The sequence below is a fragment of the Mangrovimicrobium sediminis genome (assembly GCF_004745945.1).
GTDB lineage: Bacteria > Pseudomonadota > Gammaproteobacteria > Pseudomonadales > Halieaceae > Mangrovimicrobium > Mangrovimicrobium sediminis.
In genome coordinates, this window is record NZ_SRLE01000008.1 from 1 (window position 1) to 57,671 (window position 57,671).

The 57,671-nt window shown below is 67.4% G+C and carries 41 protein-coding genes (1 of these 41 running past the window's edge); 25 read left to right on the forward strand and 16 right to left on the reverse strand.

What is annotated here, in order from left to right:
* Window positions 1-1,018, reverse strand: a 1,018-nt coding sequence (argA, locus tag E4634_RS11660; protein ID WP_135444078.1) for an amino-acid N-acetyltransferase, incomplete at its 3' end; no start/stop codon positions are given.
* Between the two features lie 629 nt (window positions 1,019-1,647).
* Window positions 1,648-2,799 (reverse strand): acetylornithine deacetylase, encoded by a 1,152-nt coding sequence (gene argE, locus E4634_RS11665; protein ID WP_135444080.1) that lies wholly within the window; start codon window positions 2,797-2,799, stop codon window positions 1,648-1,650.
* Window positions 2,800-3,006: 207 nt separating this feature from the next.
* On the opposite strand from argE, the gene tfpB reads away from it, so the two are divergent.
* The 5 genes from tfpB to rfbB all read left to right on the forward strand — a co-directional run bounded on the left by tfpB (window position 3,007) and on the right by rfbB (window position 10,895).
* On the forward strand, window positions 3,007-4,782 hold the full coding sequence (gene tfpB, locus E4634_RS11670; protein ID WP_135444082.1) for a type IV pilus assembly ATPase TfpB: 1,776 nt from the start codon (window positions 3,007-3,009) through the stop codon (window positions 4,780-4,782).
* Window positions 4,783-4,859: 77 nt separating this feature from the next.
* Window positions 4,860-7,730 carry a bifunctional [glutamate--ammonia ligase]-adenylyl-L-tyrosine phosphorylase/[glutamate--ammonia-ligase] adenylyltransferase gene (gene glnE / locus E4634_RS11675; RefSeq protein ID WP_135444084.1) on the forward strand — a complete coding sequence of 957 codons (2,871 nt, stop codon included), beginning with the start codon at window positions 4,860-4,862 and terminating at the stop codon, window positions 7,728-7,730.
* A gap of 2 nt (window positions 7,731-7,732) precedes the next feature.
* Complete coding sequence (locus E4634_RS11680) at window positions 7,733-8,851, forward strand: glycosyltransferase family 4 protein (protein WP_135444086.1); 1,119 nt, start codon at window positions 7,733-7,735, stop codon at window positions 8,849-8,851.
* 103 nt (window positions 8,852-8,954) lie between these two features.
* The gene (gene rfbD, locus E4634_RS11685; protein ID WP_135444088.1) at window positions 8,955-9,827 is read left to right on the forward strand and encodes a dTDP-4-dehydrorhamnose reductase; all 873 of its coding nucleotides are present in this window, start codon (window positions 8,955-8,957) and stop codon (window positions 9,825-9,827) included.
* Window positions 9,828-10,895: a dTDP-glucose 4,6-dehydratase gene (gene rfbB / locus E4634_RS11690; protein ID WP_135444090.1), complete on the forward strand. Its 1,068-nt coding sequence runs from the start codon at window positions 9,828-9,830 to the stop codon at window positions 10,893-10,895.
* Between the two features lie 65 nt (window positions 10,896-10,960).
* On the opposite strand, the gene rfbC is transcribed toward rfbB, so the two are convergent.
* A complete protein-coding gene (gene rfbC / locus E4634_RS11695) occupies window positions 10,961-11,509 on the reverse strand; it encodes a dTDP-4-dehydrorhamnose 3,5-epimerase (RefSeq protein WP_135444092.1) in 549 nt (182 codons plus the stop codon).
* Complete coding sequence (gene rfbA / locus E4634_RS11700; protein WP_135444094.1) at window positions 11,499-12,407, reverse strand: glucose-1-phosphate thymidylyltransferase RfbA; 909 nt, start codon at window positions 12,405-12,407, stop codon at window positions 11,499-11,501. The genes rfbC and rfbA overlap by 11 nt, the downstream gene beginning before the upstream one ends.
* Before the next feature lie 264 nt (window positions 12,408-12,671).
* On the opposite strand from rfbA, the gene E4634_RS11705 reads away from it, so the two are divergent.
* From E4634_RS11705 to E4634_RS11715, 3 genes are read left to right on the forward strand one after another with little or no spacing between them, the layout of a single operon-like run.
* The gene (locus tag E4634_RS11705) at window positions 12,672-13,913 is read left to right on the forward strand and encodes a glycosyltransferase family 4 protein (RefSeq protein ID WP_346763339.1); all 1,242 of its coding nucleotides are present in this window, start codon (window positions 12,672-12,674) and stop codon (window positions 13,911-13,913) included.
* Window positions 13,900-14,634, forward strand: coding sequence for a class I SAM-dependent methyltransferase (locus E4634_RS11710; RefSeq protein ID WP_135444097.1), 735 nt, complete (start codon window positions 13,900-13,902; stop codon window positions 14,632-14,634). Before E4634_RS11705 ends, E4634_RS11710 begins: the two co-directional genes overlap by 14 nt.
* Window positions 14,631-15,701 carry a prenyltransferase/squalene oxidase repeat-containing protein gene (locus E4634_RS11715; RefSeq protein ID WP_135444099.1) on the forward strand — a complete coding sequence of 357 codons (1,071 nt, stop codon included), beginning with the start codon at window positions 14,631-14,633 and terminating at the stop codon, window positions 15,699-15,701. The genes E4634_RS11710 and E4634_RS11715 overlap by 4 nt, the downstream gene beginning before the upstream one ends.
* 11 nt (window positions 15,702-15,712) lie before the next feature.
* Here the strand turns inward: E4634_RS11715 and E4634_RS11720 are convergent, their stop codons facing one another.
* A complete protein-coding gene (locus tag E4634_RS11720; protein WP_135444100.1) occupies window positions 15,713-16,330 on the reverse strand; it encodes a class I SAM-dependent methyltransferase in 618 nt (205 codons plus the stop codon).
* A gap of 107 nt (window positions 16,331-16,437) precedes the next feature.
* Here E4634_RS11720 and waaA point away from each other — a divergent pair, with 107 nt between their 5' ends.
* Window positions 16,438-17,712 (forward strand): lipid IV(A) 3-deoxy-D-manno-octulosonic acid transferase, encoded by a 1,275-nt coding sequence (gene waaA / locus E4634_RS11725; protein ID WP_135444101.1) that lies wholly within the window; start codon window positions 16,438-16,440, stop codon window positions 17,710-17,712.
* 45 nt (window positions 17,713-17,757) lie between these two features.
* Here waaA and E4634_RS11730 read toward each other — a convergent pair whose 3' ends face one another.
* The gene (locus E4634_RS11730) at window positions 17,758-19,170 is read right to left on the reverse strand and encodes a TolC family outer membrane protein (RefSeq protein ID WP_135444103.1); all 1,413 of its coding nucleotides are present in this window, start codon (window positions 19,168-19,170) and stop codon (window positions 17,758-17,760) included.
* Between the two features lie 220 nt (window positions 19,171-19,390).
* Here E4634_RS11730 and E4634_RS11735 point away from each other — a divergent pair, with 220 nt between their 5' ends.
* The 6 genes from E4634_RS11735 to E4634_RS11760 all read left to right on the forward strand — a co-directional run bounded on the left by E4634_RS11735 (window position 19,391) and on the right by E4634_RS11760 (window position 26,201).
* Window positions 19,391-19,834, forward strand: coding sequence for a DUF1249 domain-containing protein (locus tag E4634_RS11735; protein WP_135444105.1), 444 nt, complete (start codon window positions 19,391-19,393; stop codon window positions 19,832-19,834).
* Between the two features lie 21 nt (window positions 19,835-19,855).
* The gene (gene cpdA / locus E4634_RS11740) at window positions 19,856-20,701 is read left to right on the forward strand and encodes a 3',5'-cyclic-AMP phosphodiesterase (RefSeq protein ID WP_240725163.1); all 846 of its coding nucleotides are present in this window, start codon (window positions 19,856-19,858) and stop codon (window positions 20,699-20,701) included.
* Window positions 20,702-20,800: 99 nt separating this feature from the next.
* Window positions 20,801-22,687, forward strand: a complete 1,887-nt coding sequence (gene parE / locus E4634_RS11745) for a DNA topoisomerase IV subunit B (protein WP_135444107.1) — start codon at window positions 20,801-20,803, stop codon at window positions 22,685-22,687.
* Window positions 22,688-22,954: 267 nt separating this feature from the next.
* Entirely contained in the window at window positions 22,955-24,190 is a 1,236-nt protein-coding gene (locus E4634_RS11750; protein ID WP_135444109.1) for a cyclic di-GMP phosphodiesterase, read from the forward strand.
* Window positions 24,191-24,210: 20 nt separating this feature from the next.
* A complete protein-coding gene (locus tag E4634_RS11755) occupies window positions 24,211-25,485 on the forward strand; it encodes a putative bifunctional diguanylate cyclase/phosphodiesterase (RefSeq protein ID WP_135444110.1) in 1,275 nt (424 codons plus the stop codon).
* A 137-nt stretch (window positions 25,486-25,622) separates the two neighbouring features.
* Window positions 25,623-26,201, forward strand: a complete 579-nt coding sequence (locus E4634_RS11760) for a YceI family protein (RefSeq protein WP_135444112.1) — start codon at window positions 25,623-25,625, stop codon at window positions 26,199-26,201.
* Between the two features lie 6 nt (window positions 26,202-26,207).
* Here E4634_RS11760 and E4634_RS11765 read toward each other — a convergent pair whose 3' ends face one another.
* A complete protein-coding gene (locus tag E4634_RS11765; RefSeq protein WP_135444114.1) occupies window positions 26,208-26,804 on the reverse strand; it encodes a YhgN family NAAT transporter in 597 nt (198 codons plus the stop codon).
* A gap of 99 nt (window positions 26,805-26,903) precedes the next feature.
* Between E4634_RS11765 and E4634_RS11770 the strand changes: the two genes are divergently transcribed.
* Both E4634_RS11770 and E4634_RS11775 read left to right on the forward strand, forming a co-directional pair.
* Window positions 26,904-28,481: a tetratricopeptide repeat-containing sulfotransferase family protein gene (locus E4634_RS11770; RefSeq protein ID WP_135444116.1), complete on the forward strand. Its 1,578-nt coding sequence runs from the start codon at window positions 26,904-26,906 to the stop codon at window positions 28,479-28,481.
* Between the two features lie 2 nt (window positions 28,482-28,483).
* Window positions 28,484-30,043 (forward strand): tetratricopeptide repeat-containing sulfotransferase family protein, encoded by a 1,560-nt coding sequence (locus E4634_RS11775; RefSeq protein ID WP_135444118.1) that lies wholly within the window; start codon window positions 28,484-28,486, stop codon window positions 30,041-30,043.
* 269 nt (window positions 30,044-30,312) lie between these two features.
* On the opposite strand, the gene E4634_RS11780 is transcribed toward E4634_RS11775, so the two are convergent.
* The 6 genes from E4634_RS11780 to serA form a co-directional block, all read right to left on the reverse strand.
* Window positions 30,313-33,102: a TonB-dependent receptor domain-containing protein gene (locus tag E4634_RS11780; protein ID WP_167854875.1), complete on the reverse strand. Its 2,790-nt coding sequence runs from the start codon at window positions 33,100-33,102 to the stop codon at window positions 30,313-30,315.
* Between the two features lie 246 nt (window positions 33,103-33,348).
* A complete protein-coding gene (locus tag E4634_RS11785; protein ID WP_135444122.1) occupies window positions 33,349-33,801 on the reverse strand; it encodes a hypothetical protein in 453 nt (150 codons plus the stop codon).
* Window positions 33,802-33,818: 17 nt separating this feature from the next.
* On the reverse strand, window positions 33,819-36,803 hold the full coding sequence (locus E4634_RS11790; RefSeq protein ID WP_135444124.1) for a TonB-dependent receptor: 2,985 nt from the start codon (window positions 36,801-36,803) through the stop codon (window positions 33,819-33,821).
* A gap of 106 nt (window positions 36,804-36,909) precedes the next feature.
* Window positions 36,910-37,887, reverse strand: coding sequence for a FecR family protein (locus tag E4634_RS11795; protein WP_135444126.1), 978 nt, complete (start codon window positions 37,885-37,887; stop codon window positions 36,910-36,912).
* A 130-nt stretch (window positions 37,888-38,017) separates the two neighbouring features.
* Window positions 38,018-38,563 carry an RNA polymerase sigma factor gene (locus E4634_RS11800; RefSeq protein WP_135444128.1) on the reverse strand — a complete coding sequence of 182 codons (546 nt, stop codon included), beginning with the start codon at window positions 38,561-38,563 and terminating at the stop codon, window positions 38,018-38,020.
* Between the two features lie 51 nt (window positions 38,564-38,614).
* Window positions 38,615-39,844 carry a phosphoglycerate dehydrogenase gene (gene serA / locus E4634_RS11805; RefSeq protein ID WP_135444130.1) on the reverse strand — a complete coding sequence of 410 codons (1,230 nt, stop codon included), beginning with the start codon at window positions 39,842-39,844 and terminating at the stop codon, window positions 38,615-38,617.
* A 189-nt stretch (window positions 39,845-40,033) separates the two neighbouring features.
* On the opposite strand from serA, the gene E4634_RS11810 reads away from it, so the two are divergent.
* Together E4634_RS11810 and E4634_RS11815 are read left to right on the forward strand one after the other, a co-directional pair.
* Window positions 40,034-45,610: a COG1361 S-layer family protein gene (locus E4634_RS11810; RefSeq protein WP_167854876.1), complete on the forward strand. Its 5,577-nt coding sequence runs from the start codon at window positions 40,034-40,036 to the stop codon at window positions 45,608-45,610.
* Window positions 45,611-45,687: 77 nt separating this feature from the next.
* Window positions 45,688-47,088 carry an FAD-binding oxidoreductase gene (locus E4634_RS11815; RefSeq protein ID WP_135444134.1) on the forward strand — a complete coding sequence of 467 codons (1,401 nt, stop codon included), beginning with the start codon at window positions 45,688-45,690 and terminating at the stop codon, window positions 47,086-47,088.
* 741 nt (window positions 47,089-47,829) lie between these two features.
* Here the strand turns inward: E4634_RS11815 and E4634_RS11820 are convergent.
* Together E4634_RS11820 and E4634_RS11825 are read right to left on the reverse strand one after the other, a co-directional pair.
* Complete coding sequence (locus tag E4634_RS11820; RefSeq protein WP_135444136.1) at window positions 47,830-48,807, reverse strand: serine/threonine protein kinase; 978 nt, start codon at window positions 48,805-48,807, stop codon at window positions 47,830-47,832.
* A 15-nt stretch (window positions 48,808-48,822) separates the two neighbouring features.
* Window positions 48,823-49,527: a ComF family protein gene (locus E4634_RS11825; protein WP_206046870.1), complete on the reverse strand. Its 705-nt coding sequence runs from the start codon at window positions 49,525-49,527 to the stop codon at window positions 48,823-48,825.
* 79 nt (window positions 49,528-49,606) lie between these two features.
* On the opposite strand from E4634_RS11825, the gene bioB reads away from it, so the two are divergent.
* From bioB to E4634_RS11855, 6 genes are all read left to right on the forward strand, one after another.
* Entirely contained in the window at window positions 49,607-50,695 is a 1,089-nt protein-coding gene (bioB, locus tag E4634_RS11830; protein ID WP_135444138.1) for a biotin synthase BioB, read from the forward strand.
* 9 nt (window positions 50,696-50,704) lie between these two features.
* Window positions 50,705-51,874 carry an 8-amino-7-oxononanoate synthase gene (gene bioF / locus E4634_RS11835; RefSeq protein ID WP_346763340.1) on the forward strand — a complete coding sequence of 390 codons (1,170 nt, stop codon included), beginning with the start codon at window positions 50,705-50,707 and terminating at the stop codon, window positions 51,872-51,874.
* Window positions 51,871-53,502 (forward strand): malonyl-ACP O-methyltransferase BioC, encoded by a 1,632-nt coding sequence (gene bioC / locus E4634_RS11840; protein ID WP_167854877.1) that lies wholly within the window; start codon window positions 51,871-51,873, stop codon window positions 53,500-53,502. Before bioF ends, bioC begins: the two co-directional genes overlap by 4 nt.
* On the forward strand, window positions 53,499-54,182 hold the full coding sequence (gene bioD / locus E4634_RS11845) for a dethiobiotin synthase (protein ID WP_135444142.1): 684 nt from the start codon (window positions 53,499-53,501) through the stop codon (window positions 54,180-54,182). Before bioC ends, bioD begins: the two co-directional genes overlap by 4 nt.
* A gap of 320 nt (window positions 54,183-54,502) precedes the next feature.
* Window positions 54,503-56,284 (forward strand): acyl-CoA dehydrogenase C-terminal domain-containing protein, encoded by a 1,782-nt coding sequence (locus tag E4634_RS11850; protein WP_135444144.1) that lies wholly within the window; start codon window positions 54,503-54,505, stop codon window positions 56,282-56,284.
* A gap of 133 nt (window positions 56,285-56,417) precedes the next feature.
* On the forward strand, window positions 56,418-56,648 hold the full coding sequence (locus E4634_RS11855; RefSeq protein ID WP_135444145.1) for a DUF3094 family protein: 231 nt from the start codon (window positions 56,418-56,420) through the stop codon (window positions 56,646-56,648).
* 41 nt (window positions 56,649-56,689) lie between these two features.
* On the opposite strand, the gene E4634_RS11860 is transcribed toward E4634_RS11855, so the two are convergent.
* Window positions 56,690-57,671, reverse strand: partial view of a glycosyltransferase family 4 protein gene (locus E4634_RS11860; protein ID WP_167854878.1) — the 3' portion only. It continues 179 nt past the right edge of the window; 982 of the gene's 1,161 nt are visible here — the last part of the coding sequence; its start codon lies beyond the right edge, outside the window — the gene reads right to left on this strand; the stop codon is at window positions 56,690-56,692.

The following is a 57,671-nucleotide window of genomic DNA, read 5'->3' on the forward strand; positions in this document are numbered from 1 at the left end:
CGATGATGCGCCCGTCGCGCTCCAGCAGGCGGAAGCGGTCGATCTCGTTTTCCAGCAGCTCGCGCGAGCGCTTGAGCAGCACGCCCTGCGCCTCCAGCGGCTCGATCAGCTCGATGATGCCGCCGACATCGTCGATCTGCGCGCGCCGGCTGGTTTCGAAATCCACTGCAGAGACCAACGTGCCGCAGCCGTCGTGGGTGAACAGCTCCTCGAGCAGCTCGCAATCCTCGCGGTAGCCGATGATGTGCGCGCGCGGCACCCCGAGCTCACAGGCGCGGCGTGCGGTTTGCAGCAACGTCGCCTGCTCCGCGTCTGCGGCCTCGATCGCGTCGACCTCGCCCACCGCCACCTGGCGCACCAGCGTGCCGTCCGCGGTGTTCACGCCGATGTTGGCGCCGAACAGGATCAGCTTGTCCGCGCCGATCGCCGCGGCGCAATTCACCGCGACATCCTCCAGCGACAGGTTGAAAATCTCGCCGGTCGGCGAGTAGCCCAGTGGCGATACCAGCACGATGGTCTCGTGCTCCAGCTGGTAGCGAATGCCCTCGACATCCACCCGGCGCACCTTGCCGGTGTGCTGGAAGTCGACGCCGTCGATCACGCCCATGGGCCGCGCGGTGACGAAATTGCCGCTGCACACGCGCATTTTGGCACCCAGCATCGGCGAGTTGGGCAGACCCATCGACAGCAGCGCTTCGAACTGCGCGCGCAGCGCACCGGTGGCTTCCTTCACGCACTCCAGCGCCGCGGCGTCGGTCACCCGCACCTGGTTGTGCAGGGTATCCTCGACCCCGGCCGCCGCCAGCCGCTCGACAACCTGCGGCCGCGCGCCGTGAACCAGCACGAGCCGCACGCCGAGACTCTCGAGCAGTGCGATGTCGTGGATGATATTGCGGAAGTTCGCGTCCTGCGCCACCTCGCCCCCCAGCATCAGCACGAAGGTCTTGCCCCGGTGCATGTTGATGTAGGGTGCGGTGTTCCTGAACCAGCGAATATGCTCCTCGCCCTGTTCGCTCACCTGCTGTTCGCCTGTGTCGGTTTAGTCGGCGGTTAGGGTACCGAATGGCGGGCGATTTCCCCAAGGGCAATTTTGCACAGGGCTACTTTGGCCCTTTCGCCGTGTCTCACCCGGGATCCAAGTGCAGGTCGCTCTGGGTTGATTCTTTTGGCGAGTCTGCTCGTGGGTTGTAGAACAGCTGGAGATTTTGCTTGTTGCTGAAAGTGGTGTGGTCCCGGGACGCCGGCGAAGGCCCCTGCCCGGCTCCGGGACCGCCAAAAAGCGTACATGGCCTCGGACGCCCCGAAGCCGGGCAGGGGCCTTCACCGGCTCGGACTCGACTTTTCGGTTCTACGCCACTTGCTCAGACGGCTTGGATCAACGCCGCATAGTCCTTTCAAGCTCCAGCGAACAAGGCGCCCACCTGCTCCGCCAACCTGATCCGAGAACCTGCTGCGCAAACCGAAGTTCTACCAGAGAAATACCCTAGGACAGCGAGTGGCTATCCCCCTTCGGAAAATGTACGAGGCCATGGATGGCCGGAGCCAGGAGCCAAGAGCCAAGAGCCAGGACGTCAGAGCAAGTAGCCCAGCTGGCCCAGTGCAGAATGAACCACCCCACGCCAGAACCAGGCGGAACCAGCGCCGCAACTACAGGCAGTAATGCCCGATAAACCGCTCCAGCACATCGATGCAGGGGTGGATCTGGTCCAGCGGCAGGAACTCGTCCGGCTGGTGCGCGCGGTCGATCGAGCCCGGGCCCATGACAATCGTCTCCATGCCCATTTGCTGCAGGAAGCCCGCTTCCGTGGCGAAGGCCACCGCGATTGCGCTGTGCCCCGAGAGCTTTTCGGCGAGGCGAACCAGCTCCGAGTCCGCCGCCTGCTCGAAGGGCTCGACATCCTCGATGAGCTGGCCCACCTCGATCTGCAGCCCGCGCTCGCCGGCGATGCGCGCCGCGCGGCGCTGGATTTCAGCGAGGACGTCCGCGTTGCTGCCCGCGGGCGTCATGCGCAGGTCGAAGTGCAGTTCGCTGTGGCCGCAGATGCGGTTCGGGCTGTCGCCGCCGTGCACGCGGCCCAGGTTGAGGGTGGGGCAGGGCACCTCGAACAGCGGGTGGCTGTAGTGTTCGGCCAGTTCACGGCGGTAGTCGAGGAGTTCGCCCATCAGGGCGTGCAGGCCGTCCAGGGCGCTGTTGCCCAGGGCCGGGTTGGAGGAGTGGCCGGCTTTGCCCGAGATGCGTGCGCCGAGCATCATGATGCCCTTGTGCATGCGCACCGGCACCAGGCCCGTGGGTTCGCCGATGATCGCCGCGCGCGCCTTCGGCCAGCCGGCGGCAGCCAGGGCGCGGGCGCCGCACATGGTGCTCTCCTCGTCGGCGGTGCCGAGGATGATCAGCGGCTGTTTCAGCGGCTTGCCGGCGAAGCGCGCGGCGGCGGCCAGGGCCAGGGGGAAGAAGCCCTTCATGTCGGTGCTGCCCAGGCCGTAGAGGCGGTTGTCGCGCTCGTCCAGTTGCAGCGGGTCGCTGTTCCAGCGGCCCTCGTCGAAGGGCACCGTGTCGGTGTGGCCGGCGAGCACCAGGCCGCCGGGGCCGGAGCCGCGCACGGCGACCAGGTTGGCCTTTTCGCCGCCCGGTGTCAGCGGCTGGACCTCGGTGGCAAAGCCCATGGTGGACAGCCAGTTGGCCAGCAGGTCGACCACCGCGCGGTTGCCCTGGTCCCAGTCGCGGTCGGTGGAGCTGACCGAGGGCGTGCCCACCAGCTGGCGCAGGCGGTCGAGAATCAAGCGGTCGGTGTCGGCCATGGAAGCCTGCGCTGTGTCGCGGGGAGGTGGGTTGGTGCGGCCAGTCTAGACACAACCGGGCGCGCCGCCAAGGGGCTGGCGCTGCCGGAAAAAGGTGTGTTTTGCACAGTCGTGGGCGCGGGTGGGGTAGTGCGCTGTGCTAGCATAGTCGCCGGTCGGGAGCGTGTTGCGCACCGGCCGGCAACGGGCAACGGGGTCGATCCAGATATGGCGACAGAAACAAGCACGCGCAGCGGCGAGCGCCGCCTGGAGTTGGTGAGCGTGGCCCGCCAGCTGGTGAAGGACGGCCGCATCAGCGAGGCGGACCTGCAGCAGGTATCGAACAAGTCGCTGGTGGCGCTGCACCCGCTCGTGGTGCTTGCCGAGCAGAAACTGCAGGACCTGGCCCGCCCGGGCAAGCTGCTTGATATGGATGCCCTGCTGGCCTGGCTCTCCGGACACTGCGGGCAACCGGTGTACAGCATCGACCCGCTCAAGATCAACGTCGGTGCGGTGGCCGAGGTCATGTCCCGCGCCTTCGCCGAGCGCCACCGCATCCTCGCCGTGGAAGTGCACGCCGACACCGTGACCATCGCCTCCGCCGAACCCTGGATCAACGCCTGGGAGAACAACCTCGAGCACGTGCTGCGCAAGCGCGTGACCCGCGTGCTGGCGGACCCGCGCGACATCACCCGCCACACCGCCGAGTTCTACACTATGGCCAGCTCGGTACACCGTGCCGGCGGCGCGGAGCAGCTGGAACAGCGCCTCAATACCGGCAACCTCGAGCAGATGCTGGAACTGGGTTCGATGCGCGAGCCCGACGCCAACGACCAGCACATCGTCAATATCGTCGACTGGCTGCTGCAGTACGCTTTCGAGCAGCGCGCCAGCGATATTCACGTCGAGCCACGCCGCGCGGTGGGGCATGTGCGCTTTCGCATCGACGGCGTGCTGCACAAGGTCTATGAATTGCCGGGCAAGGTGTGCGCCGCGGTCACCAGCCGGGTGAAGATTCTCGGTCGCATGGACGTCGCGGAGAAGCGCCGGCCCCAGGACGGGCGCCTGAAGACGCGCACGCCGGAGGGCAACGAGGTCGAGCTGCGACTGGCCACCCTGCCCACTGCCTTCGGCGAGAAGCTGGTGATGCGCATCTTCGACCCGGAGATGATGAACAAGAGTTTCGAGCAGCTGGGCCTGGCCGCGGACGACCTCGCCCGCTGGCACCAGATGACCGGCATGGGTAACGGCATCGCCCTGGTCACCGGGCCCACCGGCTCGGGCAAGACCACCACCCTGTATTCCACCCTGCGCCAGCTGGCGACCCCGGACGTGAACGTGTGCACCATCGAGGACCCGATCGAGATGGTCGAGGACGCCTTCAATCAGATGCAGGTCAACCACGCTATCGGCCTGGACTTCGCCTCCGGTGTGCGCGCACTGATGCGCCAGGACCCGGACATCATCATGATCGGCGAGATCCGCGACCTGGAGACCGCCAACATGGCGGTGCAGGCGGCACTCACCGGACACCTGGTGCTGTCGACGCTGCACACCAACGACTCGCCCAGTTCCCTGTCGCGATTGCTCGAGCTGGGCGTACCGCCGTATTTGATCAAGGCCACCGTGCGCGGCGTCATGTCCCAGCGCCTGGTGCGCATCCTGTGCCCCCACTGCAAGACCTGGGAGCCCCTGGACACGGACGCCTGGCAACAGCTGACGGCGCCCTGGCGCGCCAAGCCGCCGGAGCGCGTGGCGCGGCCGCAGGGCTGCAAGGCGTGCCGCGAGACCGGCTACATCGGCCGCCAGGGCATCTACGAGATCCTGGTCAGCAGCGCCGGGGTGCAGGCGGAGATTCACTCGCACCTGGAGTCGACCAAAGTACGCTACGTGGCCATGCGCGAGGGCATGAAGACCCTGCGCCTGTCCGGTGCCACCCGCGTGGCGCGCGGCCAGACTACTATCGAGGAAGTACTGCGGGTGGCTCCCGCGCTCGAGGCCTGATGCTCCCGGCCGCGCGGTCCCGGCACCGGGCGAAACACACAGCCGCCAGGCGACAATAACGACATAGAGAGCCGCCCATGACCCTGGACGTCCAGAGCTTACCCGCCCCACTGGCCGAGCAGGCGCAGTCCGCGTGGCAGAATATTCTCGAGCGCGCCGCGGATCCTGCGGCCCTGGAACGCGCCGCCGCAGCGCAGCCGGTGTGCGGCCAGTTGCCGCGCATGCTCGCCTGCAGCCGATTCGTGGCCGAGTACGGCCGCGGGCAACCGCAGGCTTTCCTCGAACTGCTGACCGACACCGCACTGCAGCAACCGCTAAGTGCCCAAGCCCTGCACGCGAGCCTGCGCGACGCCCTGGCAGCCGAGGGTGCCGAGTTGCAGCCGGTGTTGCGCCGCTTCCGCCAGCGGCAGATGGTGCGCATCCTGTGGCGCGATTTCTGCCGCCTCGCGGACACTCTGGAAACCATCGGCGAGACCTCGGCGCTGGCCGACGCCTGTATTCGCGAGGCCCTGCCGCGGGTGCAGGCCGGACTGGAAGAGCGCTTCGGCCAGCCCACCGGCCGCCGCAGCGGACAGCCGCAGCAGTTGATCGTCATCGCCATGGGCAAGCTGGGCGCGGGCGAGCTTAATGTCTCCTCGGATATCGACCTGGTGTTCGCCTACCCGGAGGCCGGCGAGACCAGCGGTGGCAGGCGCTGTATCAGCAACGAGGAATTTTTTACCCGTGTCGGCCAGGGCCTGATCGCCGCCCTGGACCAGCAGACCGCCGACGGTTTCGTGTTTCGCGTCGACATGCGCCTGCGCCCCTACGGCGAGAGTGGCGCCCTGGTGCACAGCTTCGCCGCGCTGGACGAGTACTACCAGCAGCAGGGACGCGACTGGGAGCGCTATGCCCTGATCAAGGCACGCCCGGTGACCGGCGAGCCGGCCCGTGTGGCCGAGCTGATGCAGTCGCTGCGCCCCTTTGTTTACCGCCGTTACGTGGATTTCAGTGTAATCGAGAGCCTGCGCAGCATGAAGCAGATGATCAGCGCCGAAGTGCGCCGCCGCGGCCTGCAGGACAACGTCAAGCTCGGCCACGGCGGTATCCGCGAGGTCGAGTTCATCGCCCAGTGTTTCCAGCTGATTCGCGGCGGGCGCGACCTCGCCCTGCAGCAGCGCGAGCTGCTGGTGGTGCTGGAGGAGTGCGTCGCGCTGGGCTGCCTGCCGCGCGCGGCGGTGGACGAACTGCGCGCCGCCTACCTGTTCCTGCGCGATTCCGAGCACGCCATCCAGGGTTACCAGGACCGCCAGACCCAGGAACTGCCGGTGGACGATGTGCCGCGCGCGGCCATGGCGCTGGTCATGGGTTGTGCCGACTGGACCGCGTATCGCACCACCCTCGATGCACAGTTGCAGGTAGTCGCCGGCCACTTCGATGCACTGATTGCGCCACCGGAAGAGGAGGCGGACAGCGGCGCCGCCGAGGATGACGCCGACCTGCTCTGGGGCGAACACCTGGAGTCCGCGGCGCTGGCGGCACTGGGTTATGCCGACGCGGGACGCGCCTGCGAGTCCCTGCGCGCGCTGCACGACAGCCCGCGGGTGGTCGCCCTGCAGGCCGAGGGTCGCCAGCGCCTGGACCAGTTCATGCCGCAGCTGGTGCGCGCCTGCGCCGCGGAGTCGGCAGCGCCGGACCTCGCCCTGCAGCGCCTGCTGCCGCTGGTGGTGGCGGTGGCGCGGCGCAGCGCCTACCTGGTGCTGCTGCTGGAGAACCCGCCGGCACTGGATGAACTGGTACGCCTGTGCGGCGACAGCCCGTGGATCGCTGAGCAGATGAGCCGCCACCCGGCGCTGCTCGACGAGTTGCTGGATCGCGCTAGCCTCTACCGCGCGCCGGGCCGGGATGAACTGCGCAGCCTGCTCAGCCAGGAGGTGGCGCGCCTGGCCACCGACGACCTCGAGGCGCAGATGGATGCCCTGCGCTACTTCAAGGCGGCGCAGGTGCTACGGGTTGCGGCCAGCGAGATCGCCGGTCGCCTACCGGTGATGAAAGTCAGCGACAACCTCACCTGGATCGCCGAGGTGGTGCTGGAACAGGTGCTCGCGGTGGCCTGGGCGGATCTCACGCGCAAGTACGGTGAGCCGGCGCGCGAGGACGGCGGCTACGCCTTCGCCGTCTTCGGCTACGGCAAGCTGGGCGGCATCGAACTCGGCTACGGTTCGGACCTCGACCTGGTCTTCGTGCACGACGCCGCCGCCCAGGGCAGCACCGACGGCGGGCGCAGCATCGCCAACGCGGTGTTCTACACGCGCCTGGCGCAGCGCATGATCCACATCCTCGAGGCGCGCATGCCGCTGGGCCAGCTCTACGAAGTGGACATGCGCCTGCGCCCGGACGGGGACTCCGGCGTGCTCGTGCCCGGCGTCGAGGGCTTTGCCAGGTACCAGCGCGACAACGCCTGGACCTGGGAACACCAGGCGCTGGTGCGCGCGCGCCACGTCGCCGGTGACCGACAGGTTGCCGGACGCGTCGAAGACCTGCGCCGGGAAATCCTTTGTCGCGAGCGCGATACCGCGGCGTTGGCGGACGAGGTGGTCGCCATGCGCCGGCGTATGCGCGAACACCTGTTGCCGCGCGAGGCGCCGGAACGCTTTCACCTCAAGCAGGGCAGCGGCGGTATCGTGGACATCGAGTTCATGGCGCAGTACGCGGTGCTCGCCTGGTCACATGCGCACCCACAGCTGGCCCAGTGGCCGGACAACGTGCGCATCCTCGAGGCACTGGGCGAGGCCGGCCTGTTGCCGCAGGCGACGGCCGATGCGCTGCGGGAGGCCTACCTCGCCTACCGCGGCGCGGCCCACCAGCTCGCGCTGCAGCGCGAGTCCGGGGAGGTGGATGCCGCGTTGTTTGCCACACAGCGCGACCAGGTGCGAGCGGCGTGGCGCTCGCTGTTCGCGGAGGACTGAACTTGCGCATCGCCCTGCTGCTTCCCGCCGGCGATGACGCCGGTGCACGCCTGGATGCCCACGAGTTCCTGGCGCAGGCCGTACAGCGCGGCCACCACTGCGCCCTGTTTGCCAGCGACTGGCGGGCAGAGCTGCCCGAAGGTGTCGTATTGCGCGAGATTGCCGCGCGCGGTCGCTCGGCGCACCGCCGCCACGCCGCCTTTGTCGAGGCCGTGCAACAGCAGCTTGCCGGTACCTCCAGCGATGTCGTGGTCGGCCTGCAGGCCATGCCCGGACTCGACGTCCTGCTCGCCAGCGCTGGCTGCTATCTGCAGGAGGCCGAAGGCCGCAGCGGCTGGAGCGCCCGGCGCGGCGGTGCGTACCGGTATTTCAGCCAGGCTGAGGCCGCCGTGTGCGGCCCCCAGGCAACTACCCGCGTGCTGTTCCAGAGCGAGCTGCAGCGCGAGGCGTTTTGTAGCACCTACCCGCAGTTGGCCTCGCGCAGCGCCACGTTGCCGCCCGGTGTCGCCGCGGCGCGCCGGCCCCCCGCGGACGCGCAGCGACTGCGTCGCCGCATGCGGGCAGAGCTGCAGCTGGCCGAACACGAGCTGGTGCTGCTGTTTGCCGGCAACGATTTCGAGCGCCACGGACTGGGCGATGCCATTCACAGCCTGGCCGCGGCGCGCCAGGAGCAGCCCCACCAGGCCCTGCGCCTGCTGGTGGCCGGCGGCGAGCGTTCGCGCCGGTATCACCACCTGGCGCGCAAGCTCGGTGTCGGCGACGCCGTGCACTTCCTCGGCTGGCGCGACGACCTGCCGGAACTGATGGCGTGCGCGGACGTGCTGATTCACCCGGCGCGCGAGGCCCCGGTGGGGCGGGTGCTGCTGGAGGCATTGCTCGCCGGTTTGCCGGTAATCACTTCACAGAACTGCGGCTACGCGCAGCACATCGCCCAGGCACACGCCGGTAGCGTGCTGCCCGAGCCGCTGCAGCCGGCCGACCTCGAGCGCGCACTGCTGCGTATGTTCGACGGCGTATTCCGCTCCCAGTGCCGCGAGACCGGTGCCGCGTTTGTCGGCCTCACCGACCTCGGCGCGCGCATGCCCGCCGCCCTGGCGCAGATCGAGCAGTGGTTCGCCTGAGTCTGCGCGGGCAGGCCCTGGTGGGCCAATCCGGGTAGGCTGGGCCCGGCGCAGATAGTAAGATGGCCGCTTTTCGGCGACGCGAACGGGCAGGGGAACAGGGTTGCAAGGAAAGATACTGGTCGCCGGCGCCGGCGGCCAACTCGGGCGCGAACTGCAGCGCAGCGTTCCGGCCGGCTGCCAGTGCATCGCGCTGTCGCGGGCGGAGCTGGATATCGGTGATGCCGCCCAGGTGCGCGTGGTGTTTGCCGAGCACGCCCCGGATGCGGTGATCAATGCCGCCGCCTACACCGCCGTCGATCGCGCCGAGGAAGAGGAAGCCCAGGCGCTGCGCATCAACGGCGACGGCCCCGGCCACCTGGCCGCGGCCTGTGCCGCGAGCGGCGCCCGCTTCGTGCATGTCTCCACCGACTTCGTCTTCGACGGCAGCGCCTCCACACCCTACCCGCCGGACGCGCCGGCCAACCCGCTGGGTGCCTACGGCCGCAGCAAGCTGGCCGGCGAGCTGCGCGTGCGCGAAGCGCTACCCGCTGCGGTCATCCTGCGCACCGGCTGGGTGTATTCGGCGCTGGGCGCCAATTTCGTCAGGACCATGCTGCGCCTGATGGGTGAGCGCGAAGCACTGAACGTGGTGGCGGACCAGGTCGGCACACCCACCTGGGCGCGCGGGCTGGCCGACGCCTGCTGGGCGGCGCTGGCTCGGCCGCAGCTGTCCGGCACCTACCACTGGAGCGACGCCGGCGTGTGCAGCTGGTATGACTTTGCCGTCGCCATCGCCGAGGAGGCCCAGGGCCTGGGCCTGCTGGCGCGCCTGCCCGCGGTGCGGCCGATACCCAGCGAAGATTACCCGACCCCCGCGCGCCGGCCCGCGTTCAGCGTGCTCGACAAGTCCGCCAGCTGGCGCGACCTGGAATTGCCGCCGGTGCACTGGCGGGAGCAACTGCGCCACATGTTGCGCGAGATCGAGGAGTCCTGAATGTCACGCTCGCTGCTGGTCACCGGCGCCGCCGGTTTCATTGGCGCCAACTTCGTCCACTACTGGCGCGCACAACACCCGCAGGATCGCCTGGTGGCCTACGATGCGCTGACCTATGCCGGCAACCGCGCCAACCTGGCGTCGCTGGAGGGCAGCGCGGACTTCCACTTCGTGCACGCGGACATCTGCGACCACGACCGGGTGCTGGCGACGTTGCGCGAGTTCGACGTGGACACGCTGGTGCACTTCGCCGCCGAGAGCCATGTCGACCGCTCGATCAGCGGCCCGGATGCGTTTATCGAGACCAACGTGGTCGGCACCCACAGCCTGCTGAAGGCGGCGCGCGCCCACTGGCTGGGCGGCGATGCGCCGCGCCCGCACCGCTTCCACCACGTTTCCACCGACGAGGTCTACGGTTCGCTGGCGCCGGATGCGCCGGGCTTCCACGAGCAGCAGAAGTACGAACCCAACTCGCCGTACTCCGCGAGCAAGGCGGCTTCGGACCACCTGGTGCGTGCCTACCACCACACCTACGGCCTGCAGGTCACCACCAGCAACTGCTCGAACAACTACGGCCCGTTCCACTTCCCGGAAAAGCTTATCCCCCTGTGCCTGACCAACATCCTGCGCGGCCTGCCGTTGCCGGTGTATGGCGACGGCAGCAACATCCGCGACTGGTTGTACGTGGAGGATCACTGCCGCGGCATCGAGAAGGTGTTGCTGCAGGGGGTGGTCGGCGAGACTTACAATATCGGCGGCAACAACGAGTGGAACAACCTGGCCATCGTCGAGCTGCTGTGCGAGCAGGTCGACGCCCGCTTCGCCGCCGACCCGCAACTGGCGCAGCGCTTCCCCGACGCGCCCGCCGCCCGCGGCGCCACCGCGCACTCCCTGGTGCAGTTCGTGGAGGACCGCGCCGGGCACGACTGGCGCTACGCCATCGACGCGGCCAAGGCCGGCCGGGAGCTGGGCTACACGCCCGCGGAAAGCTTCGAGAGCGGCCTGGCGAAAACCATCGACTGGTACCTTGCCAACGAGGACTGGTGGCGCCCGCTGCTGGTGAAGTGAGGCGCTGCTGGCGGAGGGACGCGCCGCTGCAGCAGGACGGAGCCGCAGCGGCTGAACAGAACGTCCTAGGCCAGTCGCGGCGCCTGGTCGAAGGGCAGGCCCTCGCTGTCCTTGGCCGACAACTGCGGCGCTTCACCGGCCGGCAGCGGCCACTCGATACCCACCGACGGATCGTCCCAGGCCAGCGAAACCTCGCTCGCCGGGTGGTAGATGTCGGTGCACTTGTAGAGGAAGTCCGCGTACTCGCTGAGCACCAGGAAACCGTGGGCAAAGCCCGGGGGTACCCACAGCATGCGGTGATTCTCCGCGCTCAGTTCGGCGCCGAACCACTGCCCCAGGGTGGGCGAGTCGCGGCGCATGTCGACCACAGCGTCGAACACGCTGCCGGCGGTGACCCGCACCAGTTTCCCCTGGGTGTGTTCGGTCTGGTAGTGCATGCCGCGCAGGATGCCGCGGGCGGACCGGCTGTGGTTGTCCTGCACGAAGTCCAGATCGAAGCCGGCGTCGGCGAACACGCGCCGGTTCCAGGTCTCCATGAAGAAACCGCGCTCGTCGCCGAAGACTTTCGGGGTGATCAGGTATACCCCGGCCAGCGGTGTGGGCTCAAACGTCATCGAACACCACGCCTCCCTCGCCCAGCAAATTCTTCAGGTACAGGCCGTAGCCGCTTTTTTCCAGCGGCGCCGCCAGCGCCAGCAACTGCTCGGCGGTGATGTAGCCCATGCGGTAGGCGACCTCCTCGGGGCAGGCGATTTTCAGGCCCTGGCGCTCCTCCACCACGCGGATGAAGTTGGCCGCGTCGAGCAGCGAATTGTGGGTGCCGGTATCCAGCCACGCGGTGCCGCGGCTCATCACTTCTACGCTGAGGTCGCCGCGGTGCATGTAGTGCTTGTTGATGTCAGTGATCTCCAGCTCGCCGCGCGCCGAGGGTTTGACCGCCTTGGCGATCTCCACCACGTCGTTGTCGTAGCAGTACAGGCCGGTGACTGCGTAGTGGGATTTCGGCTGCGCCGGTTTTTCCTCGATGTCGCGGGCGATGCCCTGCTCGTCGAAGGACACCACGCCGTAGCGCTCCGGGTCCTGCACGTAATAGGCGAACACCGAGGCGCCACTGGCGCGGGAGGTGGCGTTGCGCAGCTTCGCGGTAAAGCCGCCGCCGTAGAAGATGTTGTCGCCCAGTACCAGGCTGACCATGGAGTCGCCGATGAACTGTTCGCCGAGTATGAACGCCTGGGCCAGGCCGTCCGGGCTCGGTTGCACGGTGTAGCTAAGCTGGATGCCCCACTGGCTGCCGTCGCCGAGCAACTCGTAGAACGCCTCCTGGTCGCGCGGTGTGGTGATCACCAGGATCTCGCGGATACCCGCCAGCATCAGGGTGGCCAGCGGGTAGTAGATCATTGGCTTGTCGTACACCGGCATCAGCTGCTTGGATACCGTGCTGGTCAAGGGATGCAGTCGGGTGCCGGTACCACCGGCCAGAATGATACCTTTGTAACTGATTTGTGCTGGCATATGTGCGGAAATAACCCCGTAAAAGCCGTGATTATAGCGAAAACAGCTGCGAATTGCGGATGAAGTCGTTAGCCCGTGTGGCGGGGTGGATTTTTGTCCGGACCCTGCTTAGAATTTCAGTTTACTGACGCGAATACGATGCGCGCCGGCTCCATCCCCGGGTCGTCCATCTCCCCGCAGACGGCAATTGAGGAAGTCGCTATCAGGCAGCCAGATACAGTCCAGGCCGAGGCCATGCCCCGGGTCGCCGGGAGTCCTGCGCCTGTGCCCCTGAAACCCTTGCGTATCGCGCTGCTCGGCTACCGCAGCCACCCCTTCGGCGGCGGCCAGGGCGTCTACCTGCACTACCTGAGCAAGGCCCTGGTGGACGCCGGCCACCGGGTCGACGTGATCTCCGGGCCGCCCTACCCGCGACTGGACCCGCGTGTGCGCTTCGTGCCGCTGCCCAGCCTGGACCTGTACCGCAACGGCCTGGGTTCCCTGCGCCCGCGGCACCTGAGCTCCATGAGCAATATCATCGAGTGGACCAGCAAGCTCACCGGCGGCTTTGCCGAGCCGTATACTTTCGGCCGCCGCGCGGTGAAGTACCTGCGCCGGCACGGCCGCGACTACGACGTCATCCACGACAACCAGAGCCTCTCCTACGGCATGCTGGAGCTGCAGCAACTGGGCCTGCCGCTGGTCACCACCGTGCACCACCCGATCACCAGCGACCAGCGCATCGCCCTGGACGCGGCGCAGAGCTGGTGGGAGCGGGTGCTGATCCGCCGCTGGCACTCCTTCATCGGCATGCAGGTGAAAGTCGTGCGCAAGCTGCACAACCTGGTCACCGTCTCGGAAACCTCGCGGCAGGACATCGCGCGGGATTTCGGCCTGCAGCCGGCGGGTATCAACATGGTGCATATCGGCATCGATACCGACGACTTCCGGCCGCTGCCGGAAATCCCCCGCCTGCCGCAGCGGCTGATGGCCACCTGCTCCGCCGACGCGCCGCTCAAGGGCATCCGCTACCTGATCGAGGCCTATGCGACGCTGCTGCAGGACTGGCCTGAGCTTGAATTGCTGGTGGTGAGCAAGCCCAAGCCCGGCGGTGAGACCGAGCAGTTGATCCGCGAGCTGGGGCTGGAACAGCGCATCCGCTTCGTCAGCGGCATCTCCACCGAGCAGATGGTCCGCCACTACGCCGAGGCGGCCATCGCCGTGGTGCCCTCGGTGTACGAGGGTTTCGGCCTGCCGGCGGGCGAGGCCATGGCCTGCGGCGTGCCGGTGGTGTCCACCAACGGTGGCGCCCTGCCGGAGGTGGTGGGCAACGCGGGCATCCAGGTGCCGGTGCGCGACAGCGCCGCCCTGGCAATCGCCATCGACACCCTGCTGCGCGACCCGCAGCGCCGCGCTCTACTGGGCCGCGCCGGCCGCAAGCGCATACTGCAACAGTTCAGCTGGCAGCGCTGCGCCGCCCAGATGACCGACTACTACCGCGCGGTGCTGCAGCGTGCAGACGGTTGATTTCACCTTCTTCCCGCTGCTCGCCGGGGATGTCGTTCTCGACCTCGGCTGCGGCGAGGGGCGCCACGTGATCTCCGCCTACCTCGAGGCCGAGGTGCACTCCATCGGTGTCGACCTGTCCCTGCCCGACCTGCTCACCACGCGGGAGAAAATGCGGGAGTTCTCCACTGCGGCGCAGCCGGCGAACGATGTGGCCGATGCCCGCAGCTTCGGGCTGTCCTCCGCCAGTGCACTGGCCCTGCCTTTCGCCGACAACACCTTCGACAAGGTCATCTGCAGCGAGGTGCTGGAGCACATTCCCGACTACCAGTCGGCACTGCGCGAAATCGAGCGCGTGCTCAAGCCCGGCGGGTTGTTCTGCGCCAGCGTGCCGCGGCGCTGGCCGGAGAAGCTGTGCTGGATGCTCAGCGAGGGCTACCACAACACGCCCGGCGGCCACATCCGTATCTTCCGCGCCCGCGAACTGCGCAGGGATATCGAGACCCTGGGCATGGACCACTACCACCGGCACTGGGCCCATGCCCTGCACGCCCCCTTCTGGTGGCTCAAGTGCCTGTTCTGGAACCGTCGGGAAGAACCCTGGCTGGTGCGCCAGTACCACCGCCTGCTGGTCTGGGACCTGATGCAACGCCCGCGTCTGACCCGGGTGGCGGAGCAGCTGCTGAATCCACTGATGGGGAAGAGCGTCGTCATGTATTTTCGCAAGAGCGCCGCCCTGTGAGCGGCCTGTACCTCAGCCCCGGGCTGTTTCCCGCGGAATTCCTGCGGCCCACCGTGGACTTCATTCTCTCCCACCAGCGCGAGAGCGGCGAGATTCCCTGGTTCAACGGCGGCCACGCAGACCCCTGGGACCATGTCGAGTCCGCCATGGGCCTGGCGATAGGCGGCGAGACCCACGCCGCGCAACGCGCCTACCAGTGGCTGCGCGACAGCCAGCTCGAGGACGGCAGCTGGTGGGTCGCCTACCGGGAGGGGGTGGAGGACGATTGCGAGCGCCGCGAGAGCAATTTCGTCGCCTATGTCGCCACCGGTGTCTGGCACCACTACCTGATCACCGAGGATCGCGAGTTCCTGCGCGAGATGTGGCCGATGGTCGAGCGCGCCATCGAGTTCGTGCTCGCCCTGCAGACCGAGCACGGCGATATCCACTGGGCGGTGGACCGCAGCGGTCGCGCCAAGGCGGACGCCCTGGTCACCGGTTGTTCGTCCATTCACAAGAGCCTGGAGTGCGCGCACAACATCGCCCACACCCTGGAGGAGGGCCGCCCGCACTGGCTGCTGGCGCGGGAAAAGCTGGGCCACGCACTGCGCGCGCGGCCGGAGCGTTTCGACCGCACCTGGGAGAGCAAGGCGCGTTTTTCCATGGACTGGTTCTACCCGGTGCTCGCCGGCGTGCTGCCGCGCAAGGAGGCCCAGGCGCGCCTGCGCGAGCGCTGGCACGAGTTTGTCGAGCACGGCATGGGCTGTCGCTGTGTCTCGGACGAACCCTGGGTGACGGTGGCGGAGTCCTGCGAGCTGGTGATGGCGCTGTTGTCGGCGGGCGATCACGCCCGCGCCGTGGAAATCTACAGTTGGCTGCAGCAGTGGCGCCTGCCCGACGGCGCCTACTGGACCGGCTACCAGATGGTGGAAGACCTGCACTGGCCGGATGAAAAACCCACCTGGACGGCGGCGGCGATCCTGCTCGCCGCCGATGCCCTCACTCTCCACACGCCGGCGGCGGAGCTGTTCTGCAGCGTGCGCCTGCTCGGCGTCGACGCCCGCCAGCAGCAACTGCGCGCCGACTGAGCGCGCCGCGCTTACAGCCGGCGCAGCACGCCCAGGCTGTCCGCGCGTTCCACCGCCTCGAACAACCCCGATTCCAGCGCCATGCGGTAGATCGCGATCGGCGCCTGTCCGCCCGCGTGGGCGTCCTCGAACAGGTCGTGAATGGCCAGGATGCCGCCGCGCAGCAGGTGACCGCTCCAGCAGCGGTAGTCGGCCAGCGCCGCGTCCAGGCTGTGGCCGCCGTCGATGAACAGCATCGACAGCGGGGTGTGCCAGTGGCGCGCCGCCGCGGCGGAACCCGCCACCACCGGTACCACGGTCTCATCCAGCCCCGCCGCGCGGATATTGCGGCGGAATTCCCGGAAGCTGTCGAACAGTGCCTCGCCGGTGTCGTAGAGCTCCGGGTCGTGGAAGAATTCGCCGGGCTGGTGCTCCTCGGAGCCGCGGTGATGGTCCAGGGCGAATACGGTGGAGTCGTTGGCGCGGCAGGCCAGGCCCAGGTAGATGGTGGACTTGCCGCAGTAGCTGCCGATTTCCAGCACCGGACCGCGGGTGCTGGCCTGCAGGGCGTGGCGGTACAGGGCCTCGCCCTCCGCGCTGGAAAGGAAGCCCTTGAGGTCGTGAATATCGGCGGGAAGGTCGGCAATCATGGCAGCGCAAAGTAGCCGGTTTGCCGCGGGGAGGCAAGCCGGGCAGGGGCGTCGCCCAGCGCCATGCGGTATGCTTCGGCCTCCCGTTGACGACGCGGAGCGATCCCATGCGCTATCTGTATAGCGCCCTGCTTTACCTGCTGGTGCCCGTGCTGTTATTGCGCGTGCTGTGGCGCTCACGGCGCGCGCCGGCGTACCGGCGGCGGCTGGCCGAGCGCTTCGGCCTGTTCCCGGCGCCCGCGCCGGTGCCCGGCCCGGTGATCTGGGTACACGCGGTCTCGGTGGGCGAGACCCTGGCCGCTGCGCCGCTGGTGCACGCACTGCTGCAGCGCCACCCCGGGGGCCGCGTGGTGGTCACCACCACCACCCCGACCGGCTCGGCCCGCGTCGCAGACTTGTTCGGCGCCAGCGTGTTCCACGTCTACCTGCCCTGGGACCTGCCCGGCGCGGTGCGCCGGTTTCTCGCGCGCCTGCAACCCGACCTGCTGATCCTGCTGGAAACCGAGTTGTGGCCCAACCTGCTGCACTACACGCATGTCAGCGGTTGTCGCATCGTGCTGGCCAATGCGCGTATGTCCGAGCGCTCGGCACGCGGTTACGGGCGCTTGGCTGGCTTCACCCGCGAGGTTCTCGGCAACCTGGATGCGCTGGCCTGCCAGGCGCAGGCGGACGCCGCGCGGTTGGAGGCGCTGGGTGCAGCTCCCTCGCGGGTGAGTGTGACCGGCAGCCTCAAGTTCGATATCGATATCGACCCCGTCCAGCGCGAGGCGGCGCAGCGGCTGCAGGCGGCGCTGGGCCGGCCGGTACTGCTCGGTGCCAGCACCCACGCCGGGGAGGAGGCATTGTTGCTCGACGCCTTCGCCGCTGCGCGCGAGCACGAGCCGGCACTCTTGCTGCTGCTGGTGCCGCGCCACCCCGAGCGCTTCGACGAGGTCTACCGGCTGTGCCGCGAGCGCGGCTGGCCGGTGGCGCGGCGCAGCGCGGGCGAGCCGCTGCCCGCGGACTGTGCCGTGCTGCTCGGCGATACCATGGGTGAGCTGCGCCTGTTCTGCGGTGTGGCGAGCGTGTGTGTGGTCGGCGGCAGTTTCATCCCGCACGGCGGCCAAAACCCGCTGGAGGCCGCGGCCTGGGGCGTGCCCCTGTTGTGCGGGCCGCAGATGTACAACTTCAGCGAGATCACCCGCCTGCTCACCGAGGCCGGGGCCATGCGCCAGTTGGCCGACCCGCAACAACTCGCGCCGGCGCTGGCCGAGCTGCTGGGCGACGCCGGGCTTCGCGCGCAGGTGGGACGCGCCGGGGAGGCCGTGGTCGAGCGCAACCGCGGCGCCCTGGCGCGGGTGCTGGGGCTGGTCGACGAACTGCTGGCGCAGCGGCGCATATAGCAAAACGCCCGCAGCAGCGGGCGTTTCGGGTGCGGGGCAGGGCGCTTACTTGGTGGCGCTGGCCGTGGGCGGCGGCGGCACCTCGAGGAAGGAATCCAGGTTGATCACGTCCTGCGGGCTGAGCAGGCCGGCCTGTTCCTTCAGGCGCAGCATGTTGATGATGTAGTCGTAGCGGCTGTTGGCGTAATCGCGCTGCGCGGCGTACAGGGTCTGTTGCGCGTTGAGCACGTCGACCACGTTGCGGGTACCCACTTCGTAGCCGGCCTGGGTGGCGTCCAGGGCGCTCTTGGAGGATACGATGCTCTGCTGTCGCGCGGATACACGGCTGACGTCGCTGATGACGGTCATGTGCAGGCTGCGGGTGTTGGTCACCGTGTTGCGCATCAGGTTGACGCGGTTTTCGGTGGAGGCGATGGACTCCTGCGCGGAGCGGCGGCGCTGGGCGCTGATGCCGCCGCCGGCGAACAGCGGCACTTCCAGGCGGATCTCCCAGGTGTCGCCATCGGTGGCGGCGTAGGGCGAGGTCAGGAAGTCGGTGGCGGGCTGGATGGTGCGGCTGCCATCGGTCTCTTCATCGAAATAGGTGTAGCCGAAGTTGACCGTCGGCGCGTGCTGCCAGGTGCTGGCCTTGGACGACTGGCGTGCGGCTTCCTCGGCGTAGCGCGCGGCTTTCAGCGAGAAATTGTTCTCCAGGGCGAAGTCCACCCAGGCGGCGCGGTCCAGGGGCTCCGGCGCCTTGATGGTGAAGTCCTCGTTGAGCACATTGAGGTTGCTGTGCTTCTGGCCGGTCAGCACGGAGAGCTGCTCCAGTGCCACCGCCACGCTGTTCTCGTCGACGATGCGATTGACCCGCGAGAGGTCGAAGGCAGCCTGCGCCTCGTACACGTCGGTGATAGCGATCAGGCCGACATCAAAGCGCTGCTGGGTTTGTTCCAGCTGGCGTTCAAAGGCGCGTTCCTGGGCCTTGGAGGCCTCGAGGTTGTCCTGCGCGCGCAGCACCGCCAGGTAGGCTTCCACCACCCGCACGATGAGGTTCTGCTGGTTGCCGGCGAAGGTGGCTTCAGCCTGCTGGGTGAGCTGCTTGCCTTCCTGGAAGCTGAACCAGGCGGGCAGGTCGAACAGCGGCTGGGTGAGGGAGATCTGGTAGCCCTCGGTGTCGGTATCGCTGGTGGTGGTGGTATCCACGCTGACGATGCCGGATTCGCCCACCGACAGGCTCTCGCCGTCGGTATCGGTGTCCGACTCGGAATAGGAGTACTGGGCGCCGATCTGCGGCAGCAGCCCGGCCAGGCCGATGTTCTTCGCCTCGCTGTTGGCGAGGTAGGTGGCCTCTTCCGCCTTGAGCTGGGCGTCGTTTTCGAGGGCGAGCTCATAGATGTCCATCAGGGATTCCGCCCGAGCGGGCATGACCGCGAGGGAAATACCCAGTGCCAGGAGTGCGACTCCGGTCCGTTTCATCGTTGTTCCTCTTGATTGGGTGCCGGGCGGCATCATGTGTGCGCGGCTAATCGTTCGCGGGCCATTTTAGCAGCCCGATAGGGGCCTTGCATTGTGTGATCTGCCACGCAAAATTGGCCATATCGGTGCCTATCATAAGTGTTACACTCAAGTGGTGTCCATGTCATAGACCGCACAGAAGCAGGCATTCGACGTGGCTTCAAGTGGGGGGAGAGAGGTGTTGCCCAGCACCAGGAATCGACAACTCAAGCTGGATCTCGCGGAGCTGCACGCCGTCTGCGAGGCCAACTACGTGCGCTTCCTCAGCCTGTTCCCGGACTACGAAACCAGCAATGCCAGGGAATTCCTGGTCGGGGATGCCCAGGTCAGCCTCGAGGTGACCGGCCGCTCCCGCTATACCACCATGTTCCTCATCCACCAGCGCCACGCCGGGGAGCGCTGGCTGGGCAGCCTGCGCATCGAGGTGCGGGCCTATCACGACGCCGGCATGCTGGAAGTGGGCAGTTTCCAGTCGCACCGGCGCATTCGCCCGCGCTACCAGTACCCCAATCCGCAGATGCTCCAGCAGGACGAGAAAGTGCAGCAGAACCGCTTTATCGCTGACTGGCTGGCGCACTGCCTGGCGAACGGCCGGAGTGCCGGCACCCTTTGTTCACGGGCCTGACGCCCGTCGCCACCCCCAGCCATGATGTCATCCGCAGCCGACAAACCGCGTTGTTGCCTCTCGCCCGCGGGCGATAGCGTTCACCTGGTACAAATCACCGATACCCACCTGTGTGAGGCCCCCGGCGGCACGCTGCTGGGCATGGATACCGACCGCTCGCTGCGCCTGGTGGTGGAACAGGTATTGCGCGAGCGGCCGCATATCGACCTGGTGCTGGCCACCGGCGATCTCTCCGACCGCGGCAGCCGCAGCGCCTACCAGCGTCTGGTCGACTACCTCGGGCGCCTGTCCGCCCCCAGCTTCTGGCTGCCCGGCAACCACGACAACCGCGCGGAGATGGCGGCGGTGCTGGCCGGCACCGGCGAGTTGTGCGAGGTCGTGCTCGCCGGGCGCTGGCAGATCGTCATGCTCGACTCGCAGATTCCCGGCGAAGTGGGCGGCGCCCTGGGCGAGGCCGAACTTCAGCGCCTGCAGGCGGCCCTGGCCGACGGCGAGGCGCAGGGGCTGTACACCCTGGTCTGCCTGCACCACCAGCCGGTGCCGGTAGGCAGCCAGTGGCTGGACGAACAAATGGTCGCCGACGACATGGCGTTCTGGGAACTGGTCGAGGCCCACCCCGGCGTGCGCGGCGTGCTCTGGGGCCATGTGCACCAGCAGATCGACCGCCGTCGCGGACCGGTCGCGCTGATGGCCTCACCTTCCACCTGCGTACAGTTCGCCCCCGGCAGCGCCGGTTTCAAGGCGGACGACCAGCCCCCGGGCTACCGCTGGCTGGAGTTGCGCGCCGACGGCAGCATCGAGACCGCGGTGTCGCGGGTCACCGACGCCGAGTTCTTCGTCGAGCTGGATTCCGGCGGCTACCTCTGACGCCACCCTTGCGGGGCTGAACGCCGCGCGGGATTGCCGTCTCGCGGCCCGACTCATGTACAATGGCGCGATTCCAACCGCTGTCCAGCCAGAGCCTGCATGAGCCAGTACACCGCCGAAGATATCGAGGTCCTCACGGGCCTGGAACCCGTGCGCAAGCGCCCGGGTATGTACACCGACACCACCCGTCCCAACCACCTCGCCCAGGAGGTGATCGACAACAGCGTGGACGAGGCCCTGGCCGGCCACGCCAACCAGATCGACGTCACCCTGTACCGCGACGGTTCGCTGTCGGTGTCGGACAACGGCCGCGGCATGCCGGTGGATATCCACCCGGAGCAGGGCAAGCCGGGGGTGGAAGTGGTCCTCTCCACCCTGCACGCGGGGGGCAAGTTCTCGAACAAGAACTACCAGTTCAGCGGCGGCCTGCACGGCGTCGGCGTTTCGGTGGTCAACGCCCTGTCCAGCGACCTCACGGTGACCATCCGCCGCGATGGCAACGTGCACCGCATCCGCTTCTCGGGGGGTGAGAAAGTTTCCGACCTCGAGGTGATCGACACCTGCGGCAAGCGCAACACCGGCACCACGGTGAGCTTCACGCCGGACGCGAAGTACTTCGACTCGGTGAATTTCTCGGTGTCGCGCCTGGTCCACCTGCTGCGCGCCAAGGCCGTGCTGTGCCCGGGGCTGCGGGTGAAATTCACCGACGAGAAAAAGGGCGAGACCGAGGAGTGGTACTACGAGGACGGCCTGTCCGACTATCTCGCCGACGCCACCATCGACTTTCCGGTACTGCCTGAGCAGCCCTTCGTGGGCAGCTTCAGCGGCGCCAGCGAGGCCGCGGACTGGGCGGTACAGTGGCTGCCGGAGGGTGGTGAGCTGGTCACCGAGTCCTATGTGAACCTGATCCCCACGCCGCAGGGCGGCACCCACGTCAACGGCCTGCGCACCGGCCTGCTGGACGCTATGCGCGAGTTCTGCGAGCTGCGCAGCCTGCTGCCGCGTGGGGTGAAGCTGACCCCAGACGACATCTGGGATCGCTGCGCCTACGTGCTCTCCTCCAAGCTCGGTGACCCGCAGTTCTCCGGCCAGACCAAGGAGCGGCTGTCCTCGCGCGAGGCCGCCGCGTTCGTTTCCGGCGTGGCCAAGGACGCCTTCAGCCTTTGGCTCAACCAGCACACCGTGGAGGCGGAAAAGCTCGCGGAACTGTGCATCAGCAGTGCCCAGAGCCGCCTGCGCAGCGCCAAGAAAGTGGTGCGCAAGAAGGTCTCCGCAGGACCGGCCCTGCCTGGCAAGCTGGCGGACTGCTCCGGCGAAGACCCGAGCCGCGGCGAGCTGTTCCTGGTCGAGGGCGACTCCGCCGGCGGCAGCGCCAAGCAGGCGCGCGACCGTGAGTTCCAGGCCATCCTGCCCCTGCGCGGCAAGATCCTGAACACCTGGGAGGTGGACTCCCAGGAGATCCTCGCCTCGCAGGAAGTGCACAATATCTCCATCGCCCTGGGTATCGACCCGGGCAGCGACGACCTCTCGGAGCTGCGCTACCACAAGGTGTGCATTCTCGCCGACGCCGATTCCGACGGCCTGCACATCGCGACCCTGATCTGCGCCCTGTTCGTGCGCCACTTCCCGGCCCTGGTGGCCGCGGGCCATGTCTATGTCGCCATGCCGCCCCTGTACCGCATCGACATCGGCAAAGAGGTGTTCTACGCCCTCGACGAGGGCGAGAAGCAGGGCGTGCTCGACCGCCTCGAGGCGGAGAAGAAAAAGGGCAAGGTCAACGTGCAGCGCTTCAAGGGCCTGGGCGAGATGAACCCCCTGCAGTTGCGCGAGACCACCATGGACCCGGACACCCGCCGCCTGGTGCGCCTGGTGCAGGAACCGGGCGACGGCACCCACAACGTGCTCGACATGCTGCTGGCGAAGAAGCGCGCCGGCGACCGCAAGAGCTGGCTGGAAAATAAGGGCGACCTCGCCGAGGTCGTCTGATCCGAGCGCCTAATCACACCGCTTTTCCCTGGGACACGCGTCACAGTTTGCTCTCCCAGCCGTTTATCTGACGATATCCACAAAAACGTGGACCGGGTCACTGTTTAGCCAATCCTCGCTGGTCTAGACTCAGTTCAAGCGGAGATAATCGATTTTCGCGCGAATAATGACGCGTTTGGCGACGCGACGCATGGAGCGACCGCTGCACGGGGGGGATCACCGTGACACCAACCGCCGGACTCAATCGAGAGGTTGAGGGAAGAACTGATGTCCAGATTCGTCAGAACACACGTTGACGACCTGCAATTGGGAATGTTTGTGGCCGACCTCGATCGGCCGTGGATAGATACGCCCTTCCTCATGCAGGGCTTCACCATCAAGACGGTCGAGGAACTGGCTGCCCTGCGCCAGTTGTGCACTACCGTGGACGTCGATATCGGCCTGTCCCAGACCCCTAAGAATTACGACCCGCTGTTGACCAATGGCGGGGCCAAGCGCTCCCGGGTCGTCACCCAGATGTTCGGCGGCAAGCGCCTGGTCTCCTACGAAGACGTGTTCACCTTCGAGCAGGAGATGGTTTCCGCGGAGAAAGTGTTCCGCGACTACGAGGTGCTGGTCGGCGACCTCTACCAGGGCATCGCCCGCAACGGCTCCGTCGACATGAGCGCGGTGCGCAAGACAGTCGATGAAGTGGTCGACAGCATCATGCGCAACGCCGACGCCTGCATGCTGCTCTCGGCCATTCGCAACAAGGACAGCTACAGCTATTCCCACGCGATGGCCAGCTCGATCCTCGCCGCGGCGGTGGGCCGGCAGATCGGCTTGCCGATCCCCGACATCAAGACCCTGGCCCAGGGGTCGCTGCTTTGCGACGTGGGCAAGCTGAACATCTCCTCGCGAATCCTCAACAAGAATACGCCGCTGTCCACGGAAGAAGTGGCCATTGTGCGCAGTCACGTGGACCAGGGCCTGGAGTTGCTCAGCCACTCCCGCGGGGTGTCGCCGGAGGTGTTGTCGATCGTCGCCTACCACCACGAGCGACACAACGGTTCGGGTTACCCCAATGGCACCGCCGGCGCCGAGATTCCGCCGATGGCGCGGATCGCCGGTATCGTGGACTGCTACGACGCGATGATCAGCGATCGTGCCTACGCCCGCGGCGTCTCCCCGGCGGATGCGATCTCCAAGCTGTACACCATGCGCGACGTCGATTTCCAGGGCGAGCTGATCGAGGAGTTTATCCAGGCAGTCGGCATCTACCCGGTGGGTTCTTTCGTTGCGCTCACCGATGGCCGTGTCGGCATCGTGGTTACCGAGCACCGCCGCCGGCGGCTGCGTCCGCGTGTCATGGTCCTGTTGGACGGCGAGGGCATGCCGGCGACTCCTGGCACTTACGTCAACCTGCTCGAGGAAACCGAGGACCGCCTCGGCCGTCCGCTGGAGATCCTCAAGGGCATCGAACCGATGGACTACGATATCGACCCGTCGGAACTCGTGTTCTGAGCGCCCGGGAGGCACAGCGCATGTCGCGGGATATCGAGCGCAGTGAATTCCGGGCGACGGTCGTGGAGGCCGTGGCCAATTGCGGGGGTGACAGCGGCCTGGCTGTGGTTTTCATCAAGCTCGCCTCGTTCCACAACGTCAATACGCGCTACGGCTTCGACGTCGCCGACAGGATTATCGAACAGGCCCTCATCGCGCTGCGCAAGCTGTTGCGCGAACCCCTGCAGGCTTACCGAATCGGCGGTACGCGCTTCGCCTTTGTCGTGCCCAACGTCAAGTATGCGGCGCTGCTGCGCATCGGGGTGGAGCGCGCGCTGGGCGCGGTGCGCGGACCACTGCAGGTCGACGACCACAGCGTGCGCCTGGACGCCGTTGCCGGGGCGGTGATGTACCCGGATGATGGCGAAAGCGCCGACGAGCTGTTGCTGGCGGCGGAGTTCGCGCTGCTTTCCGCGGCCGAGGAGGAGAGCGGCATTGTGCTGCACGCCGCGCAGGAGCAGCAGTTGCGGCAGGACCGCTGGCAGCTGGAGACCGACCTCAAGCGCGCCATGGACGAGGACCAGTTCACCCTGCAGTACCAGCCGCAGATCGGCCTGCAGGATTTCGCCACCTCGGGTTTCGAGGCGCTGCTGCGCTGGAAACACCCCGGCAGCGGATTCGTCTCGCCCGACATCTTTATTCCCCTGGCCGAGCGCGGCGCACTGATCAACCAGATCACCGACTGGGTGATGCACACGGCGCTGCGCCAGACCTCGACGCTGCCGCTGCCCGGTACGCGCGCCCGGGTGTCGATCAATGTCTCGCCGGTAACCCTGTTCGATCCCGGCTTTCCCTTCGCCATCGAGTCCGCCGTGTCACTGTGGGGCGGCTCCCACGACCAGTTGGCGGTGGAGGTCACCGAGGGCACGCTGATCCAGGACATCGACGTGAGCAAGCGGGTGCTCAGCACCCTGCGCGACAAGGGCGTGCGCATCTCCATCGACGACTTCGGCACCGGTTATTCCTCGCTGGCCTATTTCAAGCAACTGCCGGTGGACGAGATCAAGATCGACAAGTCCTTCATTACCCACCTGGCGGAGACCGACATCGACCGCAAGTTGGTGGAGTCCATCGTCGAGTTGGGCCACAAGCTCGACCTGCAGGTGGTCGCGGAGGGCGTCGAGGAGGAGCGCGCGCTCAATATCCTGCGCGAGATCGGCTGCGATGTCGCCCAGGGCTTCCTGATTTCCCCGGCGCTCCCCGCCGAGGACCTGCACTCCTGGTTTGGCGAAGGCGCTTCGACCCGGGTGCACTGAGGCGGGCCAGGACCCAACTCGCCAGTCCGCAAATACCCGGTACATCCGCCCCGACACCGGAAAGGCTTGGCGCGCGGCGCGCTGTTGTGTCATGGTGTCCGCTTCCTGACGAGACCCAATCTACCCCGGAGAAATCGATGATCAAGCGTATCGGTCTTGGTGCCCTGTTGCTGTCCTTCGCGCTGCCCGCCCTGGCCCAGTGGGAACTGGATACCACCCATTCCAGCGTCTATTTCATCTCGGTGAAAAACGCCGCCGTCGCCGAGACCCATCACTTCGGCGGACTGCTCGGCTATGTCGGCGAGGACGGCGCGGCGCGGGTGACCATCGACCTGAACAGCGTGGAGACCGCGATCGACGTGCGCAATGGGCGCATGCGCGAGATGCTGTTCGAGACGGTGGATTTCCCCACCGCCACCGTGACCGCGAAGATTGACCCGGCGATCCTCGCTGAAGTCGCCAAGGGTGCGACCATCACGGCCGAGTTGCCGGTGACGCTGGGCCTGCACGGCGTCGAGAAATCCCTCGATGTGGCGCTGACCGTATTCAGCGATGGTGCGAGCATGCGCGTGATGACGCCCTATCCGGTGCTGATCAAGGCAGAAGACTTCGGCCTGGCGCCGGGCGTCGAGGCACTGCGCGCGGTGGCCGGCCTGAATTCCATCAGCACCGCAGTGCCGGTGTCGTTCAGCCTGTCCTTCCGCGAGGTGGAGTAGCCGGTTTCAGCCCGCCACGGGGCCGAGGAATTGCTGCACGCCCTGAAAGAACATCTGCACTGAAATCATCACCAGGATCATGCCCATCAAGCGCTCCACGGCGATCAGCCCGCGTGCACCCAGTGCGCGCAGCAGCAGCGGTGCGCACATCAGCGTGGCCGCCGCGGCCGCCCAGGCGCCGACCAGGGCCAGGGTCCAGTCCAGCATGCGCCCGGGGTTGGAGGTGACCAGCAGCATGGAGATCGCCAGCGCCGAGGGACCCGCCACCATGGGTATGGCCAGCGGCACGATGAACGGCTCCCCCTCGGGCAGCGCGCCCATGATGCCGTGCGGTGAGGGGAAGATCATGCGCAGGGCGATCAGGAACAGGATGATCGCCCCGGCGATGCTGATCGACTCCTGGCGCAGGCCGAGGAAGTCCAGCACCGCGCCGCCGCACCACAGGAACAGCAGCAGCACGACCAGTGCGATAAGCAGCTCCCGAGCCAGGATGCGCTGGCGTCGCTGCGGATCGACGTCCTTGAGGATGGCCAGGAACACCGGGATGTTGCCCAGTGGGTCCATGACGAACAGCAGGGTGACAAATGCCGACAGGGTATCCATGGTGTTTCCCGGGTGGTATCGCGTTGTGGGGTGGCCTATCCTCTCAGAATTACCGGCCGCGGGAAATCCGCCGCGTCGCTTTCACTTAGCAGCATTCACATGAACCAGACTTCAGAATCCCTCTCCCGTCTCGCCCGCGCGGCCATGGCCCGCGGCGACTGGCCCGGCGTTGAACAGGCGGCGCGCGAGCTGATACAGCACTGGCCGCAGGCGGCCGAAGGCCACTTTCTCTTTGGCAAGGTGTGCAAGGCAGCGCAGCGCCCCAACCAGGCGATCGAGGCGTTTTCCGCCGCGCTGCAAATGGACCCCGCGCGCTATGACGCCGGCATCGAGCTGGCGGACCAGTGCACTATCGCCAAGGACAACGCGCGCAGCCGCGAGTTGCTCGAGCGTTTTCGCGACGCGCTGGACAACAGCCCGCGCTACCTCGACATGGCCGCCACCTGTTACGTGAACATCGGCCTGCCCGAGGAGGCACTGCCGCTGTATGCGAAGGCGGTCGCACTGCAGCCGGAGATCGACCTGTTCCGCGCCAACCTCGCCGCCTGCTCCGTGTACACCGGCGATATTGACCAGGCGGCACAACTGTACGCCGGGCTGCTGGAGCAAAACCCGCATCACCAGCGCAATCACTACCAGTTGTCGCGTCTGCGCCGGGCCCAGGACTCCACGCACATCGATGCCATGCTCGCCTCACTGGCGCACACCCGCCAGCCGGAAGGGAAGAACATCTTCATGTATTACGCGCTGGGTAAGGAGTACGAGGACCTCGGCGAGTGGGATGCCGCGTTCAGCTACTACCAGCGCGCCGGCGACGCCGCGACCCGGGCGGCGAATTACACGCTGGACGAGGACGTCGAGATCATCGAAACCGCCATCGCCAGTTGCTCGGCCACCTGGTTTCGGGAGCAGCAACCGGCGGAAGTCGCGCCGGGGCCGCAGCCTATTTTCATCCTCGGCCTGCCGCGCACCGGCAGCACCCTGAGCGAACGCATGCTCGGCGCGCACTCGCAGGTCGACAGTGTCGGCGAGACCCAGTTCCTGCCGGTCGCGGTGCGCATGAGCAGCCAGGTGGCGGATCACCGGCAGATGACGCCGGCGATGATCGCCGGGGCAGCGCGCGCGCCGAGCGCGGACATCGCCCGGGAGTACCTGCAGCGCATCGGCTATCGCCTGGGTGATGAGCCCTGGTTCATCGAGAAACTGCCATACAACTCGCTGTTCCTCGGCCTGATCGCGAAGGCGTTTCCCGCTGCGCGCATGATCGTCGTCGAGCGCGACCCCATGGACGCCTGCTTCGCCATGTACAAGCAGGTGTTCACGTGGGCCTACAAGTACTCGTATGACCTCGAGAACCTCGGCCACTACTACTGCCACTATGCGCGCCTGATGGACCACTGGCGCGAACAGCTCGGCGAGCGCCTGCACTTCCTGCGCTACGAGTCCCTGGTCGCCGACCCTGAAGCGGAGCTGCGCCGCGCCCTCGACTACCTGGGCCTGCCCTTCGAGGCCCAGTGCCTCGAGTTCCACCGCTCGCGTGCTGCGAGCACCACGGCCAGCTCGGTGCAGGTGCGCGAGAAGATCCACGGCGACAGCGTCGGCCGCTGGCACAACTTCGAGGCCCAGCTGGAACCGCTGCGGCGCATCTTTGACGCCAACGGCATCGAGTACCGCTAGGCATGGCTTTCAGCAGCCAGGAGTACCACAAGCAGGTCACCAAGCTGATGCGCAACCAGCAGGCCAAGAAGGCGCTGAAGCTGTGCAACGACTGGGTGGCCCGGTATCCCCGCGAGGCGCTGGCGCACCTGATGCAGGGGTCACTGCTGCGCCAGCGCGACCCGGGCAAGGCCCTGCCGGCCCTGGCCACCGCCGTGCGCCTGCAGCCGGCCAATCCGGAGCCGCGGCTGCAGTTGATCGAATGTGCCCTGGCCGTGCGCGACTATGCCGGGGCCGCAGCCCAGCTCGATGCGCTCACCGGGCAGATGTCCGCGCAGCAGATCGAGCGCGCTGCGGGCCTGTGCCAGCGCCTGGCGCGCATCCCGCGCCAGCGCGATTTGCTGCTGGTACTGGCGCGCGCCAACGCCCTGCGCCCGCCGCTGTGGTTCAACCTCGCCGAGGCGGAAATTGCCCTGGGCAATGTGCGCGAGGCGACGGCGATCTACCGCAAGCTGCTGGAAGCCAATCCGCGGCTGCAGAAGGCACACTTCGAACTGGCGCGCCTGGAGCGCGACCCCGATACGCCACACCTGGCGCAGATGGAAACCCTGCTGGCCTCCCTCGGGCCGGACGACAACAGCGTGTTCCTGCACTACGCCATCGGCAAGAAATACGAGGATCGCGGCGAGCACGCCCGGGCGTTCGAGCACTATTTGCAGGGCGGCGCGCAGGCCAAAGCCAGTGGCAACTACGCGGTGGACGCGGACCTGCGCCTGGTGGAGACGATTATCGCGCAGGACTGGCAAGCGCCGAGTGTGGCCAGTGCCGGACACCCCGTGCCGATCTTCGTGACCGGCCTGCCGCGCTCGGGCACTACCTTAGTGGAACGGCTGCTCTCCAACCACCCGCGGGTGGATACCATCAACGAGACGTTTTTCTTCCAGGTGGCGATGCAGGAGTGCGCCGGGCTGCCGCCGCTGGCCATGCCCGAGCCGGACACGCTGCCGCGGGCGCTCTCTGCGCCGCCGGAAAAGGTCGGTGCCCGCTACCGCCAGCTGGTCTCCCACCTGCTCGGTGACGGTGACTATTTTGTCGAGAAACTGCCGGAGAACTACCTCTACCTGGGCGCTATCGCCGCGGCCCTGCCGGGGGCGAAGCTGGTACACGTCAATCGTCACCCACTGGACAATGCCCTGGCCCTGTTCAAGCAGCCGTTCTTCCGCTTTGCCTACGACCTGGACGACCTCGCGGCTTACTACCTCGCCTACCATCGATTGATCCAACGCTGGCGGGAGATGCTCGGCGAGCGCCTGGTGGAGGTCAGCTACGAGGCGTTTGTCGGCGATCCGGAGGGGCAGGCGCGGGCGCTGTTTGATGCGTTGGAACTGCCCTTCGACCCGGCGGTGCTGGACCTGCAGTCCAATGCCAGCCAGAGCAACAGCGCCAGTGCCGTCCAGGTGCGTGAGCCGGTGCACCAGCGTTCGGCGGGGCTGTGGCAGCAGTATCGCGAGCCGCTGCGGCCGTTGCTCGATGCGCTTGCGCAGGCGGGTGTCGTGGATGCCGAGGGTAATCTGCCGGATTGATCCGCAGGCCGGGGTCAGGGTAAACCGGGGTCAGAGCCGTGGCTCTGAGCCCTGGCATCCAGCCCGGTCATTCCTCCGCGAAGACTACGCGACTGTAAACCGGGGTCAGAGCCGTGGCTCTGACCCCTGCCTTCCCACCCGCCCATTCCTGCGCCAAGAGCACGCGTGTAGACCGGGGTCAGAGCCATGGCTCTGACCCCTCTTTCTGAGGAACAAAAAAAAGCCCGGCTCTTGCGAGCCGGGCTTCTTCGGTGACGTCTGGACCGGACTTAGAAAGTCTGGGTCAGGCGCAGGTAGTAACCACGACCGAACAGGCGGTAGGTGGACGGATCGGTAGTGGCGTTGAAGCCAATCTCGATGTAGGGCGGCTCTTCGTCGGTGATGTTGGTCACACCGGCGGTGATGCCCAGGCCGAAGTCGAAGGTGTAGTTCGCGACCAGGTCGTGATACAGCACAGCATCGACGTCCTGGATGTAGGAGCCATCAGCCTTGTTGTTGGAGGGATCGCCATCAGAGTCACAGTTACAGAAGGTGTCTGCATCCAGCTCGCTGATGTACTCGCCCAGGTAGGAAACGGTCAGGCCGTTCCACATCCAGCTCAGGCTGTAGTTGATCTTGTCTTCCGCGTACGCGCCGCCGTCTTCAGCAGTCGGGTCGGTGTAGCGGCCTGACAGATCCTGCTCCTCAGCACCGGCGTAAGCCTTCTTGGTGCGCTCGTTCAGGTGCGACCACAGGAAGGTACCGCGGAACTGGCCCAGATCGGTGTCGATGGTGTAGCGCGCTTCGGTGTCGATACCGTTGGCGCCCTGCTCAGCGACGTTCAGCTGGGTGTCGATAACCTGCTGTACGGAGTAGTCCGGACGGCGGGTAACCAGGTCACAAGCCTGCTGGTTCTGGTTCAGGTAGCAGTCATCCAGGATGAACTGTACGCCCAGTGAGCTGATACCGTCTTCGATCTGGGTATCCCAGTAGTCGACGGTCAGCGACAGGTCGCCACCGAACAGCTGCGGTGTCCAGACCACACCGAAGGTCATGGTGTCACCGGTTTCCGGGGTCAGGTTCTCGTTACCACCAGCTTTCGCCGGAACCTGGCTGTCGGTCTGTACGCCGGGCCGTGCGCAGCCTGCGGGCAGCGGGGTGGCGGTACAGGGGTCGACGTAGGTCGGGAAGTCGTCAACCAGGCCACCGTACAGGTCGCTCAGGGTCGGCGCGCGGAATACCGTGCCCGCGGTAGCGCGGAACTTCAGGTCGGCCAGAGCGTTGGCTTCGATACCCAGCTGCCAGGTGGTCTCTTCGTCGAAGGCGTTGTAGTCGTCGTAACGAACGCCCGCGGTCATGGACAGCGCCTGCTCGCCATTGTCGAACAGCGGCGCGTAGATTTCCGCGTACAGGTTCATGTTGTACAGGGAGCCTTCGGTGCCGGCACCGGTGTTACCGGTGACTGCGTCCTGGGACTTGCCTGAGTCGGGAGCGTACTTGTACTTCTCGCCGATGTAACCGATACCAGCGGCCCAGCCGAAGTCACCGCCGGGCAGTTCAAACGCGCTGCCGGAAACGTTGAAGTCGAGGGTCTCGAGGTCGGTGGTGTAGTGGTCGGTCAGGTCCGTGGACACGTAGTCGAGCTGGTCCTGGGTCACAGTGTTGGCGCCACCGAACAGGTTCAACGGTACACAGCCAGCGATCAGGGTGCTGGGATCGTTGACGTCGGTGTAACACTCCGGGGTGCCGTCGCCATCGAGGTCGGCGGACGGGCCGAGGGCGTTGAACAGCGGGGTGCCGGCGAACTGGCCGTAGTCGTTGTCGGTACGGCTACGACGACCGCGGTTGTAGGTCAGTTCCCAGTCGATTTCCTTGAAGGAACCTTTCAGGCCCATGACGGCCTGGACCTGGGTGATGTCCTGCTCGAAGCGGCGGTTGGTCTCTACCATACGACGGCGGATGTCGGTGACCGGCTCAGGGGTGAGGCCGGCTGCGGTGGCGAACTGCTGCAGGTAGTAGTTGTCCTGGGAGACACCGCTGAAGGCCTGGGTGACACCGTCGGCATCGACGTAGGTGCCGGTGTAGGCCGGATCCTGGCCGGGACGGCCGTCATAGGGCAGCGGCGCCAGTTCCTGGGCAGACTTACGCAGGTTGACGCGAACTTCGGTGAAGGCGGTGACGTAGTCATTGACTTCGAACTCGCCATCCACGAAGAAGTTGGTGCGGTCATACGGGGTCTGGATGTAGTTGACCGGCGAGTAGTTGTAGGTGCGGCCGTCGTACGGTACCAGGCCGGCGCCTTCGTTCATGTAGACGCCCTGTGAGGCGAAGCCCAGGCGACCTTCCGGAATACGCGAGGAACCCAGCGGGTAGCAGCCGCCGTTCGGGGTGCCGTCGTACGGGCGCGCCGGGTTGGATTCACAACCTTCCGGGTAGATGTAGTAGGAGGTCTCGAAGAAGTCCCAGGGAGTGTCGTCCTGGAAGGCTTCTTCCTGGGTGACGAATTCGCCACCGAAGATCACGTGGCCGCGATCGAAGGTCTTGCCAGCTACCAGGCTAACGGTGTCCTGCTTGCCAGCCTTGGTGTCGAACCAGTCGGCGGTCTGCAGTTCAACTTCAACGCCGTCGAAGTTCTTGCGGGTGATGATGTTGACCACACCGGCTACGGCGTCAGCACCGTAGACCGCGGAGGCGCCGTCTTTCAGGATGTCGACGCGCTCGATCATTGCAGACGGGATGGTCTGGTAGTCGCCGCCGTCAACCAGGCGCTGGCCGTTGATCAGGGTCAGGGTGCGGTTCGGGCCCATACCGCGCAGGTCGATCTGCACGCTACCGTTACCGCCGTTGTTGGTGGTGGTGCCGATCGGCGAGCCCGACATGGAGGGCATGCTCTGGATCAGGTCACCGACATCGGTCAGACCGGTTACCTTGATTTCCTCACGGGTTACAACGCTGACCGGGCTGGCGCTTTCCAGGTCCGGGCGCGCGATGCGGGAACCGGTCACGATCACTTCTTCGACCTGTTCCGGCTCCTGGGCGAAAGCCATCTGTGGTGCAAAGGCCACAGCGCTCAGGCCCATAGCGGTAGAAACCGCCAGAGTGAGACGATTTTTTCTCAACATAGGTTTACCCCTGTTTCATATGTGAAGCATGCTTGGATGTGGAGGCCGCGGATAGCCTCTGTACACCAACTTTAAACGAATATTTCGGGACCTACCTCAAAGCCCCATCCACATTTGTGAAATATTCACAAAATCGGGCGGGAACTTGTCAAAATACCGAAATTGAGGCGCGGGGAATCAGGCTAAGTACCTGATATGAAATGATTAGTCGATGCGCCTGACGCCGACGCTGCGGCCCGAGGCGAGGTGCTCCATTACCCAGTAGCCGAGGAAATTCTTGCGGATGGCCACCGCGGTCTCGTCGCCCTTGTACTGGAAGCGGCCCTGCAGCCGCTGCTCCCAGATCTGGCCGTTGTCGAGGTAAAAGCGGGTGCTGCCGCTCCAGCCATTAAATGGAGCCTTGATGTTGGCGCTGATGCCGGTCTCGTTCTCCAGCTCGCGGACCTCGGCGGAGCGCTGCTGCGCCGGGGCCTCCCAGGCGGTGTAGCGGATCAGCCACTCGTTGAGCGCCTTGCGCTCGGCCTCGCTGAGCTTGTCCAGGCCTGCGGCGTCGAACTCGTCGGCGGTCATCAGCCCCTCCACGCCGGGGAACGGGTCGCCTCCGGCCAGGGCGGCCAGCGGCAGGCTCAGGATCAGGGCGGGGAGCAGTTTGCGCATGGGATGTCTCGCTGTGGTCAGAAGCGCTGGCTCAGGCGGGTATACCAGAAGCGCCCCTTCAATTCGTGGGTTCGGCCGTCGATGTTATCGTTAAAGGCCGAGGTGGCCAACGGCGCGGCCTCATCGAACAGGTTGTCCACCCCCAGCGACAGGCGCAGGCCGTCGAGCACGTCGAAGGTGTAGTTGAGCTGCACGTCGTGCACCATCCAGGCTTTGATATTGCGCCAGCGGTCGCTGTCCGGCACCCGCTCGCGCATGCTGTCGACGTAGTGCACCTGGTAGCTGCCGCGCCAGCGCTCGCGGTTCCAGCGCAGCCCGAGCTGGGCTTTCCACTCGGGGATGCCCCCCAGGCCCTCGGAGGCCTCGTCGCGGAAACTGCCCGCCAGGTCCTCGCGCGGCGCGCTGGCGTCCTGCTGCGCCAGGTATTCGGCGATCCAGCTGGTGCTGCCGTTGAGGGTGAACTGGCCGAAGCGGTTCTCGGCGAAACGCCAGTCGAGGCCGAAGTCGGCGCCGCTGACCCGGCGCTCGCCGATGTTCAGGTTGGAGGCGCGCACCAGTACCAGGTTGCCCATCGCGTCGCGCTCTACGCGGTCCTCGAAGCTGCCGAAACGGGCGTTCTGGTCGACGATGTACTGAGCGCTGGACGACACCACGTCCTGCTGCTCGATGCGGAAGAAGTCGGCGGACAGCGCCAGCCCCTGCAGCCGGGCGGGCGTCAGTACCAGCCCCACGCTGTAGCTCTCTGAGGTCTCCGGCTGCAACTGCGGGTTGCCGCCCTCCAGGGTCAGGAACTGGTTGCGGCTGGGGTCGCCCAGCGCGGTGCAGCCGGGCAGTACGCCGACATTGGCGGGCTGGGTGCAGGGGTCGAGCAGGAAGGCCTGGTTTTCCGTCACGCCCTCGTAGAGCTCGTTGAGGCTGGGCGCACGAAAGCCCCCGGCGTAGTTGGCGCGCAGCAGCAGCGCCGGACCCGGGCTGTAGCGCAGGGCCACTTTCGGGTTGGTGGTGGTGCCGAAGTCGCTGTAGTCCGAGTAGCGCAGCGCCGCCTCCAGGTCGAGTTTGGCCAGCCCGTCGGCGCTCTTCCACAGCGGCACCACGCTCTCCAGGAAGAACTCGGCGACCGTGCGTTTGCCGCGGGTGGCGTCGAAGTTGGTCGCGCCGATAGTGCTGGTGCTGGCCAGCAGTGGCCCGGGCCGCTTGCGCGTGCTCTCCCTGCGGTGCTCGAAGCCGAAGGCGACGTCGGCGCGCCCGGCGGGCAGGCCGTCGACCGCGCGGGACATGCTGAAGCCCGCGCTGTACAGCTCCGAGTACCCGCTCACCTGCCCGGTGGCCATGATGTAGTCCGCCTGCGCCGGCTCCAGCGTCCCGGCGGGGCCGAGCAGGTTGACCGGTACACAGTCGTCCAGCGGCGGGCCCTGGCAACCCGCGGCCGGGCCGATGGCGCGGCGCAGGTGGTCGGCATTGACGATGGCGCTGCTCGCCTCGGTGGCCTCGCTGCGGCTCCAGTTGTAGCCGAAGTCCCAGCTCCAGTCCGCCCACAGGCCCTGCAGGGCGGCGGCCATGCGTGCCACCTCCGATTCATTGCGCTGTCGCCGTTCGGGGAATTCCACCAGGCGGCGGCGCACGTCCGCGAGATCCACCTCGAAGTCGTTGTAGATGTTGTCCGCTGCCACCAGCAGCGGGTCCTGCTCGAAGGCGGTGAACACCGGTGTCGGCGCCAGTACTGCCTCGGCGTCGGTCTCGGTATAGGACAGCTCGATCTCGCCGGTCAGCCACTGGGCGAAGTCGTAGCTGGCGCTGCCATAGAGGCTGGTGCGCTCGAAGGGGACTACCGCGGTGGTGAAGGCCTGGTAGTTGAACAGGTCCTCGTCCGTCGCCGGCCGGTAACCGTCCGCGGTGGCGATCACCGTGCGCCCGTCGGGCAGGCTGATGCGCGCATCCGGGGTGGCGCTGGAGCGCTGGTCGGCGCCGCCTTCAGCGCGGGTGTCGGCGTTGCGCGAGACATCCCGGTCGCGGCTGAAAATCGGGTCCTGCTGGTACAGCGAGGCGCTCAGGAACAGCGAACCCTCGGGCAGGCCGGTGCCGTATTGCAGGGTCTGGGTGGTGGTCTGCAGGTCGCCGCGCTCGGTCTCGCCGTAGTAGGTCTCGGCGAGAAAGCCGTGGAAATCGCGTTTCATGATCACGTTGACCACACCGGCGATGGCGTCGGAACCGTAGATCGCCGAGGCGCTGTCCTTGAGGATCTCGATGCGCTCCACCGCCGCCGGCGGGATGCTGTTGAGGTCCACCGCGTCGCCGGCGAGGCCGTCGCTGGCCACCCGGCGCCCGTTGATCAGCACCAGGGTGTTGTTGGCGGGCAGTCCGCGGAGGGTTACCGTCGCGGTGCCGTCGCCGCCGTTGGAGATGGCCGTACTGGTGGCGTTGCCGGAGACCGCGGGCACGAATTTCAGCAATTCCCCGAGGCTCTGGGCACCGCTGAGTTCGATCTCCGGTCCGGCGAGGACGTCGACCGGCGCACCGCCGGTGTAGGTGGCGCGGCGGATGCGCGAGCCGGTGACGCGGTTGCCGTAGACGTAGGTTTCCTCCAGCCCGGGCACATACACTGGGTAGCGATCGAGCAACTCCCGCGCGTCCGGGCAGGCATCGCCGCAGCCCGCGGCGTACACCGCGATGACCTTGTTGTCGATCAGCTCCCAGGCCAGGCCAGTGCCAGCCAGCAGCTGGTCCAGCGCGGCGGCAGGGGTGAAATGGCCGACCAGCTCCCGCGCCGGCAGGTCGCGGGTGACGCGGTCGGAAAAGACAATGGACAGGCCGCTTTGCTTGCTCAGCTGGATGAGCGCGGAAGAAAGGCGCGGCGCGTTGACGACGAAATGCACCGCCTCCGGCGTACTGGCGAGCGCAGTCTGGCTCAGGCCCAGCGCGAGGCAGGCTGCGAGCAGTGCCGAACGCGCAAAAGCGAGTGAGCCCGGAAAACATACCGGTACTGGCGCAGACGCGGTAGACATAGACAGCCCGGGGAGCGGCAGTGCCGCAACCCACAATCCAGGTGATTATCTCGACGCGAACCCCCGGCCGGGGTTAATGAAGGGGGACCCGCAGGCCCGTTATAGCCTACCGCTGTTTTTTGAGCAACTGTACCGTGCCCTGGTCGATCTCGCGTGCCTCGATGTCGAGGCTTACCTGCAGGGCGCGCAGGATGGACTGCGGCTGGTCGAGATCGAACACGCCGGACACGGTCAGCGCCGCCAGTTCCGGGTCGCCCAGCAGGTAGGCTGTCGCGTCGTAGCGTTTGAGTTCGGCCAGCAGTGCCGGCAGCGGCATGGCCTCGGCGACCAGGCGCCCTTCGCGCCAGGCCAGTTGCCGGGCGGTGTCGGTAATCGCAGCCACCTGCCAGCCCCGCGGGCCGGTGCGCAGTTGCTGGTCCTGGCGCAGGACCTCGGCACTCGCTGCGCGGCTGCCGGGGGCGTCGAGTTCAGTGACGCGAACCACGCCCTCGGTCACGGTGACCTCGGTCTTGCGGCCCTGGCGGTAGACGTTGAAAGCGGTGCCGAGGGCGGTGACCCGCGCGTCGCCGGAGTCCACGCTGAACGGGCGGGCGGGGTTCTTCTCGACCTGGAACCAGGCCTCGCCGCGGCGCAGGACGATCTGGCGCTGATCGTCGCTGTAGGTGACGCTGATCCGGGTGTTGGAGTTGAGCAGGGCGCGGGAGCCGTCGGGCAGTGCAACTTCCTGCCGTTCGCCGAGGGCGCTGGTGTAGATCTGTGCCTGCGGCTCGTGCTGGGCCAGGGGGCCCAGGAACAGAGCGAGCAATGCGCTGGCGGCGATGGCGGCGGCGCTGCCGAACAGCCAGCGACGGCTGCGCGAGGTATCGCTGCCGGTACCCGGGGGCGGCTCTACCGCCAGGGCGTCGCCGAGTTCCTCCCACAGGGCCAGCGCGTCGTCCATGGCCTGGGGGTGAGAGGGGGCTGCGGCCAACCACAGGGCAAAAGCCTGCCGGTCCGCTTCAGCGGCGGTATCTGCGCGCAGGCGGGCAATCCATGCCAGCGCCTGGTCGAGCGCATGCCCGTGTTCCTCACCAGTCGTGTTCACTGTCGTTCCCTACTGTGTTCCGGAGCCTCACTTGCGGGGTTTTGGCGACCGGTTTTTTTGTGTTGTACCGATATAACGTCTCAGGGGCACATTCCCTCAACGGAGAAAGTGTGAATTCTTGATGAATCTCTCATTTTCGAGCCGCCGGATCTTCCAGTGCCTCGAGCGCCTCGCGGCAGGCGCGCAGGGCCTGGAGGATGTATTTCTCCACGCTGGAGACAGACACCTGCAGCTGTTCGGCGATGGCGCTGTAGGGCAGGCCGTTCTGGCGGTGCAGCAGGAAGGCCTGCTTGGCCTTGAACGGCAGCGATTCCACCGCGGCATTGATTGCCGCCAGGCGCTGGCTGGCACCCAGAATCTGCTCGGGGGAGGGCTCGGCGGCGCCGGTATCGACGCCGTCGTCGGGGTGTTCGCGCATTTCGCCGGCGAGGAAGCGGAAGTGCAGCTTGCGCCGGCGCAGCTGGTCTATCGCCAGGTTGCCGGCGACCTGGTAGAGGTAGGCGCGGGCGTTATCCAGCCGGCCCGGGTCGTCCAGGCGGTGCAGGCGCAGGAAGGCCTCCTGGGCGATCTCGGCCGCATCCTCGGGGTTGTCCAGGCGCTGCGCAAGGAATTTTTCCAGCGCGCCCCGGTTCTGCACCACGAGCTCGGCGATGAACTGGTCTTTGTCGTTTGCCACTGGCTGATCATGCCACCGGGGCGACGGCCGCCGCCACCCCACAGATGGGCCCTAGAACAGGACCCGGGAGCGGATCGTACCCTCGACCGCGGCGAGCCGGGCCAGGGCGATGTCGCTGTACTCCGCGTCCACGTCGATGACCACGTAGCCCACCGCCTCGTTGGTCTGCAGGAACTGCGCGGAGACGTTGACCCCGGTTTCGGAGAACACGCTGTTGATGGCGCTCATCACGCCCGGGATGTTGTGGTGGATGTGCAGCAGGCGGTGGCAGCCGGCGTGCTCCGGCAGGGCGACCTCGGGGAAGTTGACGGACGAGGTGGTAGTGCCGTTGTCCGAGTACTTCGCCAGCTTCTCGGCCACTTCCATGCCGATGTTCTCCTGCGCCTCCACCGTGCTGCCGCCGATGTGCGGGGTGAGGAACACGTTGTCGAAGCGGCGCAGGGGCGAGACGAACTCGTCGTCGTTGGAGCGCGGTTCCACCGGGAATACGTCGATCGCGGCGCCGGCCAGGTGGCCGGACTCCAGTCGCGCCGCCAGGGCGTCGATGTCGACCACGGTGCCGCGGGAGGCGTTGATCAGGATGCCGCCCTCGCGCATCAGCTCCAGCTCCTGCGCGCCGATCATGTCCTGGGTTGCCGCGGTTTCCGGTACGTGCAGGGTAACCACGTCCGAGGAGGCCAGCAGCTGGCCGAGGCTGTGTACCTGGCGGGCGTTGCCCAGGGGCAGCTTGTTGACCACGTCGTAGAACTGCACCTGCATACCAAGGCTCTCGGCGATGATGCCCAGCTGCACGCCGATATTGCCGTAGCCGATGATGCCCAGCTTCTTGCCGCGGATTTCGAAGGCGCCGGTGGCGGACTTCTGCCATTCGCCCCGGTGGGCGGCGGCATTTTTCTCGGCCACGCCGCGCAGCAGCAGGATGGCCTCGGCGATCACCAGCTCGGCCACGCTGCGGGTATTGGAGAACGGCGCGTTGAACACCGCGATACCGCGTTTGGTCGCCGCTTCAAGGTTTACCTGGTTGGTGCCGATACAAAAACAGCCCACCGCGACCAGTTTCCTGGCCGCGGCGAAGACCTCTTCGGTGAGTTGGGTGCGCGAGCGGATGCCGACGAAGTGCGCGCCGGCGATGGCCGCCTTGAGCTCCTCGGTGGGCAGCGCCTTGGCGTGCACCTCGATGTTCTCGTAGCCGGCCCGCTGCAGGGCCTCGACCGCGGACGGGTGGATGCCCTCGAGCAGCAGGAACTTGATCTTTTCCTTGGGCAGGGACTGTCTGGCCATGTGCGAATGATCTCGTAGATAGCGCCCCCGGCGCGTGGTCGGGGTCGAAAAAAGGCGCGTATGTTACCACAGGCGGGCAGGCCCCAAGGGCACTGGAAAGTGGCACATTTCCACCCGCGGGGAGCGGGTGTGGGGCGCGACCTGGCCGCTCGCGGTCTATATTGGAATCCAGGACAGGAGAAAAATAACATGTCCGCAAAAACGCTCCTCCGCTACTGGTTGTGGCTGTGTTTACTGCCCGGCCTGCTGCTCGCCGGCCTGGCCTCCGCCGCGACCGTCAGCCTTACCTTGTCCAGCTACCCGGCCCAGCCGGTGACCGGGCAGGTGCTCACCTACCGGGCCACCTGGGTGGCCGGTACCGGCCCGCCCTGCTTCGGCGACCTGATCGTCAGCCTGCCCGCCAGCGGCGCCACCTTTCTCGACAGCAACCCGGGTGGCAGCTTCGAGAGCGCCAACAACCGCGTGCGCTGGTCGAATATCCGCTTCCACAACAACACCGGCGACCGCTGGGTGCGCGTGCTGGTCACCGCCGCGGGGGGTTCCCTGCCCGCCGCCAGTGCCCGTGTCACCGGCGGCTGCTCGACCTCGACCGGCCCGCAGGCGGGGCCTGTGGTCAATCCGGGTGCGCAGCCACATCTGACCCTCGACAAGACAGCCTCGCGCACTACCGCGGGTGCCGGTGAACAGATCAGCTACACCCTGACCTACGCCAACAACGGCAGTGGCGACGCCACCGGTGTCGTGCTCACCGATACCCTGCCCGCCGACGTGCTGTTCTACTCCGCGAGCGGCGGCGGTGCGCACGCCGCGGGTACAGTCACCTGGAACATCGGCACGATTCCCGCGGGCGCCAGCGGGGCCGTTTCCGCCACGGTCACGGTAGCCAGCCCCATCGCCAACGGTACCGTGCTGGCCAATACCGCTGAACTGGCCAGCAACGAACTCGCCGCGGTCAATGCCGGGCCGGTGAACGTGACCGCCACCAGTGCGCCGGTGCTCAGCGTGTTGAAACAGGCGCCGGGACCGCAGGTGGCGGCCGGGCAGGTGTTCACCTACCTGATCGATTACGCCAACAGCGGCACGGATACCGCGACCGGTGTGGTGGTCACCGACACCTTGCCCAGCGGCCTGGCTTTCGTCTCCGCCACCGGTGGTGGCAGCCACAGCAATGGGGTGGTGACCTGGAACCTGCCCGACCTCGGCGCCGGGGCGGCACACCAGTTGTCGCTGACGGCGAAGGTCGCCTCGCCGATCAGTGACGGCAGCGTTCTCGGCAATGCGATCAGCATCACCAGTGCTCAGACGGGCATCGTGGCAGGGCCCACCGTCGATGTGACCGCCAGCAGTGCGCCGGTGCTGGAACTGCAAAAAACCGTGTCCAGGGCCACCGCCAACGCCGGCGAACGCCTGGTTTACACGCTCACCTACAGCAACACGGGCTCGGATACCGCCACCGGCGTGCAGTTGCAGGACGTGCTGCCACCGGACACGTTGTATGTGTCCGACACCGGAGGCGGCGCGGTGAGTGGCCAGCAGGTGACCTGGAACCTCGGCAAGTTGCGGGCCGGGGAGGGCGGCAGCATCCAGCTGCAGGCGGACATCGTCACACCCATCGCCGACGGCACCGTGCTGCACAACACCGCTTCGCTGCTCAGCGCGCAGGTCAGCCAGCCGACCACGGCGTTTGCCGATACCCGGGTGTCCAGCGCGCCGGTGTTGAGTGTGGAAAAGCAGGTGTCACGCAACCGCGTGCAGGACGGTGACAGTTTCGTCTACACGATTACCTACGCGAACACCGGTACTGACGCGGCCACCAACGTGGTCCTTGAAGATGCCCTGCCGGCGGACACCGTGTTCGTCAGCGCCACCGGCGGCGGTGTCTACGCGGCACCGACCAACAGCGTCAGCTGGAGCCTGGGTACGCTCGCCGCCGGCGCCCGGGATTCGGTGACGGTCACGCTGCGCACCGCGGTGCCGCTGGCGGACGGCACGGTACTGGTCAACAGCGCCAGCATCGACGCGGACCAGACCTCGCCAGTCAGCGCCGCCAGCGAGCCGTCGCGGGTCACGGTGAGCAGCGCGCCGCTGCTGCTGGTGGACCTCACGCCCTCGCAGACCCGCACGACCCCGGGCAGCACGCTCGTCTATACCCTGGATTTCGCCAATTTCGGCACCGATGCGGGCAGTGGCACGCAATTGGAGTTTCTTGCGGCGCCCGGCACACGTATTACCGGTGCCGGAGCCGGCGGCGTGGTGAGCGGTGATGTCGTGAACTGGTCCTTCGGCAACTTCCCCGCCGGCGCCCTGGGGTCCGTGACGGTCACCGTGGAAGTGGACAGCCCGCTGGCCAACGGCACGCGGCTCTCCCCGCTGGCGGGCATCGCCGCGACCGGCGGCCACCTGGACCTGGCGAGCACCACCACCGTGGTCGACAGCGCCCCGCTCTTGAGTCTGTCCAAGCGCGCGTCGCGCACCCAGGTGCAGCCCGGCGATTCGCTGGTGTACACCCTGGCATTCGACAACAGCGGCACCGATGCGGCGGGGGATGTCGTCCTGCGCGACTTCCTGCCCGCCGGGGTCAGCTTCGTTTCCGCCAGCGCCGGCGGCACTGAAAGCGGCGGTGTAGTGACCTGGAACCTCGGCGACCTGGCGGCACCGGCTGCCGGTTCGGTAACGCTCACCGTGCGCGTCAACAGCCCGCTGCCGGACGGCACGCTGCTGGAGAACCTGGCCAGTATCGAGAGCACGGCGACCTCCCCGGTCTCCGCCTCCCACCGCATCAGCGTCTCGAGCCAGCCCGACCTCAGCATTCGCAAGTCGGTGTCCAGCAGTACCGTGGTCCCCGGCAACACACTGGTCTACACCCTCGAATACGCCAACAACGGCACCGACCAGGCGACCGGCGTGGTTCTCGAGGACCACCTGCCGGACAACGTGACCTTCGTCCGCGCCAGCGGCGGCGGTTCCGAGTCCTCGCCCGGTATCGTCCAGTGGTCCATCGGCACCCTCGCCGCGGGCGCAAGGAGTTCCGTGACCGTGGAGGTGACGGTCGATTCGCCCCTGGCCAACGGCACCGTGCTGCACAACGTCGCGACCATCGACGGCGACCAGGGCGGCCCGCGCTCCAGTCCGGTGGTGGACGTGCGCGTGTCCAGCGCGCCGCTGCTGCAGCTGGCGAAAACCGGTCCGGCGGTGGTGAGTGCCGGCAGCCAGGCCACTTACACCCTCAGCTACAGCAATACCGGGCACGACACCGCGACCGGGCTGGTGCTGCGCGACACCCTGCCCGCCAATACCACGCTGGTGTCCTCGAGCCCGTCGGGCAAGCCCAAGGGAGGGTCCGTAACCTGGAACCTGCCGGACCTGCCGGCGGGGGGCAGCGGCGCGATTTTGCTGACCCTTGCTGTCGACTCGCCGCTGCCCAGCGGCACCCGGCTGGTCAACCAGGCCAGCCTGTCCAGCGCGGAACTGCTCCCGGTGACCGCCACCGCGCGCACGGACGTGTCCAGCGCGCCGATCCTCCGGCTGGACAAGCGCGCTACCCGCGATTTCGTCGCCGCTGGTGAGCAGCTCACCTATACCCTGGACTACAGCAACCAGGGCAACAGCAATGCCGCCGGCGTGGTCCTGGTCGACCACCTGCCCCCGGAGGTCAGCTTCGTCTCGGCCACCGGCGGCGGCAGCCCCAGCGGCGCCGATGTCACCTGGAACATCGGCAGCCTGCCCGCGGGCAGCAGCGGCAGCGTCTCGGTGACGGTGCAGGTGGACAGCCCGATCAGCAGCGGTATCGTGATTCCCAACGCGGCCTCGATCAGCGCCACCGGCGTGCCGCCGCTGGCCGCGCCGCTGGTGCCGGTGCTGGTGCTCTCGGCGCCGCAGTTCACCCTCGACAAGCAGGCTTCCGCGTCGGTTGTCGACGCCGGCGGCACGGTCAGTTTCGAGATCGACTATTTCAATGGCGGTACCGACACCGCCACCGGTGTCGTGCTCACCGACCAGGTGCCCGCCAATACCAGCTTTGTCTCGGCCTCGGCCGGGGGCAGCGAAGCCGGCGGGGTGGTCAGCTGGAACCTGGGGTCGGTACCGGCGCTCAGCGGCGGCAAGGTGACGGTAACCCTGCAGATCGATGAACCGCTGGCCAACGGTACCGTGATCAGCAACCAGGCGGAGCTGACCAGCAACGAGACCGCCGCCCTGACCGGCGGTACCGGGTTTGTCGTCTCCAGTGCGCCGCAGCTGGCCCTGGCCAAGCAAAGTCAGCCCGGGGCGGTGGTCCAGGCGGGACAGGACGTCACCTACACCCTGCGCCTGGAAAATAACGGCAGCGACAGCGCCGACCACATCGCGGTGGTGGACGACCTGCCCGCGGGCGCCAGCGCGGTGAGCATCGGCCAGGGCGGCAGTTTCGACGCCGCGACTTCGCGGGTGAGCTGGAACATTCCCGCACTTGCCGCCGGTGCCTCGCTGGTATTCGACTACACGCTGCGCGTGCCCACCGGGCTCGCCAACGGCTCGAGCTGGACCAACCGCGCCGCGGCCAGTGCGCGCAACGCGGCGCCGGCCAGCGCGTCGCGCACGCTGACCATCGCCAGCCAGGCGCGGCTGGAACTGCGCAAGAGCGGCGGCAACAGCGTCAACGCCGGGGAGAACCTGACCTACACCCTGGAATACGCGAACACCGGGAACGCGGTGGCCAGCAATGCAATCCTGCGCGACACGCTGCCCGCGGGCCTGCTGTTCGTCGCCGCCAGCGATGCCGGCGCGCACAATGCGGGCGTGGTGACCTGGGCCCTGGGCGACCTCGCCCCGGGCGCTTCGGGCAGCGTAGAACTCACCCTGCAGGCGCCGCTGGGCGCGCTGGACGGCACGCTCTACGCCAATACCGCCGAGCTGGCCGCCGCCAACGCACAGGCGGTGGTGGCGCATGCCCAGAGCAGCGTGCGCAGCCATGTCGAACTGGATGTCGCGATCAGTGCCGGCCCGTCACCGGTCGCGCCGGGCGACGCCGTGGTGTACACGATCACCTACCACAATGCGGGCAACGAGGATGCCTCCAATGCGACCCTGCGCGCCTCGTTGCCGGCGAACGCCGTGTTTGCCAGTGCCAACAATAGCGGTGCCCCGTCAGGGGGTGATGTGCTTTGGAACCTGGGCACTCTCGCCGCGGGGGACAGCGGTAGCGTGAGCTTCACCGTGGATGCGAACACGCCGCTCCCCGATGGCACCGCACTGCCGAGCACGGCAACCCTGGCCGCGGACCTCGGCCTGCCGGACAGCGCGTCCACCGCGGTCGCGGTGGCCAGCTCGCCGCTGGTGGTCGTGGTCAAGGCAGCCGACCTCGCCGAGGCAGAGGTCGGCGACATCATTACCTTCGGCATCGGCCTGGCCAACTTCGGCAACGCGGTGGCCGGGGGCGTCAGCGTTATCGACGCCCTGCCGCCGGAGCTGGCGCTGTTGTCGGTGGATGCCGGCGGGATCGTCGACCAGGACGCCAACACGGTCACCTGGGACCTGGGCGACCTGGCGCCGGACGGTTCGATCGTCATTCTCAGCGTGCGTGCACAGGTGATTGCGCCCACCGATGCCATCGTCAACACGGCGACCATCGATTACGCGCAACTGGTGTCGCCGTTCTCGTTCAGCACCGGCGTCGCCGCGGCGGGTGCGACCGCGGTCCCGGTGCCCGCGCTGCCGCTGGCCTGGTTGTGGCTGTCACTGATTTTCGTACTGGGTGCGGCGGCGAGGGTATACTACCGCGGCTCGTGAGCGGCCCGGCCGGGCCGCTCGCTCCCGCGAGCCAACGCGATACCGAACAGCGATACCGTACAACCCAGGAGTCTCCCTTGGCCGACAACCCCTGTCCCCCGCTCGCCCAGCTCGAAGCCATCGTCGGCGCCGGGCGGGTATTCACCGATGCCGATTCCCTCGAGCACTACGGCCGCGACTGGACCCGCTTCTACCCCCCGGCCCCCTGCGCCGTGGTGCTTCCCGGCAGCATCGAGGAAGTGCAGGCCATCGTGCACCTGGCGGCCGCGGAGAACCTGGCCATCGTGCCCTCCGGCGGGCGCACTGGCCTCAGCGCCGGCGGCGTCGCCACCCGCGGCGAACTGGTGCTGGCCCTGGACCGCATGAACCGCATCGAGGATTTCAACCCGGTGGACCGCACCGTGCGCTGCGGCGCCGGCGTGGTCACCGAGCAGCTGCAGCAGTTCGCGGCGGACCAGGGCCTGTTCTACCCGGTGGATTTCGCGTCCTCCGGCTCCAGCCAGATCGGCGGCAACATCTCCACCAACGCCGGCGGCATCAAGGTCATCCGCCACGGCATGACCCGCGACTGGGTGGCCGGTCTCAAGCTGGTCACCGGCACCGGCGAGTTGCTGGACCTCAACCGCGGCCTGGTCAAGAACAACACCGGCTACGACCTGCGCCACCTCGTAATTGGCGCCGAGGGCACCCTCGGCGTGGTGGTCGAGGCCACCATGCAACTGGACCAGGCGCCGAAAGACCTCGCGGTCATGGTGCTCGGCGTGCCCGACATGCCGGCCCTCATGCGCGTGCTCGGCGCCTTCCGCGAACAGCTCACCCTCAGCGCCTTCGAGTTCTTCTCCGAGCCGGCGCTGGCCAAGGTGGTCGCCCACCAGGGCCTGCCGCGCCCCTTCGAGACCGAGGCGCCCTACTACGCCCTGCTCGAATTCGAGCAGTCCGGCGAGGTGGACATGGACGCGGCGATGGCGGTGTTCGAGGACTGCGTCGGCGAGGGCTGGGTGCTCGACGGCACGATCAGCCAGAGCCTCACCCAGGCGGAAAACCTATGGCGCCTGCGCGAGGACATCTCGGAGACCATCACGCCCTGGACGCCCTACAAGAACGACATCTCGACGGTCATCTCCAAGGTGCCGGACTTCCTCGACGAGGTCGAGGCGGTGGTCAACGCCGCTTACCCGGACTTCGAGATCATCTGGTTCGGGCACATCGGCGATGGCAATGTGCACCTCAACATCCTCAAGCCCGAGGGGCTGGATATCGACCTCTTCCGCGAGCAGTGCGGCGAGGTCTCGAAGCTCGTGTTCGATATCGTCCAGCGTTATGGGGGCAGTGTTTCTGCCGAGCATGGGGTGGGGCTGCTGAAGAAGGACTACCTGCAGTATTCGCGCTCGCCGGCGGAAATCGAGATCATGCGGCAGATCAAGCGGGCCTTCGATCCGCAGGGGATCATGAATCCCGGGAAGATTTTCGATCTTTGACTTCGTGACTTTGTGACTTCGTGACTTTGTGACTTCGCGAGCTGTTGGATTGGGTATTACCCGTCGCCCCGCACCTGCCCGTACCCCGGCAAAACGGCCACAAGCTCCGCCGCGTTTGTGGGCTGCTGCGCAACTCGACCAAAAATCGCTGCGCGATTTTTTGGGACTCGGACAGTGCTCGCAGAAAGCCCCCACAAACGCGGCTCCGCAAAAAGCGGTGGCCTGATTGTTTTGCCGGGGTACGGGCAGGCGCGGGGCTTTTTTCGGATATTCTGCAGGTGTCAAATGACGCGAGAAACCGATTGTCGCCACAGTTTCATTCGAAAAATCGAAGTGTTCACTGAGGTGGGAAATCGACTGGACTGGCAGCGAAGTGCCAACAGGGCAGCTTTGAAATCCGGTCCAACCGTCACCGGAGCGAGCACGTCCGTCATCACCCGCCCTTCGAAACAATCAGGCCGCGCTTTTAGCGCAGCTGCGTTTTCAGGCGCTTTCAGCGAGCACTGTTCGAGTCCCAAAAAATCGCGCAGCGATTTTTGGTCGAGTTGCGCAGCAGCCTGAAAACGCAGCGGAGCGTGCGGCCGTTTCGAAGGGCGGGTGATGACGGGCGGGCGGTAGTCTGCGCCCGCTACATCGGCATTTCATGTAGACCTGTAAGCCACATTCGCATAGCGATCTTCAGTCGGATTGTGCAGCAGCCTGGAAACGCAGCGGAGGGGGCGGGCGTGAGTCTGGGCCCGGTCACAATAGCCGCAACGGCTCCTCCTGCAACGCCGCCAACTGCTCCCGCAACTCGAGGATGTGCTCCGCCCAGTAGCGCTCCGTATTGAACCAGGTAAACGTGCGCGGGAAGGCCGGGTCGTCCCAGCGCCGCGCCAGCCAGGCCGCGTAGTTCACCAGCCGCAGGGTGCGTAGCGGCTCGATCCAGCGCAACTGCCGCGGGTCGAAATCGGCGAATTCGTTGTAGCCCTCGATCAGCTCGGACAGCTGCAACTCGCGCTCGTGATTGGCACCGGACAGGAACATCCACAGGTCCTGGATCGCTGGCGCCGAAACGCAGTCATCGAGGTCGACGAAGTGGGCCACGTCATCGCGCCACAGGATGTTGCCGACGTGGCAGTCGCCGTGCACGCGGATCTCGTCCGCAGGTTCCGCGCGATAGTTCGCCGATACCGCTTTGACCAGGTCGGCGGTGAGGGATTCGTAAGCGGGGCGCAGTTCGCGCGGGATGAAGTCCTGCAGCAGGAACTCGCGGTTCTCCACCAGCATGCGCTGCACGCAGATGCGCGGCCGGTGGGCGAACTCACTCGCAGCGCCCACCGCGTGGATGCGGCCCAGGGTGCGGCCCAGCACCAGCAGGTTGTCCGGGTTGTCGAGCTCCGGCGGGTAGCCGCCGCGGCGCGGGAACAGGGCGAACAGGAAGCCGGCGTGCTCGTGCAGGGTGTTGCCGTCGTCATCGGCCAGGGGCGCGACCACCGAGATGTCGGCGTCGGCCAGCTCCAGGGTGAAGGCGTGTTCTTCCTCGACCTGCTCGCGGCGCCAGCGGCCCGGGCGGTAGAACTTGGCGACCAGGGGTTGGTCGTCCTCGATGCCCACCTGGTAGACGCGGTTTTCGTAGCTGTTGAGGGCCAGCAGGCGGGCGTCGCACAGGCGGCCGGTGGATTCCACCGCGGCCATGACCATCTCGGGGGTTAGGGCGTCGTAGGGATGACCGCTCAATTGTCTTACCTCGGTTCAACCGCCCGGCGCCGGTGTGCGCGCCAGGCACCAGATTTCCACGTGCGCCGCGCCGGCCGCGCGCAGGGTACGGGCAGCTTCCGCGGCGGTTGCGCCGGTGGTGAGCACGTCGTCCACCACGGCAATGCGGAGGTTGTCACAGGGCCTGCGCGCAGTAAAGGCGCCGCGCAGGTTGCGTGAGCGGGCGCGGGCGTCCATCGCCGCCTGTGCCGGGGTCGCGCGGTTGCGCGCCAGGCGGCGGGAGTCCAGCCGGGCGCCGGGCAGCGCGTGGGCGAGTTGCGCGGCGAGCAGCTCGGCCTGGTTGTAGCCGCGCGCCAGGCGCCGGCGCCAGTGCATGGGCACCGGTACCAGCAGGTCGATGCCCGGGTCCGGGGTGGCGCGCGCCAGCCACAGGTCGGCGAGCAGGGCGGTGAGGTCCTCCTCGCCGGCAAACTTCCAGCGCTGGATCAGGTACCCCAGGTACTCGCCGTACAGCCAGGGGGCGACCACGCGGTCGAAGGCCGGGGGATCGCGCTGGCAATCCGGACACAGGCCGGACGCGGGCAGGGGCAGGGCGCAGCGCCAGCAGGCGAGCGTATTGGGCGGCAGCTCGTCGCGGCAGCCCACGCACAGCGGCAGCCGGTTGTGGGCCGGCAACTGGCACAGCCGGCAGGTGGCCGGGAACAGTGCATCGAACACGGCCCCGAGAACGCTGTTAACCACAAGGGTCGATTCTGGTTGACAGGTTTTCGCCCCCGGCTATCATGCAGAAGATCCCTTTCGAAAAGCCAACAGGTGAGTCATGACCGACATCGCAGCCCACGCCGTGCGCGCCAGCCAGGACGCCCCCGAGATTCGCCACGACTGGAGCCGCGATGAGGTGCAGGCGCTGTTCGCACTGCCCTTTAACGACCTGCTGTTCCGCGCCCACAGCGTGCACCGCCGCTATTTTGACCCGAACGAGGTCCAGGTCAGCACCCTGCTTTCCATCAAAACCGGCGCCTGTCCCGAGGACTGCGCCTACTGCCCGCAGAGCGCGCGCTACGACACCGGCCTGGAAGCCGAAAAGTTGATGCAGGTGCAGACGGTGCTGGAGCAGGCGCGCGCCGCCAAGGCCGCCGGCGCCACGCGCTTCTGCATGGGCGCCGCCTGGCGCTCGCCCAAGCCGCGCGAGATGCCCCACGTGGTGGCCATGGTGCAGGAAGTGCGCGCCCTGGGCATGGAGACCTGCATGACCCTGGGCATGCTCGACCGCGAGCAGGCGCAGGCCCTGGCCGAGGCGGGCCTCGATTACTACAACCACAACCTGGACACCTCGCCGGAGTTCTACGGCGATATCATCACCACCCGCACCTACCAGGATCGCCTGGACACCCTCGCCAACGTGCGCGAGGCGGGCATGAAGGTCTGCTGCGGCGGCATCGTCGGCATGGGCGAATCCGCCAGCGACCGCGCCGGCCTGTTGCAGCAGCTGGCCACCTTGCCGGAACACCCGGAGAGCGTGCCTATCAATATGCTGGTGCGCGTGCCGGGCACACCGCTGGAGGACGAGCCGGAGCTGGACCCCTTCGAGTTCATCCGCACCATCGCCGTGGCGCGCATCCTCATGCCCGCCTCCCACGTGCGCCTGTCCGCCGGCCGCGAGGAGATGAACGAGCAGATGCACGCGCTGGCTTACTTCGCCGGCGCCAACTCCATCTTCTACGGCGAGAAACTGCTGACCACCGCCAACCCCGAGGCCAACCGCGACATGGCCCTGTTCGCGCGCCTGGGCATCCAGCCCGAGAAGCGCGAGCTGGCCGCCGAGCCGGAAACCCCCAGCCCGCACTTCTACGACGCTGCGGCGGGCCGCGTGCCGGCGGACTGCCCGAGGTCGGCGGGCAACGCCTGACCGCGCACCGTGTCCGCTTTCTCGGCGCGTATCCGCGCGTCCCTCGACCGGCGCCGCGACGCGGGTCTGCTGCGCCGCCACCTGACCCTGGACTCTGCCCAGGGTCCGCTGGTGCGGCTGGACGGGCGCGAGTTCCTCAACTTCTGCAGCAACGACTACCTGGGCCTTGCGGCGCACCCGGCGGTGACCGAGGCCCTGTGCGCCGCCGCCCGCGAGTACGGCGTCGGCAGCGGTGCCTCGCACCTGGTCTGCGGCCACAGCCGGCCGCACCAGGAACTCGCTGAGGCGCTCGCGGCGCTCACCGGGCGGTCCAGTGTTCTTTTATTTTCTTCCGGTTACGCCGCCAACTGCGGTGTGCTTACCGCGCTGCTGCAGGCGGGCGACCAGGTGTTCGAGGATCGCCTCAACCACGCTTCCCTGCTCGACGGCGGCCTGTTCAGCGGCGCGCGGTTCCAGCGCTTTGCGCACAACGACTGCGCCGACCTGGCGCGGCGCATGGCCGGCGCCGAGGGCGCGAAGCTGGTGGTGGTCGACGGTGTGTTCAGCATGGACGGCGACAGCGCGCCGCTCGCCCAACTGGCCGGGCTGTGCCGCGCCGAGGACGCCTGGCTGATGGTCGACGACGCCCACGGTATCGGCGTGCTCGGTGAGAACGGTGCCGGCAGCCTCGCCGACGCCGGCCTGGACACGGCCCAAGTGCCTGTATTGATGGCCACCCTGGGCAAGGCCCTGGGCTGCGCCGGCGCGTTCGTCGCCGGCGAGGCTGACCTGATCGACTACCTGACCCAGGAGGCACGCCAGTACATCTACACCACCGCCATGCCCCCGGCGGTGGCCGCGGCGGCGCTGGCCGCGGTACGCCTGCTACGCGAGGAGGCCTGGCGGCGCCAGCATCTGGCGGACCTGATCGCCTATTTTCGCGCCGGCGCGGCGCAACTGGACCTGCCCGTGATGCCTTCCACCAGCGCCATCCAACCGCTACTGGTGGGCGAGGCCGATGCCGCGATGGCGCTCAGCCAGCGCCTGCGCGAGCGCGGCCTGTTGATCGGCGCGATCCGCCCGCCCACCGTCCCGCGCGGGACTTGCCGCCTGCGCATCACGCTCACCGCCGCCCACGACAGGGCGCAGGTCGACCGCCTGCTCGAGACCGTGGCGGCACAGTGGAGTGCCGCGGCGTGAGCGCGGGCTGCCTGCCGGTCGGTCGCGTCGGCGATGATCACCTGCCCATCGGTGCCGTGAGCGCCGAGTACCTGCCGGCGACCGGCGAGGCCTGCCTGGATCTCGTGCTGTTGCACGGTTGGGGGGCCAACCGCGAGATCTGGCGGCCGCTGCTCGGCCGCCTGCGGCCCTGGGCCAACCTCACCCTGCTCGACATCCCGGGCCTGGCGCCCGGGCTGGATATCGATGCCGATGCCCTCGACGGGCTGCTGGACGCCGTGCTTGCCGCCTGCCCGCCGCGTGCGGTGTACCTCGGCTGGTCGCTGGGCGGGCAGCTCGCGATCGAACTGGCGCACCGCCATCCGCAGCGGGTTGCGGCGCTGGTGACCCTGGCCAGCAACCCGCGCTTCGTCGCCGGTGACGGTTGGCCGGGGATGGCACCCACGACCTTCACGGCCTTTTGCGACTCGGCGCAGGCGGACCCGGTCGCCACCCTGCGGCGTTTCGATTCCCTGCAGTCCGAGGGTGCCCCGGCGCCGCGGCCCCTGCTGCGCGACCTGCGCCGGTTGCGCGGCGATACCGCTGGCGCGCCGCTGGCGGCCCTGGCCTGGTTGCAGCAGCTGGACCATCGGGCGGCGCTGGCCGGGCTGCCGCAGCCGCGCCTGCACCTGCTGGCGGAACAGGACGCGCTGGTGCCGGCGGCAATAGCGCAGCCCCTGCGGGAGCTGGCCGGACCGGACGCCGTGGTGGAGGTGATCCCCGGTGCCTGCCATTTGCTGCCGCTGACCGAGGCGGACCAGGTCGCCGCCCACCTGCGCGATGCCTGCGAGCGCTGGGGGCTGCTGCAGCTGCAGCCCAGCCAGCCGCCGGCGCTCGACAAGCGCGACGTCGCCGCCAGCTTCAGTCGCGCGGCTGCAACCTACGATTCCGTCGCCCGCCTGCAGCGCGAGGTAGGTGAGCGCTTACTCGAGATACTCGGCAGCGAGCCCGGTGCCGGCCGCTGTGTCCTCGACCTGGGCAGCGGCACCGGTCATTTCTGCGAGGCATTGCAGCGCGCCCGGCCCGGGTCGCAATACCTCGGCCTGGACCTCGCCGAGGGCATGGTGCGCTATGCCCGCGGCCATCACGACGGCGAAGCCCGCTGGCTGGTGGCGGACGCCGAGAGCCTGCCGCTGGCCAGCGCCAGCTGCGACCTGGTGTTCAGCAGCCTGGCCATCCAGTGGTGCCCGCGGCCTGCGCTGTTGTTCGCGGAGATCGCGCGCGTGCTGCGCCCGGGCGGCCGCTGCGTGTTCGCCACCCTGGGGCCGGGCACGCTGGCGGAGTTGCGCGCGGCCTGGGCGGCTGCGGACCACTACCAGCACGTCAACGATTTCCTGCCCGCCTCGGCACTGGCCGCGGCGGCGCAGGGTGTGCCCGGCCTGCAGCTGCGCCTGGAGCGGCACGACATGCGCCTGGCCTACACCGAGGTGCGCGACCTGCTGCTGGAGCTGAAAACCCTCGGTGCCCACAACGTCAACCGCCAGCGCCCGGCGGGCCTCACGCCGCCCGGTGCATTGCGCAGCATGTTGGCCGCCTACGAGGCGCAGCGGAAGAACGGCCTGTTGCCGGCGAGTTATGAAGTCTATTTCGGCGTGATGGACAAGACGTGAGCAGGAGCAAGACCTTCTTCGTGACCGGCACCGATACCGAGGTGGGCAAGACGGCGGTCAGCTGCGCGCTGCTGGAGGCGGCCGCGGCGCGCGGCCTGTCCACCGCGGCGGTCAAGCCGGTCGCAGCGGGCTGCGACGCGCAGGGGCAGAACGAGGACGCCCTGGCGCTCATCGCCCATATGAGCACAGAGCTGGATTACGCCCAGGTCAACCCGGTGGCCCTGGCGCCGCCGATTGCCCCGCACATCGCCGCTGCCCGCGCCGGCCGGCTGATCCAGGTGTCGCGCTTGGCGGGCATCTGCCGCGGCGTCACCAACGGCGGGGCGGACTTCGTGCTGGTCGAGGGCGCCGGTGGCTGGCGGGTGCCGGTGTCCCCGCGTGAGACCCTCGCGGACCTTGCAGTGGAATTGCGCGCGGGGGTGATCCTGGTGGTGGCCATGCGCCTGGGTTGCATCAACCATGCGTTGCTCACCGCCGAGGCGATCATGCGCGACGGCCTGCCCCTGGCCGGCTGGGTCGCCAACCAGCCCGGGGCGCGCATGGAGTGCCACGAGGAGAATGTCAGCACCCTGCAGCGCCTGCTGCCGGCACCCTGCCTGGGGGAGATCCCGCACCTGGCGCCCTGGGATGCCCGGGCGGCGGCCCAGTCCCTGGACCTGGAGCCGTTGGTCGGCGCCTGATTCGACGCGCGCCTCGCCGAGGGTGGGCCGGTTGAATCGATCCGGCCCAAATCGCCCTAGCCCGCCAGCCCGGTCTGCAGGTCGTCTCGGGCGGTCCGGGTCCACAGTCCTCCAAACCCGCCTCCGGCGCCCTCCACATTAGTACGCCCGGTTCATTTGCCGACCCCGTCCCGGTAAAGGTCCGACCCAACCGGGCCGATAAACGGCCATTGACATTCAGCGCAAATTCCGCAGAATGTAAGCACTGAACACATTATCCCCGCTCCCGGGGAGGCCCGTCGGCCGGTCCCGGCCGCGGAACATCGAATGAGGTAACGACCATGCCCGAGTACAAGGCACCCCTGCGCGATATGCGCTTTGTCGTCCACGAAGTACTGGAAGCGGAGTCGGCGTTCCAGTCCCTGCCCGGCTACGAAGAGGCCACCGCCGACCTCGTCGACGCGATCCTCGAGGAGGGCGCCAAGTTCTGTGAGGGCGTCCTCGCACCCATCAACCGCAGCGGCGACGAAGAGGGCTGCACCTGGAGCGAGGATGGCGTGACCACGCCGGCCGGCTTCAAGGAAGCCTACCAGCAGTACATTGAAAACGGCTGGGCGGCGCTGGCCGCGGACGTCGAACACGGCGGCCAGGGCATGCCCAACCTGCTGGGCACCGCCTTCAACGAAATGGCCGGCACCGCCAACTGGTCCTGGATGATGTACCCGGGCCTGTCCCACGGCGCGGTGAAGACCATCGAGGCCCACGGCACGCCGGAGCAGAAGGAGAAGTTCCTGACCCACCTGGTCACGGGCGACTGGACCGGCACCATGTGCCTGACCGAGTCCCACTGCGGCTCCGACCTCGGCCTGCTGCGCACCAAGGCCGAGCCCCAGGCCGATGGCAGCTACGCCATCACCGGCCAGAAGATTTTTATCAGCGCCGGCGAGCACGACATGACAGAGAACATCGTGCATATCGTGCTGGCGCGCCTGCCCGACGCCCCCGAGGGCACCAAGGGTATCTCCCTGTTCATCGTGCCCAAGGTGCTGGTCAACGAGGACGGCTCCCTGGGCGAGCGCAACACCGTGCACTGCGCCTCCATCGAACACAAGATGGGTATCCACGGCAACGCCACCTGCGTGCTCAACTTCGACGGCGCGAAGGGCTACCTGATCGGCCCCGAGAACCGCGGCCTGAACTGCATGTTCACCTTCATGAACACCGCGCGCATCGGCACCGCGGTGCAGGGCCTGGCGCACACTGAACTGGCCTTCCAGGGCGCCCTGGCCTACGCCAAGGACCGCCTGGCCATGCGCAGCCTCACCGGCCCGAAAAACGCCAACGGCCCGGCGGACCCGATCATCGTCCACCCGGATGTGCGCCGCATGCTGCTGACCCAGAAGGCCATCGGCGAGGGCGGCCGCGCCATGCTGTACTTCCTCGCCCTGCAGGGCGACATCGTCGACAAGGGCAGCGAGGAAGAGGCGAAGACCGCGGACGACCTGATGTCCCTGCTCACCCCGATCGGCAAGGCGTTCATGACCGAGCTCGGCTTCGAGTGCGCCAACCACGGCGTGCAGGTGTATGGCGGCCACGGCTATATCGCCGAGTGGGGCATGGAGCAGATCGTGCGCGACGCGCGCATCTCCATGCTCTACGAGGGGACCACCGGCATCCAGGCCCTGGACCTGATCGGCCGCAAGGTGCTGGGCACCGGCGGCAAGATGCTGCTGAAGTTCACCGGCATGATCGAGGCGTTCTGCAAGGAACACACCGACGAGGCAGACAAGTTCTTCGTCGATACCCTGAACGCCTACAAGGACGAGTGGCTGGAAGTCTCGATGAAGATCGGCGAGGCGGCCATGAGCAACCCGGACGAAGCCGGCGCCGCCGCCGTCGACTACCTGATGTACTCCGGCTACGTCACCCTCGCCTATTTCTGGGCGCGCATGGCGGTGATCGCGCGGCCGAAAGCGGAGGGCGACGACTTCTACAAGGCCAAGCTGCTGACTGCGGAGTTCTACTTCAAGCGCCTGCTGCCGCGCACCCAGAGCCACAAGCAGACCATGCTGTCCGGTGCCGATGCGCTGATGCAGATGCCGGAAGATCTGTTCGCGCTGTAAGTGCGTAACAAGGGGGATGCTGCTGGAAATGCACCCCCCACTCCCCCCCTTCCGGGGTGACATTTCCGATCCTGAAGAGGAGAATGCGCAAGTGTTCTCCTCTTTTTTTTGCCGCAAGCAAGAGAGCAGTGAAATGAGCGACCTGACCCAGGCCCCCGGCCAGTCCGACGCGGACGACCGCAGCTACCAGAACCGGCTCTACCCGGAAGACCAGAAGCGCGTGGACGAATTCCTGCAGCGCGGCGTCAACTCAGTCGAGCGCAAGCCGTTCCGGCCGATGCGCCTGATGCTGATGCTGATCGTGGTGGTGGTGGCCCTGTCCGGGCTGGCGCAATTGCTGGCGCAGTTGGCCGGAATCTACTAATTCCCGACGCCGCCTGTAGCGGGCGGCAGCACCGTCCGGGTTCAGGCCCGGTCCGCAGCCTCGCGCTGCGCCACGCACCGCTCCACCAGCGCTCCCACCCGCCGCGCCCAGGCATCCCAGTTGAGTACGTTCTCCGCCCGCTCCCGGGCGTTTTCGCACAGCGCGGTATAGCGCGCCGCATCGCTGGACGCCGCGATCAGCGCCTCGGCGTAGTCCTGCGCCGAGGCCTCCGCCGGCATCACGATGCCGGTTTCCCCGTGCCTGACCACTGTCGGTAGTCCGCCGACATCAGAGACGATGCTCGGGCGGGCGAACTGGGCCGCCTCGCAGGGCGCGATACCGAAGGCCTCGGCGCGCGAGGGCAGGATCATCCAGTCGCAGGCCTGCAGCGCCTCTCGGTGCCTGGCCTGGTCCCGCGGGTCGCTCAATTGCAGCCGGCCCAGCCAGTTGACGTGCGGCGACTCGCGCGCGATAGGCGATTCGCCGCCGATGAAGGTGAGCGTCGTGTTCCAGCCGCGCTGGTGCAGCGCCTCGACCACCTCGACGCAGAAGTCCAGGCGCTTGCGCACCGGGTCCGCGGCGACCAGCACCAGCTGGAAATTCCCCGGGTCGGGCGCGCGGATCGAGATTGGCTCACCGGCGTTGACCACGTTGGAGCCGAACTCGATGCAGCAGACCTTTTCCGGCGACTGGTGGTAATCGGCAATGGCCGAGGCCGCCACGTACTCGGCGGCGGCGGCGAAGTGACTGGCGCGGTCCAGCGACAGCTGCTCGATCTCGTGCTTGGCGCGCTTGAGGCCATCCGAGCGGGTGGCGTACATGGCGTAGCTTTCCAGGATTGTCGCCGCTGTCGCGTCGCTGGCGAAAACCATGGGCAGGTCGGTGGGCAGGAAGGCGATGATTTCTCCGGCGCACACGCCTAGCAGTGCGTCCACGTCGTGCTTGCCGAGTTCCACCGCGACCTGTGCGGCTGCCTCCCGGGCAGCCCGGAACTTGGCCTCGTACTCGCGTCGGGGGGAGGGC

Excerpts from the sequence above, each read along its gene's own strand:
- E4634_RS11750 (WP_135444109.1), top strand. The coding sequence starts at position 22,955 with ATGTCCAGATTCGTCAGAACACACGTTGACGACCTGCAATTGGGAATG.
- E4634_RS11790 (WP_135444124.1), bottom strand. The coding sequence starts at position 36,803 with ATGTCTACCGCGTCTGCGCCAGTACCGGTATGTTTTCCGGGCTCACTC.
- E4634_RS11780 (WP_167854875.1), bottom strand. The coding sequence starts at position 33,102 with ATGGGCCTGAGCGCTGTGGCCTTTGCACCACAGATGGCTTTCGCCCAG.
- bioB (WP_135444138.1), top strand. The coding sequence starts at position 49,607 with ATGACCGACATCGCAGCCCACGCCGTGCGCGCCAGCCAGGACGCCCCC.
- E4634_RS11760 (WP_135444112.1), top strand. The coding sequence starts at position 25,623 with ATGATCAAGCGTATCGGTCTTGGTGCCCTGTTGCTGTCCTTCGCGCTG.
- rfbB (WP_135444090.1), top strand. The coding sequence starts at position 9,828 with ATGTCACGCTCGCTGCTGGTCACCGGCGCCGCCGGTTTCATTGGCGCC.
- glnE (WP_135444084.1), top strand. The coding sequence starts at position 4,860 with ATGACCCTGGACGTCCAGAGCTTACCCGCCCCACTGGCCGAGCAGGCG.
- parE (WP_135444107.1), top strand. The coding sequence starts at position 20,801 with ATGAGCCAGTACACCGCCGAAGATATCGAGGTCCTCACGGGCCTGGAA.
- E4634_RS11765 (WP_135444114.1), bottom strand. The coding sequence starts at position 26,804 with ATGGATACCCTGTCGGCATTTGTCACCCTGCTGTTCGTCATGGACCCA.
- E4634_RS11850 (WP_135444144.1), top strand. The coding sequence starts at position 54,503 with ATGCCCGAGTACAAGGCACCCCTGCGCGATATGCGCTTTGTCGTCCAC.
- E4634_RS11770 (WP_135444116.1), top strand. The coding sequence starts at position 26,904 with ATGAACCAGACTTCAGAATCCCTCTCCCGTCTCGCCCGCGCGGCCATG.
- E4634_RS11755 (WP_135444110.1), top strand. The coding sequence starts at position 24,211 with ATGTCGCGGGATATCGAGCGCAGTGAATTCCGGGCGACGGTCGTGGAG.
- cpdA (WP_240725163.1), top strand. The coding sequence starts at position 19,856 with ATGATGTCATCCGCAGCCGACAAACCGCGTTGTTGCCTCTCGCCCGCG.
- waaA (WP_135444101.1), top strand. The coding sequence starts at position 16,438 with ATGCGCTATCTGTATAGCGCCCTGCTTTACCTGCTGGTGCCCGTGCTG.
- rfbA (WP_135444094.1), bottom strand. The coding sequence starts at position 12,407 with ATGCCAGCACAAATCAGTTACAAAGGTATCATTCTGGCCGGTGGTACC.
- E4634_RS11785 (WP_135444122.1), bottom strand. The coding sequence starts at position 33,801 with ATGCGCAAACTGCTCCCCGCCCTGATCCTGAGCCTGCCGCTGGCCGCC.
- tfpB (WP_135444082.1), top strand. The coding sequence starts at position 3,007 with ATGGCGACAGAAACAAGCACGCGCAGCGGCGAGCGCCGCCTGGAGTTG.
- E4634_RS11775 (WP_135444118.1), top strand. The coding sequence starts at position 28,484 with ATGGCTTTCAGCAGCCAGGAGTACCACAAGCAGGTCACCAAGCTGATG.
- E4634_RS11730 (WP_135444103.1), bottom strand. The coding sequence starts at position 19,170 with ATGAAACGGACCGGAGTCGCACTCCTGGCACTGGGTATTTCCCTCGCG.
- E4634_RS11810 (WP_167854876.1), top strand. The coding sequence starts at position 40,034 with ATGTCCGCAAAAACGCTCCTCCGCTACTGGTTGTGGCTGTGTTTACTG.
- E4634_RS11720 (WP_135444100.1), bottom strand. The coding sequence starts at position 16,330 with ATGATTGCCGACCTTCCCGCCGATATTCACGACCTCAAGGGCTTCCTT.
- E4634_RS11855 (WP_135444145.1), top strand. The coding sequence starts at position 56,418 with ATGAGCGACCTGACCCAGGCCCCCGGCCAGTCCGACGCGGACGACCGC.
- argE (WP_135444080.1), bottom strand. The coding sequence starts at position 2,799 with ATGGCCGACACCGACCGCTTGATTCTCGACCGCCTGCGCCAGCTGGTG.
- serA (WP_135444130.1), bottom strand. The coding sequence starts at position 39,844 with ATGGCCAGACAGTCCCTGCCCAAGGAAAAGATCAAGTTCCTGCTGCTC.
- rfbC (WP_135444092.1), bottom strand. The coding sequence starts at position 11,509 with ATGACGTTTGAGCCCACACCGCTGGCCGGGGTATACCTGATCACCCCG.